The organism is Variovorax sp. YR266 (genome assembly GCF_900107295.1).
GTDB lineage: Bacteria > Pseudomonadota > Gammaproteobacteria > Burkholderiales > Burkholderiaceae_C > Variovorax.
This window is the reverse complement of sequence record NZ_FNPM01000002.1, coordinates 501,928-557,371: the sequence shown is the minus strand read 5'-3', so window position 1 is coordinate 557,371 and position 55,444 is coordinate 501,928. Positions and strand designations below refer to the sequence as shown.

The 55,444-nt window shown below is 66.7% G+C and carries 53 protein-coding genes, 1 tRNA gene and 1 pseudogene (2 of these 55 running past the window's edge); 31 read left to right on the top strand and 24 right to left on the bottom strand.

All coding sequences use genetic code 11. From position 1 onward, the window contains the following. Positions 1 to 985 carry the 5' portion of an N-methyl-L-tryptophan oxidase gene (solA, locus tag BLW48_RS08165; RefSeq protein WP_093173940.1) on the bottom strand. 254 nt of this gene lie to the left of the window's left edge, so only the first 985 of its 1,239 coding nucleotides appear in the window; its start codon is at positions 983 to 985; its stop codon lies beyond the left edge, outside the window. 151 nt (positions 986 to 1,136) lie between these two features. Between solA and BLW48_RS08160 the strand changes: the two genes are divergently transcribed. Further along, on the top strand, positions 1,137 to 1,691 hold the full coding sequence (locus BLW48_RS08160) for an NADPH-dependent FMN reductase (protein ID WP_093054619.1): 555 nt from the start codon (positions 1,137 to 1,139) through the stop codon (positions 1,689 to 1,691). A 72-nt stretch (positions 1,692 to 1,763) separates the two neighbouring features. On the opposite strand, the gene BLW48_RS08155 is transcribed toward BLW48_RS08160, so the two are convergent. Beyond that, complete coding sequence (locus BLW48_RS08155) at positions 1,764 to 2,411, bottom strand: FMN-dependent NADH-azoreductase (RefSeq protein WP_093173938.1); 648 nt, start codon at positions 2,409 to 2,411, stop codon at positions 1,764 to 1,766. A gap of 136 nt (positions 2,412 to 2,547) precedes the next feature. Here BLW48_RS08155 and BLW48_RS08150 point away from each other — a divergent pair, with 136 nt between their 5' ends. The 8 genes from BLW48_RS08150 (at position 2,548) to BLW48_RS08115 (ending at position 9,222) form a co-directional block, all read left to right on the top strand. Continuing rightward, positions 2,548 to 3,462 carry a LysR family transcriptional regulator gene (locus BLW48_RS08150; protein WP_093173936.1) on the top strand — a complete coding sequence of 305 codons (915 nt, stop codon included), beginning with the start codon at positions 2,548 to 2,550 and terminating at the stop codon, positions 3,460 to 3,462. 102 nt (positions 3,463 to 3,564) lie between these two features. Beyond that, a complete protein-coding gene (locus tag BLW48_RS08145) occupies positions 3,565 to 4,206 on the top strand; it encodes a peroxiredoxin (protein WP_093173934.1) in 642 nt (213 codons plus the stop codon). Between the two features lie 21 nt (positions 4,207 to 4,227). After that, positions 4,228 to 4,803, top strand: a complete 576-nt coding sequence (locus tag BLW48_RS08140; RefSeq protein ID WP_093074679.1) for an RBBP9/YdeN family alpha/beta hydrolase — start codon at positions 4,228 to 4,230, stop codon at positions 4,801 to 4,803. Further along, entirely contained in the window at positions 4,800 to 5,816 is a 1,017-nt protein-coding gene (locus tag BLW48_RS08135; protein ID WP_093054629.1) for a sulfate ABC transporter substrate-binding protein, read from the top strand. The genes BLW48_RS08140 and BLW48_RS08135 overlap by 4 nt, the downstream gene beginning before the upstream one ends. Next, entirely contained in the window at positions 5,817 to 6,704 is an 888-nt protein-coding gene (gene cysT / locus BLW48_RS08130) for a sulfate ABC transporter permease subunit CysT (protein ID WP_093054631.1), read from the top strand. Position 6,705: 1 nt separating this feature from the next. Next, positions 6,706 to 7,608: a sulfate ABC transporter permease subunit CysW gene (cysW, locus tag BLW48_RS08125; protein WP_093054633.1), complete on the top strand. Its 903-nt coding sequence runs from the start codon at positions 6,706 to 6,708 to the stop codon at positions 7,606 to 7,608. Between the two features lie 16 nt (positions 7,609 to 7,624). Then, positions 7,625 to 8,722, top strand: a complete 1,098-nt coding sequence (locus BLW48_RS08120) for a sulfate/molybdate ABC transporter ATP-binding protein (RefSeq protein WP_093173932.1) — start codon at positions 7,625 to 7,627, stop codon at positions 8,720 to 8,722. After that, positions 8,719 to 9,222 (top strand): disulfide bond formation protein B, encoded by a 504-nt coding sequence (locus tag BLW48_RS08115; protein ID WP_093054637.1) that lies wholly within the window; start codon positions 8,719 to 8,721, stop codon positions 9,220 to 9,222. The genes BLW48_RS08120 and BLW48_RS08115 overlap by 4 nt, the downstream gene beginning before the upstream one ends. 60 nt (positions 9,223 to 9,282) lie before the next feature. Here the strand turns inward: BLW48_RS08115 and BLW48_RS08110 are convergent, their stop codons facing one another. After that, a complete protein-coding gene (locus BLW48_RS08110) occupies positions 9,283 to 9,609 on the bottom strand; it encodes a hypothetical protein (protein ID WP_093173930.1) in 327 nt (108 codons plus the stop codon). Between the two features lie 255 nt (positions 9,610 to 9,864). On the opposite strand from BLW48_RS08110, the gene macA reads away from it, so the two are divergent. From macA to BLW48_RS08095, 3 genes are read left to right on the top strand one after another with little or no spacing between them, the layout of a single operon-like run. Beyond that, positions 9,865 to 11,028, top strand: a complete 1,164-nt coding sequence (gene macA, locus BLW48_RS08105) for a macrolide transporter subunit MacA (protein WP_093173928.1) — start codon at positions 9,865 to 9,867, stop codon at positions 11,026 to 11,028. After that, positions 11,025 to 13,016, top strand: coding sequence for a macrolide ABC transporter ATP-binding protein/permease MacB (gene macB / locus BLW48_RS08100; RefSeq protein ID WP_093173926.1), 1,992 nt, complete (start codon positions 11,025 to 11,027; stop codon positions 13,014 to 13,016). Before macA ends, macB begins: the two co-directional genes overlap by 4 nt. A gap of 19 nt (positions 13,017 to 13,035) precedes the next feature. Next, complete coding sequence (locus BLW48_RS08095) at positions 13,036 to 14,394, top strand: efflux transporter outer membrane subunit (protein ID WP_177142306.1); 1,359 nt, start codon at positions 13,036 to 13,038, stop codon at positions 14,392 to 14,394. 38 nt (positions 14,395 to 14,432) lie between these two features. On the opposite strand, the gene BLW48_RS08090 is transcribed toward BLW48_RS08095, so the two are convergent. From BLW48_RS08090 to BLW48_RS08075, 4 genes are read right to left on the bottom strand one after another with little or no spacing between them, the layout of a single operon-like run. Beyond that, complete coding sequence (locus BLW48_RS08090; protein ID WP_093074668.1) at positions 14,433 to 15,209, bottom strand: glycosyltransferase family 2 protein; 777 nt, start codon at positions 15,207 to 15,209, stop codon at positions 14,433 to 14,435. After that, a complete protein-coding gene (locus tag BLW48_RS08085; RefSeq protein ID WP_093054649.1) occupies positions 15,176 to 15,973 on the bottom strand; it encodes a lysophospholipid acyltransferase family protein in 798 nt (265 codons plus the stop codon). Before BLW48_RS08085 ends, BLW48_RS08090 begins: the two co-directional genes overlap by 34 nt. A gap of 42 nt (positions 15,974 to 16,015) precedes the next feature. After that, entirely contained in the window at positions 16,016 to 17,053 is a 1,038-nt protein-coding gene (locus BLW48_RS08080) for a chorismate transformation FkbO/Hyg5 family protein (protein WP_093054651.1), read from the bottom strand. A gap of 2 nt (positions 17,054 to 17,055) precedes the next feature. Beyond that, the gene (locus BLW48_RS08075; protein ID WP_093173922.1) at positions 17,056 to 17,844 is read right to left on the bottom strand and encodes a class I SAM-dependent methyltransferase; all 789 of its coding nucleotides are present in this window, start codon (positions 17,842 to 17,844) and stop codon (positions 17,056 to 17,058) included. A 119-nt stretch (positions 17,845 to 17,963) separates the two neighbouring features. Here BLW48_RS08075 and BLW48_RS08070 point away from each other — a divergent pair, with 119 nt between their 5' ends. Genes BLW48_RS08070 through rng form a run of 9 tightly spaced genes read left to right on the top strand, consistent with a single transcriptional unit; the run spans position 17,964 to position 25,548 of the window. Next, on the top strand, positions 17,964 to 18,689 hold the full coding sequence (locus BLW48_RS08070) for a YebC/PmpR family DNA-binding transcriptional regulator (RefSeq protein ID WP_056518292.1): 726 nt from the start codon (positions 17,964 to 17,966) through the stop codon (positions 18,687 to 18,689). Between the two features lie 38 nt (positions 18,690 to 18,727). After that, positions 18,728 to 20,026 (top strand): phosphoribosylamine--glycine ligase, encoded by a 1,299-nt coding sequence (purD, locus tag BLW48_RS08065; protein WP_093173920.1) that lies wholly within the window; start codon positions 18,728 to 18,730, stop codon positions 20,024 to 20,026. Continuing rightward, on the top strand, positions 20,026 to 20,952 hold the full coding sequence (gene hemF / locus BLW48_RS08060; protein WP_093173918.1) for an oxygen-dependent coproporphyrinogen oxidase: 927 nt from the start codon (positions 20,026 to 20,028) through the stop codon (positions 20,950 to 20,952). The genes purD and hemF overlap by 1 nt, the downstream gene beginning before the upstream one ends. Next, positions 20,949 to 21,581 (top strand): nicotinate (nicotinamide) nucleotide adenylyltransferase, encoded by a 633-nt coding sequence (gene nadD, locus BLW48_RS08055; protein WP_093074656.1) that lies wholly within the window; start codon positions 20,949 to 20,951, stop codon positions 21,579 to 21,581. The genes hemF and nadD overlap by 4 nt, the downstream gene beginning before the upstream one ends. Then, entirely contained in the window at positions 21,581 to 22,243 is a 663-nt protein-coding gene (gene rsfS / locus BLW48_RS08050; RefSeq protein WP_093173916.1) for a ribosome silencing factor, read from the top strand. Before nadD ends, rsfS begins: the two co-directional genes overlap by 1 nt. Beyond that, positions 22,240 to 22,707, top strand: coding sequence for a 23S rRNA (pseudouridine(1915)-N(3))-methyltransferase RlmH (rlmH, locus tag BLW48_RS08045; RefSeq protein WP_042579728.1), 468 nt, complete (start codon positions 22,240 to 22,242; stop codon positions 22,705 to 22,707). The genes rsfS and rlmH overlap by 4 nt, the downstream gene beginning before the upstream one ends. After that, entirely contained in the window at positions 22,704 to 23,408 is a 705-nt protein-coding gene (locus tag BLW48_RS08040) for a phytanoyl-CoA dioxygenase family protein (protein WP_093173914.1), read from the top strand. Before rlmH ends, BLW48_RS08040 begins: the two co-directional genes overlap by 4 nt. Positions 23,409 to 23,411: 3 nt before the next feature. Continuing rightward, positions 23,412 to 24,014, top strand: a complete 603-nt coding sequence (locus BLW48_RS08035) for a Maf family protein (protein WP_093173912.1) — start codon at positions 23,412 to 23,414, stop codon at positions 24,012 to 24,014. Positions 24,015 to 24,021: 7 nt separating this feature from the next. Then, on the top strand, positions 24,022 to 25,548 hold the full coding sequence (gene rng / locus BLW48_RS08030; RefSeq protein WP_093054667.1) for a ribonuclease G: 1,527 nt from the start codon (positions 24,022 to 24,024) through the stop codon (positions 25,546 to 25,548). A gap of 3 nt (positions 25,549 to 25,551) precedes the next feature. On the opposite strand, the gene msbA is transcribed toward rng, so the two are convergent. Next, a complete protein-coding gene (gene msbA / locus BLW48_RS08025; RefSeq protein ID WP_093074645.1) occupies positions 25,552 to 27,336 on the bottom strand; it encodes a lipid A export permease/ATP-binding protein MsbA in 1,785 nt (594 codons plus the stop codon). Between the two features lie 254 nt (positions 27,337 to 27,590). On the opposite strand from msbA, the gene tolB reads away from it, so the two are divergent. The 5 genes from tolB (at position 27,591) to BLW48_RS08000 (ending at position 31,103) form a co-directional block, all read left to right on the top strand. Further along, positions 27,591 to 28,817 carry a Tol-Pal system beta propeller repeat protein TolB gene (tolB, locus tag BLW48_RS08020; RefSeq protein WP_218132221.1) on the top strand — a complete coding sequence of 409 codons (1,227 nt, stop codon included), beginning with the start codon at positions 27,591 to 27,593 and terminating at the stop codon, positions 28,815 to 28,817. A 28-nt stretch (positions 28,818 to 28,845) separates the two neighbouring features. Beyond that, the gene (pal, locus tag BLW48_RS08015; protein WP_093054673.1) at positions 28,846 to 29,361 is read left to right on the top strand and encodes a peptidoglycan-associated lipoprotein Pal; all 516 of its coding nucleotides are present in this window, start codon (positions 28,846 to 28,848) and stop codon (positions 29,359 to 29,361) included. Next, entirely contained in the window at positions 29,361 to 30,110 is a 750-nt protein-coding gene (ybgF, locus tag BLW48_RS08010; RefSeq protein ID WP_093054675.1) for a tol-pal system protein YbgF, read from the top strand. The genes pal and ybgF overlap by 1 nt, the downstream gene beginning before the upstream one ends. 19 nt (positions 30,111 to 30,129) lie before the next feature. Further along, complete coding sequence (locus tag BLW48_RS08005; protein WP_093173910.1) at positions 30,130 to 30,975, top strand: tRNA threonylcarbamoyladenosine dehydratase; 846 nt, start codon at positions 30,130 to 30,132, stop codon at positions 30,973 to 30,975. 52 nt (positions 30,976 to 31,027) lie between these two features. Continuing rightward, a tRNA-Lys gene (locus BLW48_RS08000) sits at positions 31,028 to 31,103 on the top strand. Between the two features lie 53 nt (positions 31,104 to 31,156). Here BLW48_RS08000 and BLW48_RS07995 read toward each other — a convergent pair. After that, positions 31,157 to 31,282 (bottom strand): annotated as a pseudogene (locus BLW48_RS07995) (manganese efflux pump); the annotation flags it as partial. 98 nt (positions 31,283 to 31,380) lie between these two features. On the opposite strand from BLW48_RS07995, the gene chrA reads away from it, so the two are divergent. Further along, on the top strand, positions 31,381 to 32,751 hold the full coding sequence (chrA, locus tag BLW48_RS07990; protein WP_093173908.1) for a chromate efflux transporter: 1,371 nt from the start codon (positions 31,381 to 31,383) through the stop codon (positions 32,749 to 32,751). 54 nt (positions 32,752 to 32,805) lie between these two features. Here the strand turns inward: chrA and BLW48_RS07985 are convergent, their stop codons facing one another. The 4 genes from BLW48_RS07985 to BLW48_RS07970 all read right to left on the bottom strand — a co-directional run bounded on the left by BLW48_RS07985 (position 32,806) and on the right by BLW48_RS07970 (position 39,769). Further along, positions 32,806 to 33,831: a DMT family transporter gene (locus BLW48_RS07985; RefSeq protein WP_093173906.1), complete on the bottom strand. Its 1,026-nt coding sequence runs from the start codon at positions 33,829 to 33,831 to the stop codon at positions 32,806 to 32,808. A 122-nt stretch (positions 33,832 to 33,953) separates the two neighbouring features. Next, positions 33,954 to 37,034: an efflux RND transporter permease subunit gene (locus BLW48_RS07980; protein WP_093173904.1), complete on the bottom strand. Its 3,081-nt coding sequence runs from the start codon at positions 37,032 to 37,034 to the stop codon at positions 33,954 to 33,956. A gap of 10 nt (positions 37,035 to 37,044) precedes the next feature. Next, complete coding sequence (locus BLW48_RS07975) at positions 37,045 to 38,214, bottom strand: efflux RND transporter periplasmic adaptor subunit (RefSeq protein WP_177142295.1); 1,170 nt, start codon at positions 38,212 to 38,214, stop codon at positions 37,045 to 37,047. A 52-nt stretch (positions 38,215 to 38,266) separates the two neighbouring features. Beyond that, a complete protein-coding gene (locus BLW48_RS07970) occupies positions 38,267 to 39,769 on the bottom strand; it encodes an efflux transporter outer membrane subunit (RefSeq protein WP_093174165.1) in 1,503 nt (500 codons plus the stop codon). Between the two features lie 369 nt (positions 39,770 to 40,138). On the opposite strand from BLW48_RS07970, the gene BLW48_RS07965 reads away from it, so the two are divergent. Continuing rightward, the gene (locus tag BLW48_RS07965; protein ID WP_093054685.1) at positions 40,139 to 40,699 is read left to right on the top strand and encodes a fasciclin domain-containing protein; all 561 of its coding nucleotides are present in this window, start codon (positions 40,139 to 40,141) and stop codon (positions 40,697 to 40,699) included. Positions 40,700 to 40,990: 291 nt separating this feature from the next. Here BLW48_RS07965 and BLW48_RS07960 read toward each other — a convergent pair whose 3' ends face one another. Continuing rightward, positions 40,991 to 41,707 carry a helix-turn-helix domain-containing protein gene (locus BLW48_RS07960; RefSeq protein WP_093054687.1) on the bottom strand — a complete coding sequence of 239 codons (717 nt, stop codon included), beginning with the start codon at positions 41,705 to 41,707 and terminating at the stop codon, positions 40,991 to 40,993. 70 nt (positions 41,708 to 41,777) lie between these two features. On the opposite strand from BLW48_RS07960, the gene BLW48_RS07955 reads away from it, so the two are divergent. Further along, positions 41,778 to 42,011, top strand: coding sequence for a helix-turn-helix domain-containing protein (locus BLW48_RS07955; RefSeq protein ID WP_093054689.1), 234 nt, complete (start codon positions 41,778 to 41,780; stop codon positions 42,009 to 42,011). Positions 42,012 to 42,018: 7 nt separating this feature from the next. Further along, positions 42,019 to 42,255, top strand: a complete 237-nt coding sequence (locus BLW48_RS07950; RefSeq protein ID WP_143047733.1) for a hypothetical protein — start codon at positions 42,019 to 42,021, stop codon at positions 42,253 to 42,255. Here the strand turns inward: BLW48_RS07950 and BLW48_RS07945 are convergent. The 10 genes from BLW48_RS07945 to BLW48_RS07900 form a co-directional block, all read right to left on the bottom strand. Continuing rightward, positions 42,206 to 42,709 carry a hypothetical protein gene (locus tag BLW48_RS07945; protein ID WP_093054693.1) on the bottom strand — a complete coding sequence of 168 codons (504 nt, stop codon included), beginning with the start codon at positions 42,707 to 42,709 and terminating at the stop codon, positions 42,206 to 42,208. The two genes, BLW48_RS07950 and BLW48_RS07945, sit on opposite strands and share 50 nt — an antisense overlap. A gap of 31 nt (positions 42,710 to 42,740) precedes the next feature. After that, positions 42,741 to 44,726 carry an ABC-F family ATP-binding cassette domain-containing protein gene (locus tag BLW48_RS07940; protein WP_093173898.1) on the bottom strand — a complete coding sequence of 662 codons (1,986 nt, stop codon included), beginning with the start codon at positions 44,724 to 44,726 and terminating at the stop codon, positions 42,741 to 42,743. Positions 44,727 to 44,894: 168 nt separating this feature from the next. After that, complete coding sequence (gene prmB / locus BLW48_RS07935) at positions 44,895 to 45,776, bottom strand: 50S ribosomal protein L3 N(5)-glutamine methyltransferase (RefSeq protein WP_093173896.1); 882 nt, start codon at positions 45,774 to 45,776, stop codon at positions 44,895 to 44,897. After that, positions 45,773 to 46,951, bottom strand: a complete 1,179-nt coding sequence (dapE, locus tag BLW48_RS07930; protein ID WP_093173894.1) for a succinyl-diaminopimelate desuccinylase — start codon at positions 46,949 to 46,951, stop codon at positions 45,773 to 45,775. Before dapE ends, prmB begins: the two co-directional genes overlap by 4 nt. 16 nt (positions 46,952 to 46,967) lie before the next feature. Continuing rightward, the gene (locus BLW48_RS07925; protein WP_093173892.1) at positions 46,968 to 48,116 is read right to left on the bottom strand and encodes a PilT/PilU family type 4a pilus ATPase; all 1,149 of its coding nucleotides are present in this window, start codon (positions 48,114 to 48,116) and stop codon (positions 46,968 to 46,970) included. Positions 48,117 to 48,182: 66 nt separating this feature from the next. Beyond that, positions 48,183 to 49,007, bottom strand: a complete 825-nt coding sequence (dapD, locus tag BLW48_RS07920; RefSeq protein WP_093054703.1) for a 2,3,4,5-tetrahydropyridine-2,6-dicarboxylate N-succinyltransferase — start codon at positions 49,005 to 49,007, stop codon at positions 48,183 to 48,185. 40 nt (positions 49,008 to 49,047) lie between these two features. Beyond that, entirely contained in the window at positions 49,048 to 50,259 is a 1,212-nt protein-coding gene (gene dapC, locus BLW48_RS07915) for a succinyldiaminopimelate transaminase (RefSeq protein WP_093173890.1), read from the bottom strand. A 74-nt stretch (positions 50,260 to 50,333) separates the two neighbouring features. Next, positions 50,334 to 50,972, bottom strand: coding sequence for a LysE family translocator (locus BLW48_RS07910; RefSeq protein WP_093173888.1), 639 nt, complete (start codon positions 50,970 to 50,972; stop codon positions 50,334 to 50,336). Between the two features lie 35 nt (positions 50,973 to 51,007). Then, positions 51,008 to 52,354 carry an amino-acid N-acetyltransferase gene (gene argA, locus BLW48_RS07905; protein ID WP_093054709.1) on the bottom strand — a complete coding sequence of 449 codons (1,347 nt, stop codon included), beginning with the start codon at positions 52,352 to 52,354 and terminating at the stop codon, positions 51,008 to 51,010. Positions 52,355 to 52,394: 40 nt separating this feature from the next. Next, positions 52,395 to 54,377 carry an AAA family ATPase gene (locus BLW48_RS07900; RefSeq protein ID WP_093074613.1) on the bottom strand — a complete coding sequence of 661 codons (1,983 nt, stop codon included), beginning with the start codon at positions 54,375 to 54,377 and terminating at the stop codon, positions 52,395 to 52,397. A gap of 474 nt (positions 54,378 to 54,851) precedes the next feature. Between BLW48_RS07900 and hrpA the strand changes: the two genes are divergently transcribed. Beyond that, positions 54,852 to 55,444, top strand: partial view of an ATP-dependent RNA helicase HrpA gene (gene hrpA / locus BLW48_RS07895; RefSeq protein ID WP_371127541.1) — the 5' end (the start) only. The gene runs 3,193 nt beyond the window's last position; the window shows 593 of its 3,786 coding nt (coding positions 1–593); it begins with the start codon at positions 54,852 to 54,854; the stop codon falls past the right edge of the window.

Genomic DNA, 55,444 nt, shown 5'->3' with positions numbered 1-55,444 from the left:
GGCCGGCCACGCGGTCGCGGTACATGGCGGCGGTTTCTTCCGCGCTCACGGTGCGGTCGATGGTGTCCGGCGTGGTGGCGGCCACGTATTGTTCGGTCGCCACCTTGAGCGCGGGCTGCGACGGGTCGGAAGACGGAAAGCCGTACATGTAGTCTTCCGGCCCGTCGCCGAACATCCAGATGAAGATGGGGAAGCGGCCGGGCGCGAAGTCGGCCGTGGCGCTGCCGGTGTCGAACCAGTGCATCACCTGGCGGTGCACGGAGAAGTCGGCTTGCCAGTCGGCTCGCGCCTGCGCACCCAGGAAGGCGGGTAGCCACGCGCCGGCTGCGACGACCACGCGGTCGGCCGTGAAGCTTGCGGAGCCTGTGCGTACGCGCACGGTGTCGCCGTTGCCCACGGACTCGACGGCCAGCACACGTTCGCCGGTGAGCGTTTGAGCGCCCGAGGCGCGGGCCACGGCCAGCTGGGCGCCGATGGCGTCTTCGGGGCGGACGAAGCCGGCGTCGTGCTCGTAATAGCCGATCTCGTCGCCCTGCAGGTGGAACTGCGGAAAGCGCGCGCGGATGCCGGCTGCGTCCAGCACTTCGTGCGCGATGCCGAAGCGCTCGGCGCAGGCGATGGTGCGGCGCACGAAATCGGATTTGCCGTGGTGCTCCGCCACGCGGTCGCGCGGCGCGAGGATCAGGCCGCCTGTGGTGGTCATCAGCGGCTTGCCGGTGCGGGCCTCGAGTTCGCGCCAGATGGCATGCGAGCGCTGCACGAAGGGCACGTACTCGTCGCCTTCGCCGACGGCCAGCCGCGTGATGCGCGAATCGCCGTGCGAGGAGCCCTGGTCGTGCGGCGGCGAGAACTGGTCGATGCCCAGCACGCGTGCGCCGCGCTGCGAGAGTTGGTAGAGCGTCGCGGCGCCGAGGGCGCCAAGGCCGACGACGATGACGTCGTAATGGGAAGACGAGGATGAAGAGGAAGACTGAGACTGGGTCACGGGAGCGTCCTGCGCTTCGATGGGGTTGGGGGATGCGGTTTATCTTGCCGCCGCTCGTCCGGCTCTGCATGAGCTTTTCCCGAAAAGGTCTTGGGCGCTTCGCATAATCGCGTTCGTCATTCCGACCCCTCTCACTCAAGGAGTTTCACCCATGGCCCAGACCCGGATCGCTGTCATTGTCGGCAGCCTGCGCAAGGATTCGTTCAACCACAAGCTGGCCCTCGCGCTGGCGCACCTCGCGCCCTCGGACTTCACCTTCGAAACCCTGCGCATCGACGACCTGCCGCTGTACAACCAGGACGACGACGGCAATCAGTCCGCGCCGGTGAAGCGCCTGAAGACCGAGATCGCGGCGGCCGACGGCCTGCTGTTCGTTACGCCCGAATACAACCGCTCGATTCCCGGCGTGCTGAAGAACGCCATCGATCAGGCCTCGCGCCCCTATGGCCAGAGCGCCTGGGCGGGCAAGCCGGCCGGCGTGGTCGGCATCTCGGTGGGGGCTATCGGCACCGCGCTGGCGCAGCAGCACCTGCGCAACATCCTGGCCTACCTTGACGTGCCCACGATGGGCGCGCCCGAAGTGTTCCTGCAGGCCAAGGACGACCTGTTCGACGACAAGGGCCACGTCGGCAACGAAGGCTCGAAGAAGTTTCTGCAGGGCTGGATGGACAAGTACGTGGCCTGGGTGAAGAGCCACTCGGCCTGATCGATCCGCTGCGTCCGTGGACGAAAAAAAGCCGCCCGATGGGCGGCTTTTTTGCTGTTGCCGGAGCAGAACTCAGGCAGCGATAGCAGCGTCGCGCTGGTTCGCGGCTTCCGCCGTCGCTACCAGGATGTCGGCGCGGGCCGTTGCCAGGGCATTGTTGCGGGCTTCGTCGCCCATCGCCACACCTTCGGCGCGCACGACGCGCACGTCGGTGATGCCGAAGAAGCCGAAGACTGCCTTGAGGTAGCTTTCCTGGTGCTCCATGGCCTGGCCACCTTCGCTGGTCGAATAGATGCCGCCGCGGGACAAGGCCACGATGATGGTCTTGCCGCCGGCCAGGCCCACGGGGCCCTTCTCGGTGTACTTGAAGGTGCGGCCGACTTGTCCCAGGCGGTCGATCCAGGCCTTGAGTTGCGTCGGGATCGAGAAGTTGTAGAAAGGCGTGCCGATGACGACCACGTCCGAGGCCAGGAACTGGCTCACGAGCTTTTCGGACACGGCGTTCTCACGCTGCTGGGCTTCGGTCGGCTGTTCTTGCAAGCCGGTCTTGATGCCCAGCGCGTCGGCGCTGAAGTGCGAGGGGGTGTCGACGGCCAGATCGAGGTATTCGACGGTGGTGTCGGGGTGGGCGGCGCGCCATGCGGTCACGACTTCGGCCGAGAGCAGGCGCGAGGTCGAGTGGGCGCCGAGGATGCTGGAGTCAATGTGGAGCAGCTTCATTTCAATCAATCACTTTCTGTGTTGGCTGTCGGCGCTCAAAGTGGCCGGCGGATGGAGGAATTCTATTTTTGGATCTAGTGATCGATAAGTACCCAAAAATTGCCTAGATCGTTCTACCTGCGGGACAATCACCACCATGCAGGACCTCAACGACATGGTTTTCTTCGCCGAAGTGGCCGAACGCGGCGGCTTCGCAGCCGCCAGCCGGGCGCTAGGCATCCCCAAGTCGCGCCTCTCGCGCCGCGTCGCCGACCTGGAAGAGCGTCTCGGCGTGCAGCTGATGCAGCGCAGCACCCGGCGCCTGTCGCTCACGCCGGCGGGCGAGATCTACCTGCGGCATTCGTCCGCCATGCGCGACGCGGCGCAGGCGGCAGCCGAGGCGGTGGCGCAGGTACAGAACGAGCCCAGCGGGCTGGTGCGGCTGAGCTGCCCCGTCACCATCGCGCACAGCGGCCTGGCGCAGCTGATGCCGGTGTTCATGGCGCGCTACCCGGCGGTGCGCATCGACATGCGGGTGATCAACCGGCCGGTCGACCTGATCGAGGAGGGCATCGACATCGCGCTGCGTGTGCGGCTCGTCATCGAGGACAGCGCTGTGCTGGTGGCAAAGACCTTCGGCCACAGCCGCGGCGTGCTGGTGGCGAGCCCGGCGCTGCTGGCGCGCTACGGGCCGGTGGAAACGCTGGCCGACCTCGGCAAGCTGCCGACGGCGGCCATGTCGGTCAACGGGGAAGGGCGCAGCGACTGGCGGCTGGAGGGCCCCAAGGGAGAGAGCTACGTGCACTCCCACGCCCCGCATTACGTGGCGGACGACCTCGCGACGCTGCAGTTCGGCACGCTGGGCGGCATAGGCGCGACCATGCTGCCTGACTACATGTGTCGCGCCGACATCGATGCCGGCCGGCTGGTGCGGTTGCTACCCGGTTGGGGGCCGCCACCGGTGATTGCGCACATGGTGTTTCCGGCACGGCGGGCGTTGGTGCCGGCTGTGCGGAAGCTCATCGACTTCCTGATGGAGCATCTCCAGAGCGAAGATATGCGGATGTTCTAGGCTCGTTATGCGAAAAACGTCATATCCAAACAAGCAGATATTCGTTTGGCATTGAAGCAAGGGTTCGCACAATCCGAGGCTCCCATCCATCCAGGAGCGTCCATGGCTACTCTGCGACTCGGCGACACAGCCCCCAATTTCACCCAGGATTCCAGCGAAGGCCCCATCGACTTCCATCAGTGGGCCGGCGATTCGTGGGTCGTGTTCTTCTCGCATCCCGCCGATTTCACGCCCGTGTGCACCACCGAACTGGGCAAGACCGCGGCGCTGTCGGGCGAATTCGCCAAGCGCGGCGTGAAGCCCATCGCGTTGAGCGTCGATCCGGCCACCAAGCACAAGGAATGGATCAGCGACATCAACGACACGCAGAACACCACGGTCAACTTCCCCATCATTGCGGATGCCGACCGCAAGGTGGCCGACCTGTACGACCTGATCCACCCGAACGCCTCGGCCACGGCCACCGTTCGCAGCGTGTTCATCATCGACCCGAAGAAGGTCATCCGCACCACCATCACCTACCCGGCCTCGACCGGCCGCAACTTCGACGAGATCCTGCGCGTGATCGACTCGCTGCAGCTCACCGACAGCCACAAGGTGGCCACGCCCGTGAACTGGAAGGACGGTGACGACGTGGTCATCATCCCGGCCATCCAGGATCCGGCCGAACTGGCGGAGCGTTTCCCCAAGGGCTTCAAGGCCGTGCGCCCCTACCTGCGCATCACGCCGCAGCCCAACAAGTAAGCGGGCAGGGCAAGCGTCGTCATGCAGACCCGAGTGATCATCGTGCCGGGGTGGCGCGACTCCGGGCCCGGCCACTGGCAGAGCCTGTGGGAAGAGCGCATTCCGGGTGCGGCGCGGGTGGTGCAGGACGACTGGGCCTCGCCCAAGCGCGAGGCGTGGGTGTCTACGCTGGCGAAGCTGGTGCTGGAGAGCGACGGGCCGGTGGTGATCGCCGCGCACAGCCTGGGCTGCATTGCCACGGCGCACCTGCCGCCCGATGCCGCGGCCCGCATCCAGGGCGCGCTGCTGGTGGCGCCTGCCGACCCTGAGCGCCGCGCCGTGCTCTCCGACTTCGCGCCTGTGCCCTACGCTGCGCTGCCGTACCGCAGCATCGTGGTGGCCAGCAGCAACGACCCCTTTTGCCCGATCCGCCTGGCTGGTGCATATTCGCGCGCCTGGGGCAGCGAGTTCGTGCGCATGCAGAATGCGGGCCACATCAACGTCGACTCGGGGCACGGGGATTGGCCGCTGGGCCTTGCCCTGCTCCAGTCCTTGACCGACGAGCCCGCCGCCTGGCCGGCGGGCCGTGAATTTTCAGAAACCTTGGCAACCACATGACTTCCAGAATAAAGACCTTCGTCGCCGTGCTCGCGCTGGCGTCCTCCGCACTCGCCGGCAGCAGCGCCTTTGCCCAAGGCACTGGGCTGCTGAACGCCTCGTACGACGTGGCCCGCGAGTTCTACAAGGACTACAACGCGGCCTTCGTGGCGCACTACAAGAAGGCCACAGGCAAGGACGTCAAGATCGACCAGTCGCACGGCGGCTCCAGCGCGCAGGCCCGCGCGGTGGCCGACGGCCTCGATGCCGACGTGGTGACGATGAACACCTCCACCGACATCGACTTCCTCGCCAATGCCGGCGTGGTCGCGAAGGACTGGAACAAGAAATTCCCCGAGAACGCATCGCCGACCACGTCGACCATGCTATTTCTCGTGCGCAACGGCAACCCCAAGGGCATCAAGGACTGGGACGACCTGGTCAAGCCGGGCGTGCAGGTCGTGATCGTCAACCCCAAGACCGGCGGCAACGGGCGCTATGCCTACCTGGCCGCCTGGGGCTACATCAAGAAGAAGGGCGGCACCGACGCCCAGGCTGCCGAGTTCGTCGGCAAGCTGTTCAAGAACGTGCCTGTTCTGGCGCGCGGCGGCCGCGACGCGACCACCGCCTTCCTGCAGCGCAACATCGGCGATGCGCTGATCACCTTCGAATCGGAAGTGGTGTCGATCGACCGCGAATTCGGCACCGGCAAGGTCGACTCGGTGTACCCGTCGATCAGCATCGTGGCCGAGAACCCGGTGGCCGTGGTCGAGCGCACCGTCGCCAAGAAGGGCACGGGCGAGCTCGCCAAGGCGTATCTCGACTGGCTGTACTCCGAAGAAGCGCAGGAAATCGCGGCCAAGCACGCGCTGCGTCCGCGTTCGCCGGCCGTGCTCAAGAAGTACGCCTCGACCTTCAAGCCGCTGCAGCTCTTCACGGTGCAAGAACTGTTCGGCAGCCTCGGCGAAGCGCAGAAGGTGCACTTCAACGACGGCGGCCAGTTCGACAAGCTCTATACGCCCGGCGGCAAGTAAATGAGCGGCGCTGTTTCTTCGGCGCTCCCGTCCGCGGGAGCGCCTTTTTCGCGTGCCAACCGGGCAGGGGGCGCCAAGCGCGTGCTGCCGGGTTTCCACATCACGCTCGGCTTCTCGATTCTTTACCTCAGCCTGATCGTGCTGATCCCGCTGTCGGCGCTGGTCTTCAGGACCTTCACGCTGACCTGGGACCAGTTCTGGGTGGCCGTGACTGCGCCGCGCGTGATGGCTTCGTACCGGCTGACCTTCGGTGCCTCGCTGATCGCGGCCGTGGTGAACGCGGTGTTCGGCTTGCTGGTGGCCTGGGTGCTGGTGCGCTACAAGTTTCCGGGCAAGCGCATCGTCGATGCGCTGGTCGACCTGCCGTTTGCGCTGCCGACGGCGGTGGCGGGCATTTCGCTGACCGCGCTGCTCGCGGGCAACGGCTGGGTCGGACAACTGCTCGAACCGCACGGCATCAAGCTGGCGTTCACGCCGGCGGGCATCGTGATTGCGCTGATCTTCATCGGGTTGCCCTTCGTGGTGCGCACGGTGCAACCAGTGCTCGAAGATGCCGAGAAAGAGCTGGAAGAAGCAGCCACCTCGCTCGGCGCGACGCGGCTTCAGACCTTCACCAAGGTGATTTTTCCGTCGATTGCGCCTGCGTTGCTCACCGGCTTTGCCATGGCCTTCGCGCGCGCCATCGGCGAGTACGGCTCGGTGATCTTCATCGCTGGCAACATGCCGATGATCTCGGAGATCACGCCGCTCATCATCATCGGCAAGCTGGAGCAGTACGACTACGCGGGCGCCACGGCGGTCGCGCTGGTGATGCTCGTCATTTCCTTCGTCCTGCTGCTGGTCATCAATGGCCTGCAAGCCTGGCAGCGTCGCCGCGCAGGAGCCTGACATGAGCGCACCTTCCAAAGTCATCCGCCGCGCGCAAGCCGGCACTACTGAATCCGCCTGGGTGCGCTGGACGCTGATCGGCATCGCGCTCGCGTTCATGTTCCTGTTCCTCGTATTGCCGCTGGCCGCTGTTGCGACGGAGGCGCTGCGCAAGGGCGTGGGCGCGTATCTCGACGCGCTGAAGGAGCCCGACGCCTGGAGCGCGATTCGCCTCACGCTGATCACGGCCGCCATCGCGGTGCCGATGAACCTCGTGTTCGGCGTGGCGGCGGCCTGGGCCATTGCCAAGTTCGAGTTCCGCGGCAAGGCATTTCTCACCACGCTGGTCGATCTGCCGTTCGCGGTGTCGCCGGTGGTGGCGGGCCTGATCTACGTGCTGGTGTTCGGCGCGCAGGGCTGGCTCGGTCCGTGGCTGGCTGAGCACGACATCAAGATCATCTTTGCCGTACCCGGCATCGTGCTGGCGACCGTGTTCGTGACCTTCCCGTTCATCGCGCGCGAACTTGTGCCGCTGATGCAGGCGCAGGGCACCGACGAGGAGCAGGCCGCCATCGTGCTCGGCGCGACCGGCTGGCAGACCTTCTGGCGCGTGACGCTGCCCAACATCAAGTGGGGCCTGCTGTACGGCGTGATCCTGTGCAACGCGCGCGCCATGGGCGAATTCGGCGCGGTGTCCGTGGTGTCGGGCCATATCCGCGGCCAGACCAACACCATGCCGCTGCACGTGGAAGTGCTCTACAACGAATACCAGTCGGTGGCCGCGTTCGCCGTGGCTTCGCTGCTGGCCATCCTGGCGCTGGTCACGCTGGTGATCAAGTCGGTGATCGAATGGCGCCACGAGCGCGAGATGAAGGCCATTGCCGAACTGCCCCCCGAGCGTCCCCCTGAAGCCGCGGCGGCCTGAGAGAAAGAACAAGATCATGAGCATCGAAATCCGCAACATCAGCAAGCAGTTCGGCGACTTCCGCGCGCTGCGCGACGTGAACCTCGACGTGGAGTCGGGCGAACTGGTCGCGCTGCTCGGCCCCTCGGGCTGCGGCAAGACCACGCTGCTGCGCATCATCGCGGGGCTGGAAACGGCCGACGCCGGCAGCATTTTGTTCTCGGGCGAGGACACCACCGACGTGCACGTGCGCGAGCGGCAGGTGGGCTTCGTGTTTCAGCACTACGCACTGTTCCGCCACATGACCGTGTTCGAGAACGTGGCCTTCGGCCTGCGCGTGAAGCCGCGCAAGGAGCGCCCGAGCGACGCGCAGATCAGGCAGAAGGTGACCGACCTGCTCAAGCTGGTGCAGCTCGACTGGCTGGCCGACCGCTACCCGTCGCAGCTTTCCGGCGGCCAGCGGCAGCGCATTGCGCTGGCTCGCGCACTGGCGGTGGAGCCCAAGGTGCTGCTGCTCGACGAGCCCTTCGGCGCGCTCGACGCCAAGGTGCGCAAGGAACTGCGCCGCTGGCTGCGCCGGCTGCACGACGAGCTGCACGTCACGTCGATCTTCGTCACGCACGACCAGGAAGAAGCGCTCGAAGTGGCCGACCGCGTGGTGGTCATCAACAAGGGGCAGATCGAACAGGTCGGCTCGCCGCAGGAAGTGTGGGACCAGCCGGCCAGCCCGTTCGTCTACGGCTTCCTGGGTGACGTGAACCTGTTCCATGGCCGGGCCGACAACGGCGCGGTGCAGCTCGATGGCATGCGCCTCGATTCACCCGAGCACAGCGGCGCGCGCGACGCCAAGGCACGCGCCTATGTGCGCCCGCATGACATCGATGTGACACGCTACGTGGCCGGCGCTTCGGGCATCGTCGCCACGCTGTCGCGGGCAATCGTCGTCGGACCCATCGCGCGGCTGGAACTTGAGCCCACCGAATCGAATCCAGATAATCCGGGCTCCGGAACCATCATCGAGGCGCAACTCCCTGCGCAACAGTTCCGTGACCTGGGCTTGAAGGAAGGCGACACCGTCGTCGCCAACCCGCGCAAGGCCAGGGTGTTCGTAGAAGAAGATTGGGTGTCTCCTTGATCGATTGGTACTTCGGCGCGCCGCGCCGCGCGTTCGGGCTGATCTGCCTGGCCTGTGTTCTCATGCTGGCCTTCGGGCTCTACCTGCAGCACGTGGTCGGGCTCGAACCCTGTCCCATGTGCATCGTGCAGCGGTATGCGCTGGTGCTGGTGGCACTCTTCACCGGCCTGGCCGGCGTGTTCCGCAACGTGGGCCTTCGGGTCGTGGGTGGATTGCTGGCGCTGGTGGCTGCGGTGGGCGGCGCCTACACGGCGGCCTCGCAGAGCTGGCTGCAGTGGTATCCGCCCGAAGTCGTTTCCTGCGGGCGCGACCTCTACGGGATGATCGAAACCTTTCCGCTGAAGCGTGCGCTGCCGATGATCTTTCGCGGCGGCGGCGACTGCTCGAAGATCGACTGGTCGCTGTTCGGCCTGACGCTGGCGAACTGGTCGTTTATCGCGTTCGTGGTTCTCTCGCTGCTGCTCATCACGCTGCTCGTGCGCTCGCGTCGGGCACGCTGAGAGGCGAAAGAGGCGACGCCGCCCCACGGCGGGCGGCGTGCCGAAGAGGGCGGGTCCGCGTCAGTTGAACCAGCCTTGGCCCGAAAAGCCGCATCCCATTTCTTCGAGCAGGCTGCGCCAGTACCAGCGTTCGGCGCAGCTGCTGACCATCGCCATGTTCACCGGCTGAGCCGCCGTCGGCTTGACGTCGCTGCTGATGCTCGCAAGGCCCAGCGGGGCGCTGGCTTCGGGGCTGCGCACCGGCGTGGTGAACGTCAGCGGCGACTGCGCCTCGGGTGTGCCTGCCTTCGTGTTGGCGGCACCGGCCGCGCAGCTGAAGGCCATCGCGGCGGTGATCGCACCGGCCAGTGCCACGTGGCGCAGAGTGTTCGACTGTTGGAATTTCATGGTCGCTTTCCCTTCCTAGAACTATCGGTTTATGCGTGGCAACGCGCCACGCATCCGAAAAAATGTAGGACGCCCAAAGCTGTCGTGCCAGTGCCGAAAGTCACGCGCTCGTAACGCTGCGAATCGGTTTGTCGATCGCCCGTGGGCCTTTAAAGAATCTTCAGTAAACGCGGCTAGGATGACGCCGGACCTCGTGGTTCCGCTACCCTTCCGCGCAGTCGACTCGCCGCGCAGCGTCTTCCTGATTTCCCCCGCATGCCCACTACACAACCCAGGCGATCACGCAAACTAGTCATCGGCATTGCCGTTCTCGTCGTGCTGGCGGTCGTCGCCTCTTTCTGGCTCAGCCCGGGCAAGAAGGCCGAATACCTCACCGCCGCGGTACAGCGCACCGACCTCGAAAACGCAGTGCTCGCTACCGGCGTGCTGCAGGCACTCAAGCAGGTCGAGGTGGGTGCACAGGTCAGCGGCCAGCTCAAGTCGCTGAAGGTGGTGCTGGGGCAGACCGTGAAGAAGGGCGACTGGCTCGCCGAGATCGACCCCGTCATCTCGCAGAACACCTTCGCGCAGGAGCAGGCCAAGCTCGACAACCTGCAGGCGCAGAAGCTCGCGAAGGAAGTGCGCATCAGGCAGGCCCAGCTCACCTGGACGCGGCAGCAGGAAATGCTCGCGCAGGACGCCGCCGCCAAGCAGGACATGGAAAGCGCCGACGCCGAGCTGCGCGCGCTGCGTGCCGACCTGGTGTCGCTCGAAGCGCAGATCCGCCAGCAGAAGCTGGCCGTGGCCTCGGCGCAGACGAATCTCTCGTACACGCGAATCATCGCGCCCATCGACGGCGACGTGGTTTCCATCAGCACGCTCGAAGGCCAGACCGTGGTCGCCGCCTTCCAGGTGCCCACGCTGATGAAGCTGGCCGACCTGTCGACCATGACCGTGAAGGCGCAGGTGTCCGAAGCCGACGTGGTGCGCGTGAAGCCAGGGCAGCCGGTGTACTTCACCATCCTCGGCGACCCCGACAAGCGCTACCACGGCACGCTGCGCGCGGTGCAGCCTTCGCCCGAGAAGATCAACAACGCCGTGTTCTTCAACGCGCTGTTCGACGTGCCCAATCCCGAGCGCACGCTGCGCGTGGACATGACGGCGCAGGTCGCCATCCTGCTGGGCGAGGCCAAGCAGGCGCTGACCGTGCCGCTGACAGCGCTGGGTCCGCGCGACAAGGACGGCCGCCAGGAAGTGCGCGTGCTCAAGGCCGACCAGACCGTGGAAAAACGGCAGGTGCGCGTGGGCATCTCCAACAACTTCCAGGCCCAGGTGCTCGAAGGTTTGAAAGAGGGCGACAACGTCATCACGGGCGATGCCTCGGCTGTTCTGGAGCGGGGCGAAAGCGGAGACGGCGGCGGACGGGGCAAGCGCCCATGACGCAGGAAAAGCAGCCGCTGCTGACCCTGCGCGGCATCGGCCGCAGCTTTCCTTCGGGCGAACAGGAAGTGCAGGTACTGAAAGACGTCAACCTCGACATCGGCAACGGCGAAATGCTGGCCATCGTCGGCGCCTCGGGCTCGGGCAAGTCGACGCTGATGAACATCCTCGGTTGCCTCGACCGGCCGAGCACCGGTACCTACATCGTCTCGGGCCAGGACGTGGGCACGCTCGACAGCGACGCGCTCGCCCAGTTGCGGCGCGAGCACTTCGGCTTCATCTTCCAGCGCTATCACCTGATGCCGCACCTGACGGCGACCGGCAACGTCGAGGTGCCCGCCGTGTATGCCGGCACTGACGGCGAGGCGCGCGACAAGCGTGCGCGCCAGTTGCTGGTGCGCCTGGGTCTTGGCGACCGCACCGAGCACCGGCCAAGCCAGCTCTCCGGCGGCCAGCAGCAGCGGGTGAGCATTGCGCGCGCGTTGATGAACGGCGGGCAGGTGATCCTGGCCGACGAGCCGACCGGCGCGCTCGACAGCAGGAGCGGCCAGGAGGTGATCGGCATCCTGCGCGAGCTGCATGCGCAAGGGCACACCATCATCATCGTGACGCACGACATGCAGGTGGCGAGCTGCACCGAACGCATCATCGAGATTGCCGATGGCGTGATCGTGGGTGACCGGCCCAACGTGCCCACGGTGACGGCGCCAGCACAGGCCGTGCAGCCCGACGCACCAATTCCCGAGGCGATGACGAAGCCCAAGCTGGGCATTGCGCGCTTCAGCACCAGCTGGGCCCGCTTTGCAGAAGCCTTCCGCATGGCCTGGCGTTCGATGATGGCGCACCGCATGCGCACGGCGCTCACCATGCTGGGCATCGTCATCGGCATAACCTCGGTGGTGTCGATCGTGGCCATCGGGGAGGGCGCCAAGCGCTTCGTGCTGTCGGACATCCGTGCCATCGGCACCAACACGCTCGACGTGTACCCGGGCCGCGACTTCGGCGACGACAAGGCCTCGAGTATCCGCACGCTGATACCGTCCGACCTCGACGCACTCGCCGCGCAGCCCTATGTGCACAGCGTGACGCCCTCGACCTCGCGCAGCCTGCGGCTGCGCTACCGCAGCGTCGACATCAACGGCACGGTGAACGGCGTGAGCGACAGTTTCTTTCGTGTGCGCGACATCCAGATGGCCAGCGGCGCAGCCTTTACGGCGAGCGACGTGCGCCACCAGTCGCAGGTGGTGGTGATCGACCAGAACACGCGGCGCAAGCTGTTCCCTGACGGCGCCGAGGCGGTGGGCAAGATCATCCTGGTGGGCAACCTGCCGTGCACGGTGATCGGCGTATCGCAGGAAAAGAAGAGCATGTTCGGCGAGAACAAGTCGCTCAACATCTGGCTGCCCTACAGCACGGGCGCGAGCCGGCTCTTCGGGCAGCAGCACTTCGACAACATCACGGTGCGCATCCGCGACGACCAGCCGACCAAGGCCGCTGAAGACAGCGTGGTCAAGCTGCTCACGCTGCGCCACGGCAGCAAGGATTTCTTCACCTTCAACATGGACAGCATCGTGAAGACGGCCGAGCGCACCAGCCAGTCGCTCACGCTGCTGCTGTCGCTCATTGCGGTGATCTCGCTGGTGGTGGGCGGCATCGGTGTGATGAACATCATGCTGGTGTCCGTGACCGAGCGCACCCGCGAGATCGGTATTCGCATGGCGGTGGGCGCGCGCCAGAGCGACGTGCTGCAGCAGTTCCTGACCGAGGCGGTGCTGGTGTGCCTGGTGGGCGGGTTGATCGGCGTGACGCTGTCGTATGGCATCAGCTTTCTGTTTTCGCTTTTCGTCAAGCAATGGCAAATGATCTTTTCGATGGGCGCCGTGGTGTCGGCGTTCTTGTGCGCGTCGCTGATCGGCGTGCTGTTCGGCTATCTGCCGGCGCGCAACGCGGCGCGGCTGGACCCGATCGAGGCGCTGGCTCGTGAGTAGGGCACGCGTTCTTTCCGCGATGGCTGTTGCCGTGCTGGTGCTCGGCGGGTGCACCCTGTTCCAGCCTGAGCAGCGGGCGCAGCGGCCGCTGGAGGTGCCGCAGGGCTGGCAGCAGTCGCCGGGAGCGGGGAGTGCGGCGGCGATGCTGTCTGCCAACTGGTGGACGGCGTTCAACGATCCGCAGCTCGACCGGCTGATCGACAGCGCGCTGCGTACCAACAATGACCTGGCGGCGGCGGGCATCCGCGTGCAGCGCGCGCAATTGCAGGCTGGGTTGGCGAACACGAACCTCACGCCCAGCGTAGTGGGGCAGGCCAGCACCAGCCGCAGCTATGACCTGAAGCGCGGCGGCGTGGCCGGTTCCGCGTCGAGCTCGCTGGTGACGCTGAGCTACGAGCTCGACCTGTGGGGCCGACTCTCGGCGCAGCGCAGCGCCGCCGAGTGGGAGCTGAAGGCTACCGAATCCGACCGCCAGGCCACCGCGCTGGCGCTCGTCGGCACTACGGCGGGGCTCTATTGGCAGACCGGCTACCTGAACCAGCGCATCGCGCTGAGCGAAGCGGGCATGGAAGACGGCCGACGCATCCTCGCACTGGTGCGGGTGAAGTACGCGGCGGGCGCCGTGTCGGGGCTGGACGTGGCGCAGGCGGGTCAGAACCTCGCGACGCAGGAGGCGGCGCACACGCAGTTGCTTCAGCAGCGCGTCGAGGCGCGCAACGCGCTGGCGATTCTGTTCGACCAGCCGCCGGAGTCGATGGCCGTCGAGCCCGCGCGGTTGCCAGACATAGCCTTGCCGGTCATCGATGCCGGCGTACCCGCGAGCCTGCTGGGTCGCCGCCCGGACCTGCGCGCGGCCGAGCAACGGCTGCGCGGTGCACTGGCGAATGTCGACGCCACGCGCACCGGGTTCTATCCGGCGCTGAGCCTGACGGGGTCGCTGGGCACGTCGAGCACCGCACTGGGCGAATTGCTGAAGAACCCTGTGGCCACGCTTGGCGCAGGGTTGGCGTTACCGTTCTTGCAATGGAACACCGCGCGGCTGACTGTGGCCGTGTCGCAGACGCAGTACGAAGAGACGGTGGTGGGTTTCCGGCAGTCGCTCTACACGGCGTTGTCGGAGGTCGAGAATGCCTTGTCGTCACGCACGCAACTGCGCGACGAGAGCGAAAAACTGGTGCTGGCCCTGCAGGAGGCGCAGCGTGCGGAGCGGTTGTCGGAGGTGCGCTATCGCGCTGGTGCGACCGCGTTGCAGCCCGTGCTCGACGCGAAGGACCGGCGCCGTACGACCGAGGTGTCGCTGGCCCAGAACCGGTTGAACCAGCTCAATGCGACGATGACCTTGTACAAGGCGCTGGGCGGGGCAGCTATCGCGCTGTAGGGTGAGTGGGGTCTACCCAAATCAGCGAGCAAGCGTCGTCAGTCCTGAAACGGCGCCTTCTTCGCCAGCTTGCGAAACACCAGCCCAGGCAGCCGCAACACGAACTCGACCATCAGCCGCGCGTGCATCCAGGTGAGCAGCACGTTGTCGCGCCCATAGCGGAAGTGCGAAACCCCGCCTTCCTCCGCCGTCAGGTACTTCACCGGCGCATCGATGTTCACGGGCTTGACGCCGCGCCAAGCCAGCCGCACGACAGCCTCAGTGTCGAAGTCGAAGCGCCGCATCCATGGCTGCCGCTCCATGACGGCGATCAGGTCCGTCACCGGATACACGCGAAAGCCGTAGAGCGAATCGCCCACGCCGGCGAACAGCGTTTCGAGCTGCGTCCACCCGTTCGACACACGCCGCCCGCGCACGCGCAGCAGCGGTGCGCTGGCGTCGAACACCGGTCGTCCGAGCACCATCGTCTCGGGGCGGGCCAGCGAGGCCTTCATGAACTCGGGGATCAGGTCCGCCGGATGCTGCCCGTCGGAATCCATCGTCAGCGCATGGGTGAAACCGGCTTCCTTCGCGGCGCGCAGGCCGTGCAGCACGGCCGAACCCTTGCCCTGGTTCTGCGGCAGCACCCACACGCGCAGGCCCGGGTCGCCGGCCGCCATCTGTTGCAGCCGCTCGCCCGTGCCGTCGTCGCTGCCGTCGACCACCACCCACACCGGGTTCCACTGCGCGCGCGCCGCGGCGACGGTCGAGAACAGGCGCTCGCCGGTGTTGTAGCTGGGGATCAGGACAAGGTGGGTGCGCGAGGCGTCTGGCATTCGGGGGACGCGTCGGTAGCGCGCTGCTCCAGGTTTTGTCGGAAGTATTGTTCGAGCTCGGCCTGCAGCACGTCGCTGTCCTGCGTGGGCGAGAAGCGCTTGCCGATCCGCAGGGTGAAGACGATGGGAAGCGGTGGCACGCGCCATAGCGGCCAGCCCTTGGCGAGGTAGGGCGAGTCGGTGTCGATGAACACCGTTTGTATGGGCGCCTGCGCCAGCTTGGCGATCAGCGTGGTGCCGGGGCGGAACGCATTGAGCGGCGGCGTCACCGTACGCGTGCCCTCGGGAAAGATCACCAGCTGCCCGCCGTTGCGCAGGTCGTTCACGGCAAGGCGCACCATGGTGCGGGCCGACTTGTTGCTGATGTAGCGCGCCAGCCGGGCGCCCGCGCCCAGGAAGATGTTGCCCATCAGGTCGGCCTTCATGATGCAGGCACTGCGGGGCAGCCGCGCCACCAGCAGCAGCGCGTCGAGCATCGTCGGGTGGTTGGCCACGAAGATCACGCCGGGCTCCTTGCGCATCGGGTCGAGACAGGCGGCGTCGATGCGCATCATGCCGGTCACCGACGCCAGCCACCAGAACATGCGGTAGGCGAAGGCGATGGTCGTGCGTCCCAGCACGCGCGCGGGCGCCGCCGGCATGATCGGGTGGATCAGCATGGCGACGACGTTCCAGACCAGCGAGATCAGGCCCAGGAACAGCAGCAGCGCGTAGAGCATCAACGCGAGCGGAATCGACGTGAGAATTCGCAGCACGCGAGTCATTGAATCAGTCAATCGGGCAATGCGCGGTCGGACAACGACCGGTCATGCCCGTAGCAGGCCGGCTGCGACCGTGTGGGCCTCGATCTCGACCAGCAGGTCGCTGCGGCAGATGTCGGCTTCGAGGTACACCGCGTGGCGCGCCATCGGCGCGTCGGCGCCGAGCGTGCCTTCGATGATGCTGCGTACAGCTTCGGTGTCCGACGGGTGACGCACGTAGACCACGCAATCGAGCTCGGCCAGCGAGAACTTCGCGGTGCCGCGTTCGTTGGCGGCGGCAATCACCGCCTGCAAGTTGCGCAGGGTTTCGCGCGTCTGCTCGAGCACGTCGCCGTGGTGCACGGTTTCGTGGCCGACGATGCTCGCAGTGCCGGAGATGAAGAGGGCGATGTTGCCGTCGCCGATGTCCGCCAGCGCGGCGCGCGAGAAGGTCGGCGAGCGCGGGCCGTAGGTTTCGGGATAGCGGTAGGCCGAAACCTGACGCGGGTTTTCGACCGGCAGCGGCGCCTGCTGGCCGGCCAGGAAGCGGATCGACAGGGCGCCCTGGTGGATGCCCAGTGCACAGGCCGCAGGCGCGCCCTCGAAGGCGGCGCGGCCGGCTTCGAGAAACGCTTCCTGCCGGCCGAGATTGAACTGCCGGTAGCGCTCCAGCCCGCCGCCGTCGGCGTTGATCTGCGGCAGGTAGTTCCAGATGCGCTGCAGGTGCGGCGTGCCGGCCTGGTCGAGCGTCTTGAAGAGGTCGCGGTAGGCGCGGTGCGCGAGTTCGGCGAGGCCCTGTTTTTCGGTGGCTTCGTCCAGGTCGATGGCGCCGAGCAGCCAGTGCCCGTCGGTGCGCCAGCGCGCGATGCCGGTGGTGCCCGACTTGACGTGTTGCGGACGGCTCACGTGCCACACATCGGCCATGGCGCCGTTTGCCGACAGCACGCGCGCGTTGACGGTCGGCATCCAGGCCACGCCGTGCGGCGTGCCGTAGCCGAGCGCCGCGAAGGGCGCCTTGCCGTCAACAGCCAGCGCAAGGCTGGCCGGCAGCGACAGGCGCTCGACGCGCAGATGGGAAGAAGGGGTTTCGTCCTGAGCTCGCACTATCAGCTGGCCTCGACGGTGTGTTCGGGTTTGATGGCGGTGTAGGCAGAGAAGACGCCGAGGCTCGCATGCCGGCGCACGTCGCGAAAACCCGCGTCGGCCAGCGCCTGCATCACCCGTTCGGGCGGAATGCAGGCCTCGATCGTGTCCCAGTAGTAGCGCCACAGTTCCGAGGTGTTGCGTTGGCGACCGACCACGCGGGCGATCAGCGGCACCACGGCACGCATGTAGCCCTTGAGCAGCGCAGTTGCGAAGCGGCCCTCGGGCTTGGTGATTTCGAGTACCGCCACCCGCCCGCCGGGGCGCAGCACGCGATGGAACTCGCTGAAGGCTGCCGCCACGTCGCTGATGTGGCGCATGGCGTAACCCATGCTCACGAAGTCGCTGCTGGCATCGGGCCGGGGCAGGGCTTCGGCCACGCCGCGCACCAGTTCGATGCCGGGCAGCTTGACCTGGCCCAACATGCCGGGGCTGGGGTCGATGCCTACGAGCTGGCCGGTGGAGCCGATGAGTTTCAGCGCCTCGCGGGCCACGAGCCCGGTGCCGATGCCCACGTCGAGCACCTGCATGCCCGCCGAGAGGCCGGCTTCCCGCAGCGCAGCACGGCGATACGAGGGGCCGGTGCCGAAGGCCAGCACGCTCTCGATGCGGTCGTAGTCCGCGGCCGTGCTGTCGAAGATGCGCAGCAGGAACGCCTGATGCTCGGCCTCGGTCTTGTAGTACAGCGGCAAAGGGGCGTGCGGCGGCAGGATGTCGGGATTCCCGGGCCCGACGGAAGGCGATGGCGTCATCGAACGATTATCACCAAAAGCCCCGGCCCGAATTCCGGGGCCCCAGGGCGGGCGTTGTGTGCGCCGGACAGTAAACTCGGAGCCTGCTTAGAAAACACAGGACAGCGAGATAGAAAGCCATGGCCGGACATAGCAAGTGGGCGAATATTCAGCACCGGAAGGGCCGCCAGGACGAGAAGCGGGGCAAGCTCTGGACCCGCGCCATCCGCGAAATCACAGTGGCCGCCCGCGCCGGTGGCGCCGACCTGGGCTCCAACCCCCGTTTGCGGCTGGCGGTGGAAAAGGCCAAGGCGGTGAACCTGCCCATCGACACCATCAAGCGCAACATCGACAAGGCCACGGGCAACCTCGAAGGCGTCAATTACGAAGAAATTCGTTACGAAGGGTACGGCATCGGTGGCGCGGCGATCATCGTCGACACCATGACCGACAACCGCGTGCGCACCGTGGCCGAAGTGCGCCACGCCTTCTCCAAGCACGGCGGCAACATGGGCACCGAGGGCTCGGTGGCCTTCCAGTTCAAGCACTGCGGCCAGTTCATCTTTGCGCCGGGCACCAATGAAGACAAGGTGATGGAAGTGGCGCTCGAAGCGGGCGCCGAAGACGTCGTTACCGACGACGACGGTGCCATCGAGGTGATCACCGCTGTCGCCGACTTCGAAGCGGTGAAGAACGCGCTCGAGGCCGCGGGCCTGAAGCCCGACGCCGCCGAAGTCACCATGCGCGCCGAAAACACGGTAGACGTGACCGGCGAAGACGCCGCAAGAATGCAGAAGTTGCTCGATGTGCTCGAGGACCTGGACGACGTGCAGGACGTTTATCACAACGCCTCGCTGTCCGAGTGAATGTTTGTTGAATCACAGCGAGAAATGAAGGCCCGCGAATGAAGGTACTGGTAATTGGGGGAGGGGGCCGTGAACACGCTCTGGCATGGCGGCTGGCACAGGCTGCCCGGGTGAGCCGTGTATACGTGGCGCCGGGCAACGGCGGCACCGCAGCCGACGAGCGCTACGACTGCGTCGACATCACCGAGCCCGCCGCGCTGCGCGAATGGGCGATGAAAGAAAAGATCGCGCTGACCGTGGTCGGCCCCGAGGCGCCGCTGGCTGCGGGCGTGGTGGACGAGTTCCGCGCGCACGGCCTGCGCATCTTCGGCCCCACGCAGGCGGCCGCCCAGCTCGAAAGCTCGAAGGCCTTCTCCAAGGCCTTCATGAAGCGCCACAAGATCCCGACCGCCGAGTACGAGGCTTTCACCGACGCCGCCGCGGCGCATGCGTACATCGACGCCAAGGGCGCGCCCATCGTCGTCAAGGCCGACGGCCTGGCGGCTGGCAAGGGCGTGGTGGTTGCCATGACCGCAGAGGAAGCGCACGAGGCCGTCGACTTCATGCTGGTCGACAACAAGTTCGGCGTGTCGCACAACGAAGGCGGCGCGCGCGTCGTCATCGAAGAATTCCTGCAGGGCGAGGAAGCCAGCTTCATCGTGCTGTGCGACGGCAAGAACGTCACTGCACTGGCCACCAGCCAGGACCACAAGCGCCTGCTCGACAACGACGAGGGTCCCAACACCGGTGGCATGGGCGCGTATTCGCCCGCGCCGGTGGTCACGGCCGAGGTGCATGCGCGCGCCATGCGCGAGATCATCCTGCCGACCATCCGCGGCATGGAGAAAGACGGTATTCCGTTCACCGGCTTCCTCTATGCCGGCCTGATGATCGACGCCACGGGCCACCCCAAGACGCTCGAGTTCAACTGCCGCATGGGCGACCCCGAGACGCAGCCGATCATGATGCGTCTGAAGTCTGACCTGTTCGAGGTGTTCTGGCACGCCACCGACGGCACGCTCGACCAGGTCGAGCTGCAATGGGACCGGCGCGTGGCGCTGGGCGTGGTGATGGCTGCGCACGGCTACCCGCTGTCGCCGCGCAAGGGCGACCGCATCACCGGCATTCCGGCCGAGGCGCCCGATGCCGTGGTGTTCCACGCCGGCACGACGCTGGAAAACGGCGAGCTCAAGACCAGCGGCGGCCGCGTGCTCTGCGTGACCGTGCTGGCCGACAGCGTGAAGCAGGCGCAGCAGCGGGCCTACGAGGTTGCGGCGCGCGTCAGCTTCGACGGCGCTCAATACCGCAAAGACATCGGATTCCGCGCGGTGCACGCGCGCAACACCCACGGCGCTTGATGCAGCAAACCAACCCGGCAGCGGTCGGCGAGTACCTGCGCGGACTGCAGCAGTCGATCATCGCGGCGGTCGAGAAGGCCGACGGCGGCACCTGCGTGCGCGATGCCTGGGAGAAAGCGCCGGGCGAACCGCTGCAGGGCCATGGGCTGACCTGCATCCTCGAAGGCGGTGAACTGTTCGAGCGCGCGGGCTGCGGCTTCTCGCAGGTGCGCGGACCGAAGCTCCCGCCCTCGGCCACGCAGAACCGGCCCGAGTTGGCAGGTGCGCCTTTCGAGGCGATGGGCGTGTCGCTGGTGTTCCATCCGCGCAACCCCTACGTGCCGATCGTTCACATGAACGTGCGCATGCTGGCTGCGCTGCCCAAAGAAGGTGCAGGAGGCGAGCCGGTCTGCTGGTTCGGCGGCGGCATGGACCTCACGCCGTGCTACGGCTTCGAGGAAGACGCGGTGCACTTTCACACTGTGTGCCGAGACGCGCTCGCACCTTTCGGCGACGACAAGTACCCGCGCTTCAAAACCTGGTGCGACGAGTATTTCTTCCTGAAGCATCGCGGCGAACAGCGCGGCATCGGCGGCATCTTCTTCGATGATTTCTCCGAGGGCGGTTTCGAGAACGGCTTCGCGCTGATCCGCTCGGTGAGCGATGGCTTTTTGCCGGCGTATCTGCCGATCGTCGAGCGCCGCCGCGCCACGCCTTACGCGGAGCGCGAACGCAGCTTCCAGCTTTACCGGCGCGGCCGTTACGTCGAGTTCAACCTCGTGTGGGACCGCGGCACGCACTTCGGCCTTCAGTCGGGTGGGCGTACCGAATCGATCCTGCTGTCGATGCCGCCGCTGGCCAGCTGGGCCTACCAGCAGCAGCCCGAGCCGGGCAGCCCCGAAGCCGCGCTGTACAGCGACTTCATCGTGCGGCGCGACTGGTTGTGAACCGCTCCGGCACTGCGGTGCGTCGCATCGGCGTTTTCGGCGGCGCGTTCGATCCGCCGCACAACGCCCACGTCGCGCTAGCCGAAGCCGCGCTGGCGCAACTCGATCTTGCCGAACTGCACGTCATTCCCACGGGGCAGGCCTGGCACAAGAGCAGGGCGCTCACGCCGAAGGAAGACCGCCTTGCGATGACGCGGCTGGCCTTCGCTGACCTGAAAGGCACCGTCGTCATCGACAGCCGCGAAGTGCTGCGCGACGGGCCCACCTACACACTCGACACCCTGCACGAATTGCAGCGCGAGCAGCCCGGCGCACAGCTGGTCCTGATCATGGGCGCCGACCAGGCGAGCGCGTTGCCGACCTGGCACGGCTGGCAGGATATACTCGGCATTGCTATCGTTTCTGTAGCGTATCGCGCACTATCGACGAGCAACACTGCTCGTTTTGATCCGAAAATGCTTCCCGGCCTCCCGGCTGGCGCGCGTTTCGAGGCGCTCGAACTGCCACCTATGAACAACAGCGCCACCGAGATTCGACGGCGCGCGGAGCTTGGCGTGGACATTTCCTCGCTGGTTCCGCCCACGGTTGCACGCTATATTGACCAACACCACCTCTACCGCTCTGCCTGATGACCACTGAAGCCGCCGCCAAGAAAGACACCCAGAAACTCCAGCGAGCCATCATCGATGGTCTCGAAGACGTCAAGGCGCAGGACATCCAGGTATTCGACACAGAACATCTTTCACCGCTGTTCGAGCGCGTGATCGTGGCGTCGGGCACCTCCAACCGCCAGACGAAGGCGCTGGCCGCCAGCGTGCGCGACGCGGTGCGCGAAGCCGGTTTCGGCAAGCCGCGCATCGAGGGCGAGGACAACGGCGAGTGGATCATCGTGGACTGCGGCGCGGCCGTGGCGCACATCATGCAGCCCGCCATCCGCCAGTACTACCACCTCGAAGAGATCTGGGGCGACAAGCCGGTGCGTGCAAAGCTCGGCGGCGCGAAGCCCGCGGTCGCCACCGCATCGAAGGTCGGCACCGAAGAGAAGAAGCCGGCCACCAAGACGCCGACGCTGCGCCGCTCGAGCGCCGCCAAGACCGCGATCCGCGCGGCAGAACAAGAAGCCAAGGCTGCGAAGGCCCCGGCCAAGAAAACCGCTGCCAAGAAGGCTCCCGCCCGGAAGACCACCACCGCGCGCGTGCCGGTCAAGGTCGTCGGCAAGCCCGCTGCCAAGAAGCCCGCTGCAAAGAAGACGACGACGGCTGCCAGGAAGGCGCCAGCCCGCCGCGCATGAAGCTGCTGGTGGTCGCCGTCGGGCAGCGCATGCCCGATTGGGCACAGACTGCCTGGGACGACTACGCCAAGCGCTTCCCGCCCGAGCTCAAGCTCGAGCTGCGAGCAGTCAAGACCGAGCCGCGCGGCTCCAAGTCGCTTGAAACGCTGTACGCCGCGGAGCGCGAGCGCATCGAAGGCGCAATTGCGCGTGGCATGCGCATCGTCGCGCTCGACGAGCGCGGCACGGCGCTGACCACCAAGGCGCTTGCCGCGCGCCTGCAGGCCTGGCAAGGCGAGGGCGACGACGTCGCCTTGGTCATCGGCGGGCCCGACGGGCTCGACCCGGCCTTCAAGGCCGCGGCCCACGAACGCATCCGCCTGTCCGACCTGACGCTGCCGCACGCGATGGCGCGGGTGCTGCTGGTCGAGCAGCTGTACCGGGCGTGGTCGGTCAATGCGGGTCATCCTTACCACCGCGAATGACAAGCGCCGACGGGCGGGTCGCGTTGCTCGAGGAGAAGGGCCATGCGCTGCTGCCGGCGCAGTTGCCGTTTGATCTGCTGGACGCAACCGCGCAGTCGCTCGACCATTGGCTGGGGCAGGCGGCAGGCAGCCGCAACCTTTTGGCCCAGCCGCACTGCAGTGAGATTGCTGTTCAGCTGAAAACACGGCTGGTCGGCATGGGCCTGCTCGATGCTTCATCGGTGGCCGTGCAATGCACGCTCTTCGACAAGACGGCCGACAGGAACTGGCTGGTCGCGCTGCATCAGGACACCTCGATTCCCGCTTCAGGCGCCGGCATGCCTGCCGTCCTCAAGGAAGGCGAGCCGTATGTGCAGCCGCCGGTCGACGTGTTGCGATCGCTGCTCGCCGTGCGGGTGCATCTGGATGATTGCGGCGTGGATGCGGGGCCGTTGCGCGTCGTATCGGGCAGCCACCGCGCCGGACGGCTGAGCGATGCCGAAGCGCAGGACTTGCGCGTCGAACACGGCGAGACGGCCTGCACGGCGGCACGGGGCGACGCCCTGCTGATGCGCCCCTTGCTGCTGCATGCGTCCTCCCGCGCCCGGTCACCGGCTCGTCGCCGAGTCCTTCACTTTCTTTTCGGACCCGCGCGCCTGCCGCACGGACTGGTCTGGAACCGTACTGTGGCCGGCGGGCAGCCGGCCCTTCAGGAGAACTGAACCTTGCCGGACTTCATCTACCTCGCTTCGCAGAGCCCGCGCCGCGCTCAACTGCTCGGTCAACTCGGCGTGCGCCACGAACTGTTGCTGGCCGATGCCGACGAAGACGCCGAATCGCTCGAAGCCGTGCTGCACAACGAGGCCCCTGCAACGTATGTGCAGCGCGTCACGGCCCTGAAGCTCGATGCCGCGGTGGCCAGGCTCCGGCGCCGCGGCCTTGCTGATTCACCGGTGCTGTGTGCAGACACCACGGTCGCACTCGGCCGCACCATCCTCGGCAAGCCCGAAGACGCGGCCGATGCGGCGCGCATGCTGCGATTGCTCTCAGGTGCCACGCACCGCGTGCTGACCGCCGTTGCGCTGCAGCATGGCGCACAACGCCACGCCGCGCTCAGCGTGTCGCGCGTGCGCTTCGCCAACATCACAGACGCCCAGATCGCCCGCTATGCGGAAAGCGGCGAGCCGCTGGGCAAGGCCGGTGCCTACGCCATTCAAGGCGCGGCGGCCGCGTTCATCGAGCACATCAGCGGGTCCTATTCGGGCATCATGGGCCTCCCCATGTTCGAGACAGCAGGGCTGCTTCGAAACGCCGGTTTCAATACTTGAGAATTCCATGCAAGACATCCTGATCAACTGGTCTCCGCAGGAGACCCGTGTGGCGCTGGTCGAGCACGGCGCGGTGCAAGAGCTGCACGTCGAGCGAACGCTGGAGCGAGGCTTGGTCGGCAACATCTACCTCGGCAAGGTGTCGCGCGTGCTGCCGGGCATGCAGTCGGCCTTCATCGACATCGGCCTGGAGCGCACGGCTTTCCTGCACGTGGCCGACATCGTGGCGCCGTTCACGCCGGGCTCGCGGCCCAGCGCGCCCGCGCCCGAGCGCGACCACCGCAACGGCGGGCCGATGGTGCCCATCGAGAAGCAGGTGTTCGAAGGCCAGTCGCTGTTGGTGCAGGTCATCAAGGACCCCATCGGCACCAAGGGCGCGCGGCTGTCCACGCAAATCAGCATTGCCGGGCGGCTGCTGGTGTTCTTGCCGCAGGACAACCACATAGGCGTGTCGCAGAAGATCCCGTCGGACCAGCGCGAGTCGCTGCGCAACCGCATGCTGGCGCTGATCGAAGCGGCCGCTGCGGCCGACAGTGGCGGCGTGGTGCCGGCCAACACCGGCGGCTTCATCCTGCGCACCAACGGCGAGGACTCCACCGACCCCGAGCTGGCCGAAGACATCGCCTATCTGCGCAAGACCTGGTCGCGCATCCGTGACGCCTCGATGCGCATGCCGCCGATGTCGTTGCTGCACCAGGACCTGAGCCTGCTGCAGCGCGTGCTGCGCGACATGACCAGCGAAGACACGCAGACCATCCGCATCGACTCGCGAGAGCAGTTCGAGGTGCTGCTGAAGTTCGGGCTCGAATTCATGCCCAAGGCGGCGGGCAAGCTGCAGCACTACAAGGGCGAGCGGCCGATCTTCGATCTGTATTCGGTGGACGAGGAAATCGCGAAGGCGCTGGGCCGGCGCGTCGAACTCAAGTCGGGCGGCTACCTTGTGGTCGACCAGACCGAGGCGTTGACCACGGTGGACGTGAACACCGGCGGCTTCGTCGGTGCACGCAACTTCGACGACACCATCTTCAAGACCAACCTCGAGGCGGCGCAGGCCATTGCGCGGCAGCTGCGGCTGCGCAACCTGGGCGGGATCATCATCGTCGACTTCATCGACATGGGTCGCGACGACCACCGCGAACAGGTGCTGGCGGAGTTCCGCAAGCAACTGGCGCGCGACCGCGTGAAGACCACGGCCGGCGGCTTCTCTCAGCTCGGGCTGGTCGAGATGACGCGCAAGCGCACCCGCGAATCGCTGGCGCACATGCTGTGCGAGCCTTGCGCGGCCTGCGGCGGGCAGGGAATCGTTAAGACCGCGCGCAGCGTGGCCTACGACGTGATGCGAGAGATATTGCGCGAGGCGCGGCAATTCACGCCGCGCGAGTTCCGCATCGTGTCGTCGCCGCAGGTGATCGAGCTGTTCCTCGACGAGGAGAGCCAGCACCTGGCGGGGCTGAGCGACTTCATCGGCAAGCCGATTTCGCTGCAGTCCGAGCCCGCGATCGGGCAGGGACAGTACGACATCGTGCTGCTTTAAGGCCTAAAGCGTCGGGTCTTGCCCCGGCGGCGCGCTGCGCACCGCCAGTGTCTGCAGCCGCGCGTAGAGGCCGTCCAGCGCCATGAGTTGCTCGTGGCTGCCTTGCTCGGCGATACGGCCTTGCTCCATCACGATGATCCGGTCGGCATGCTGGATGGTCGACAGGCGGTGGGCGACGATCAGCGTGGTGCGGTTCTGCATCAGACGCTGCAGGGCGTCCTGCACCAGCCGTTCGGATTCGGTGTCGAGCGCCGAGGTGGCCTCGTCGAGCAGCAGCACGGGCGCGTTCTTGTAGAGCGCACGGGCAATGGCGAGGCGCTGGCGCTGGCCGCCTGAAAGCTGCGTTGCGTTGTGGCCCAGCACCGTGTCGAGGCCCTGGGGCAGGCTTTCGACGTGCGCGCTCAGGTTGGCTGCCTCGATGCACTGCAGCACGCGCTCGCGGTCGATCTCGCCGCCCAGCGCCACGTTGGCCGCCAGCGTCTCGTTGAGCATCACCACGTCCTGGCTCACCATGGCGAACTGGGCGCGCAGGCTTTTCAATTGCCATTCGCTGGTGTCGTGCCCGTCGAGCAGCACCTGCCCGCCGCTGGGCTGCACGAAGCGCGGCAGCAGGTTGACCAGCGTGGTCTTGCCCGAGCCCGAAGGGCCGACGAAGGCAACCACCTGGCCGGGTTCGATGGTCAGGCTCACGCCGTCGAGCGCGCGCTGTTCGTCTTCGCCGCGGTAGCTGACCTGTACGTTGCGCAGTTCGATGCGCCCTTCGGCGTGTTCGACCTGGAACGTGCCTTGCGACTCAGGGGCCACGTCGTCGATCAGTATCAGTCCGCGCTCCAGTGCGGCGAGGCCGCGTGTGATCGGGCCGGCCACTTCGGCGAGGCGCCGGATCGGCGCGATCAACATCAACATGGCCGTGATGTAGGCGACGAAGCCGCCTACCGTGAAGCCCTGCTTGCCGCTTTGCCAGAGCGCGATCATCACCACGATCGACAGCGCGAGCGACGCCATCATCTGCGTGAGCGGCGTGGTGGCAGCCTGGGCGATGGTCGACTTCACGGCCAGGCGGTTCAGGCGCTGGCTCAGCTGTTCGAAGCGGCGGCCCTGCGCGCCTTCCGCGCCGTGCAGGCGCACCACGCGGTGGGCGAGCACGTTTTCCTCGACCACGTAGGCCAGCTCGTCGGTGGCCTGCTGGCCCTGCTGGGTCAGGCGGTAGAGCCGCTTGGAGAACACCTTCATGATCCAGGAGATGCTAGGCACCAGGAAGGCGACGATGAGGGTGAGCTTCCAGTTCAGGTAGACCAGATAGCCCAGCAGCGCGATCAGCGTGAAGCCGTCGCGCGAGAGTCCGAGAATCGCTTGCACCAGCAGCATCGCGCCGGTCTGCACTTCGTAGACCACCGTGTTCGAGAGGGTGCTGGCCGACTGCCGGGCGAACAGCGCGAGTTCGGCGCCGAGCAGCCGCTCGAACAGCACCCGCCGCAGCTTCTGCATGCCTTCGTTGGCGATGCGCGACAGCGCGTACTGGGAAATGAACTGGGCGATGCCGCGCACTGCAAACAGCAGCAGCACGGCGGCGGGCACGAACCACAAGGGCATCTCGCCGCGCGTGAAGCCCCGGTCGAGCAGGGGCTTCAGCAGGGCGGCCATCAGCGGCTCGGTGATTGCTGCCAGCATCGCTCCGCTCAGTCCAAGGGCCCACCATTGGCGGGAGCCGCCAAACCAGGTCATGAGTCGCGCCATACGGCGCATCAGGGGAGGGCGTACGTTCTCGCCGCCGGGGGGTGCTTGCATGGCGGCGGATTCTACGGGGGCCCTCATTCAGGGCCTTCCGCAGGTGCTTCTGTAGGACCGCGCCGCCGGATAAACGTTTTGTGACGGCGGCTTCAAGCCAGTGTGTAACATGTGGCCCGTTACAGCCGGGGAGAACTTTTTACCCGGAAACCTCTCCGAACCGCATGAACAAGCCGTTGCCAACTCTAATTCCAACTCCTTCTTCATCGTTATTTGCACGCCGCACGCTCATCGCGGCTCTCGCTGCCACTCCCATGCTTCCTGCGCTGGCCCAGTTCCGGGTCGAGGTGTCGGGCGTCGGGCTCACGCAGCTGCCGATTGCGCTCGTTCCTTTCAAGGGCCAGGAAGGCTCGCCCCAGAAGATCTCGGACATCGTCCAGGCCGACCTGGAACGCAGTGGCCAGTTCCGCGGCGTCGACGCTTCGGGCCAGGCGCTGGACGAGGCCTCGCGCCCCGACCTGTCGCTGTGGCGCCAGCGCACGGCCGATTCGCTCGTGGTGGGCAGCGTCAACCGGCTGGCCGACGGCCGCTTCGACGTGCGCTTCCGCCTGTGGGACGTGGTGAAGGGGCAGGACCTGGGTGGCCTGAGCTACACCGTTCCTCAAGGTGACCTGCGCCTTGCCTCGCACCGCATTGCCGACTACGTGTACGAGAAGCTGACCGGCGAAAAAGGCATTTTCTCGACCCGCATCGCCTACGTCACCAAGGGCGGCAGCCGCTACTCGCTGTGGGTGGCCGATGCCGACGGCGAGAACGCCCAGGCCGCGCTCGCCAGCCCCGAACCCATCATCTCGCCCTGCTGGTCGTCCAACGGGCAACAGCTGGCGTATGTGTCCTTCGAGTCGCGCAAGCCTGTCGTGTACGTGCACAACGTGGCCACCGGCCAGCGCCGGCTGCTTGCGAACTTCAAGGGTTCCAACAGCGCGCCGGCCTGGGCGCCAGACGGCAATTCCCTTGCCGTCACGCTCAGCCGCGATGGCGGCTCGCAGCTGTTCTCCATTCCGGCCAGCGGCGGCGAACCGCGCCGCCTGACGCAAAGCTCCAGCATCGATACCGAGCCGGTGTACTCGGCCGATGGCGGCACCATCTATTTCGTGAGCGACCGCGGCGGTGCGCCCCAGATCTACAAGATGAGCGCAGGCGGCGGCAACCCGACGCGGGTGACCTTCAGCGGCACCTACAACATTTCTCCGTCTGTCAGCGGCGATGGCCGGTGGTTGGCCTACATCTCCCGAGTGGGCGGTGCCTTCAAACTCCATGTGATGGAGTTGGCAACCGGCAACGTCAGCGCAATCACCGACACCTCCGCGGACGAAAGTCCAAGTTTTGCCCCGAACAGCAAGCTGATCGTCTATGCAACGCAATTGCAGGGCCGCGAAGCCCTGATGACGACCACGCTCGATGGAAAAATAAAGGCACGACTGGCGGGACAGGCGGGAGACATCAGGGAACCGGACTGGGGTCCGTTTCAAAAGCAATGACCAAGGTTTATTTGAGGAGTTTGAAAATATGTTGAAACGTACGATTTATTCGCTGGCCATCGTGGCTCTCATCGCCGGTTGCTCGTCGGGCACGAAGCTCAACGAAACGCCGGTGACCGACCGTTCCGGCACGGCCGGCGGCCAGCAAGGCGCCAGCACCGTGGCACCTGTCACCATCGATCCGACCGCGGGCACCGCGCAAGGTCCGATTGGCGTCGAGCGCATCGTGTATTTCGACTACGACAGCTACACGGTCAAGCCCGAGTTCCAGTCGCTGATCGACGGCCACGCCAGGTTCCTCAAGGCCAACCCGCAACGCCGCGTCTCGATCGAAGGCCACACCGACGAACGTGGCGGCCGCGAGTACAACCTTGCACTCGGCCAGAAGCGTTCCGAAGCCGTGCGCCGCGCGCTGACCCTGCTGGGTGTGAGCGACAGCCAGATCGAAGCCGTGAGCTTCGGCAAGGAAAAGCCTGCCGTCACGGGCTCGGGTGAAGAAGTGTGGGCGCAGAACCGCCGCGCCGAAATCCGCTACACCCGGTGATGCCACGCGCCATGCTGCGAGGCGCGGCGCTGGCTGCCGCCTTGCTCTGCGTCTCGATGGGGTCGCAGGCTGCACTGTTCGAGGATGACGAGGCTCGCCGCGCCATCCTCGACTTGCGCCAGCGCGTCGAGGCCATGCGCCAGCAGACCGACCAGCGGCTGACCGACGAGAACGGCCAGCTACGCCGCAGCCTGCTCGACCTGCAGAACCAGATCGAGCAGATGCGTGGCGACCTGGCGCGCATGACCGGCCAGAACGAGCAGCTCACCCGCACGGTGAGCGAGATGCAGTCGCGCCAGACCACCATCGACGACAAGCTCAAGCAGAGCGAGCCTTCGAAGGTGTCGGTGGACGGCCGCGAGTTCACCGCCGATCCCAAGGAAAAGGCCGACTTCGACGCCGCCCTCGGCGTGTTCCGCTCGGGCCAGTTCGCGCAAGCGCAGACCGCGTTTGCCGAGTTCGTCAAGCGCTACCCGCAAAGCGGCTACAACGCCTCGGCACTGTTCTGGCTCGGCAATGCGCAGTACGCCACACGCAACTACAACGAGGCCATCGCGAACTTCCGCTCCATGCTCTCGCTCGCGCCCGACCATGCCAAGGCCCCTGAGGCCGTGCTGTCGATCGCGAACTGCCAGATCGAGCTGAAGGACACGCGCGCCGCGCGCCGCACGCTGGAAGACCTGACCAAGGCCTATCCGCAGTCCGAAGCCGCACAGGCCGGCCGCGAGCGCCTCTCGCGCCTGCGTTGATGCCGGCGGAGCTTTCCGCTTGAGCGCCATCATCGCTGCCGCGTTCACCACTCCTCCTGCCGCCGCGGATGTCGTCACCGACACCGCGGCGCCTGACTTTGCGCGCCGCTTCGGCGGACTCGAGCGGCTGTATGGCGTGGCCGGTGCCGCGCGCATCCGCAATGCGCACGTGCTGGTCGTTGGCATCGGCGGCGTGGGCTCGTGGGCGGTCGAGGCGCTGGCGCGCAGCGGGGTGGGGCGGCTGACCATGATTGACCTCGACCACGTGTCGGAGTCGAACATCAACCGCCAGATCCACGCGCTCGACGCGACCGTGGGACAGGCCAAGGTCGAAGCCATGCGCGACCGCATCGCGCAGATCAACCCCGAGTGCAAGGTGCAGGCGATCGACGAGTTCGTCGAGCCAGGCAACTGGCTCTCGCTGCTCGACGCGGCACAGGCTGCGAACGGGCCGGCAACGGCCGTCATCGATGCCTGCGACCAGGTGAAGGCCAAAGTGGCCATGGCTGCATGGGCGCGTGCGTCGCGCACGGCGTTCATCACGGTGGGCGCGGCGGGCGGGAAGCGGCAGGCGCACAAGGTCGACATCGACGACCTGTCGCTCGTCACGCACGACCCGCTGCTTGCGCAGTTGCGTCAGCGCCTGCGCAAGGAGCATGGCGCCCCGCGTGAAGGCCGCAAGATCGGCGTTGCCTGCGTCTTCAGCCGCGAAAGCGTGGCGCCGCCGGATGCGTCGTGCGCAATCGAAGGCGACGGTTCGCTCAACTGTCACGGCTACGGCTCGGTGGTGAGCGTGACGGCAACCTTCGGTCAATGTGCTGCAGGTTGGGTGCTCGACAAAATCGCGTCAAACGTCGCGCTATAATCTTTGGCTTTGCCGGATTCAACGCCGGCAAGAGCAAGAATAAAAAAGGTTTGGGACGTTAGCTCAGTTGGTAGAGCAGCGGACTTTTAATCCGTTGGTCACTGGTTCGAATCCAGTACGTCCTACCAAACTTTCAAGAATCCCCGCCTGCCTTGTGCACGCGGGGATTTTTTCTGCGCGATCAAGCCAGACCGTTCAGGTGCTCATAGAGGATCAACACGCCGATCCCGATCAGCACGAGGCTGCCGATGATCTCCGCTCGCTTGCCGAGCACCGCGCCCAATACGCGCCCCACCATCACGCCGATGGGTCTGCTAGGATTTCCGTCCCGGGAAAACAGCCTCCCGGTCTGCAAAGTAAGACGGTGTCCCGTCCAAGCGCTGGCGACTCATAACGGAGCTATCCGTGGACACCGTACTGCCTGACTCCTCTCCCGCGCATTCCGCGCCAATCCAGCCCGTCTCCTTCGCCGAAGCATTCCGCTTCTGGCTCAAGCTCGGCTTCATCAGCTTCGGCGGTCCTGCCGGGCAGATCGCGATCATGCACACCGAGCTGGTCGAGCGCCGGCGCTGGATCAGCGAGAAGCGCTTTCTGCATGCGCTCAACTACTGCATGCTGCTGCCCGGCCCCGAGGCCCAGCAACTAGCCACCTACATCGGCTGGCTGATGCACCGCACCTGGGGCGGCATCGTCGCCGGCGCGCTGTTCGTGCTGCCGTCGCTGTTCATCCTGATCGCGCTGTCCTGGATCTACATGGCCTACGGCAATGTGCCCGCGGTGGCAGGCATCTTCTACGGCATCAAGCCGGCCGTCACCGCGCTGGTGCTGCACGCGGCACATCGCATCGGCACGCGTGCGCTGAAGAATCGGTGGATGTGGGGCATCGCGGGCGCGGCCTTCGTGGCCATCTTCGCCTTCGACACACCGTTCCCGGCGATCGTGATCGGGGCCGCGCTGATCGGCCATTTCGGGGCGCGCTGGGCGCCGGGCGTGTTCGCGCTGGGCGGTGGCCATGGCGGCGCCAATCAGGGCTACGGACCGGCGCTGATCGACGACGACACGCCGACCCCCGCGCATGCCCGCTTCACGCGCGGCCGCCTTGCCAAGGTGTTGGCAGTGGGACTCGGCCTGTGGGCCCTGGCGATGGGCGTGCTCGTGGCCACGCAGGGCTGGCAGAGCGCGCTGGTGCAGATGGGCTGGTTCTTCACCAAGGCCGCGCTGCTGACCTTCGGCGGTGCCTACGCCGTTCTACCTTATGTGTACCAGGGGGCGGTCGAGCATTACCACTGGCTCAACGGCACGCAGATGATCGACGGCCTGGCGCTCGGCGAGACCACACCTGGGCCGCTGATCATGGTGGTGGCCTTCGTCGGCTTCGTGGGCGGCTGGCTGCAGCAGGTCGCGGGGCCGGGCGCCTTGTTCGTCGGCGGGGCGTTGGCGGCCACGGTGGTGACCTTCTTCACCTTCCTGCCGTCGTTCGTTTTCATCCTCGCGGGCGGGCCGCTGATCGAGGCCACGCACGGCAAGCTCGGGTTCACCGCGCCGCTGTCGGCCGTTACGGCAGCGGTGGTCGGCGTGATCCTGAATCTCGCGCTGTTCTTCGCGTACCACGTGCTGTGGCCGCAGGGTTTCGGTGGGCGCTTCGACGCGCTGTCCGCGGTCATCGCGGTGGCTGCGGCCGTGGCGCTCTTTCGCTTCAAGGTCGGCGTGATGCCGCTGCTCGGCGCCTGCGCGGCCGTCGGGCTGCTGGCGACCCTGGTGCCCGGGCTGCGCTGAGGAGCTGCGCGCGGCCGGCTGGTCTTGCGCTTCATCGAGCCCGAGGGTTCTTCTTCAGTGCGGATGCGCGTGGTGCGCGTCCGGCACGTGCGCATGCGTGTGGTGCAGCGGCGTGTGGTGGTGCGGGTGGCTGTGCTCGCCCACCGGCATCGGGTCGTGCGTATGGTCGTGATGCCCGTCGTCGTGCCGGTGCGCGTGCTCATGGTCGAGCGGCTCGTGGTCGTGCGCATGGCCGTGGGATTCGGCCAGGTGCAAGGCAACGCCGGCAAGCATCAGCAAGCCGCCGGTCGCCATGCCCCAGCTCAAGGCACGGTCCCCCAGCGCGATGGCGACCACTGCGCCGATGAACGGTGCAAAGGCGAACACCGAGCCCGTGCGCGCCGCGCCGAAGGCACGTTGCGCCAGCAGGTAGAGCCGCAAGCTGAGCCCGTAGCCGCTGGCACCGATGGCGAGCAGTGCCAGGGCCGCGGTCCAGCCAGGCAGCGGTTCGCCGGTCGCAATTGCGAGCAGGGCGGTCGCGCCCGCGCCCAGCAGCGACTTGCCGAGCACCACCTGGCCGGGATCGCGCTCGGCCAGCGCGCGCGACAGGGTGTTGTCGATGCCCCAGGCAGCCGTGGCAGCCAGCACTGCGAGCAGGCCCAGCAGCTGCACGCCGCCGCTCAGGCCCCGGTCGATCACCAGCACCATGCCGCCCGCGAGCAGCAACAGCATCGCGCTCCACACCCGGCGGTCCATCACTTCGCGGTAGAGCGTACGCGCCAGCACCGCGGTGAACAGCGCTTCGAGCGCGAGCATGAGCGAGGCGCTGGTGCCGCTGGTGTGCTGCAGGCCCCAGGCGAGCGCCACGGGGCCGATGACGGCGCCGAACAGCGCCATCCACGACAGCCGCTTCAGGTCGGCGCGGCGCAGTGCCGCTTCGCGCTCCACCGGCTGGCGCAGCCAGGCGCCCATGAACGCGGCGCCGGCGTAGAGCAGGGCAGCAGTGGTGAAGGCGCCGAGTTCCGCACCCGCACGCTGGACCAACGGCGTGCTGATGCCGAAGAGTGCCGCGGCCGCGAGGGCCAGCAGGCCGCCGCGCATTGCCGGGAGATGGAAGAGGGGCACGTCTTCAGTCCTTTAAGAGTCGTTGCTGCAATTCTGAAACGAAAAAGCCCGCTGCTTCCACGGCAGCGGGCTCGACCGGTGCGACCTGGCCCGAAGGCTCAGGCCTCCGGCGCCACCGCCCCCGGCAACGCCGGCTGTTCCGGCGGGCTCTCCGCGCTTTCTTCCTTCTGATGCCGCGCCGCAATGAACAGGTACATCGCAGGCACGACAAACAAGGTGAACAGCGTGCCGATCGACAGCCCGCTGAAGATCACGATGCCCATCGCCTTGCGCCCGGCCGCGCCGGCGCCCGAGGCAATGACCAGCGGCAGCACGCCGAAGACCATTGCCGCCGTCGTCATCAGAATTGGGCGCAGCCGCGTGCCGGCCGCCTCGACGATGGCGTCGAGCTTGCTCAGCCCCTGTTTCTGCAGCCGGTTCGCCACTTCGACGATCAGGATGCCGTGCTTGCTGATCAGCCCCATCAGCGTGACCAGCCCCACCTGCGTGTAGATGTTCATCGAGGCAAAGCCCCAGAAGATGAAGATCATTGCGCCGAAGAGGGCCAGCGGCACCGACACCAGGATCACCACCGGGTCGCGGAAGCTCTCAAACTGCGCCGCCAGCGCCAGGAACACGATGATCAGCGCGAACAGGAAGGTGATGGCGAAGTTGCCCGACTCCTGCACGAACTGGCGCGACTGGCCCGAGTAGTCGACGGTGTAGCCGCTGGGCGCCAGCTGCTGCACCACGCCGCGCAGGTACTCCAGCGTTTCGCCCTGCGTGCCGCTGGGCACGCCCTGGATGGTCACGGAGTTGAGCTGCTGGAAGTGGTTCACCGTCTCGGGCTGCACGGTGTACTTCAGGCTCGCGACCGTGCTTGCCGGCACCACGCCGTTCGGGGTCTTGATGTAGAAGTTGAGCACGTCAGACGGGTTGAGCCGGTCGACCTGCTGCACCTGCGGGATCACCTTGTACGAGCGGCCCGAGATCGAGAAGTAGTTGACATACCCGCCGCCCAGCGCCGCGCCCATCGCGTTGCCCACGTCCTGCTGCGTGATGCCAAGCGTGGCGATCTTGTCGCGGTCGACCACCACGGTGGCCTGCGGCAGGTCGATCTTCAGGTCGGCATCGATGTAGTAGAACTTTCCGTCCGCGCGCGCCTTGTCCATGATCTGCTGCGCGAGCGTGTTCAGGTTCTCGAAGGGCTCGGTCGTCTTGATGACGAACTGCACCGGCAGGCCCGAGGCACCCGGCAGCGCCGGGAACTGGAAGGCCACGACCTTCGCGCCCGCAATGCCGTTCCAGCGGTTCTGCAGATCGGCCTGGATCTCGTGCGCGCTGCGCGTGCGCTGGTCCCAGGGCTTGAGCAGCACGCCGGCAATGCCCGCGTTGGTGCTCGGCACGCCGGTCAGCTGGAACAGCTGCGCGTATTCGGGCGTGTCGTGCGCAACCTTGAAGATCTGGTCCGCATAGGTCTGCATCTGGTTGATGGTGGCCGTGGGGGCGCCCACCACCTGCGACAGCACGATGCCCTGGTCTTCCTCGGGCGCAAGCTCCGACTTCGACATCTTGAACATCACGAACAGCAGCGCCACGAGGATGGCGCCCATCACGATCATCACCGGCCAGGTCTTCAGCACACCGCGCAATATCAGCTGGTAACGGCGGTGCACGCGTTCGAAGGTGTGCTCGATGAAAGTCGCGAACTTGCCGGTGTCCTGCTCGGGCTTGAAGAAGCGCGAGCACATCATCGGCGACAGCGTGAGCGCGACCACGCCCGACACCACCACCGAGCCCGCGAGCGTGAACGCGAATTCGGTGAACAGCGATCCGGTCAGCCCGCCCTGGAAACCGATGGGCACGTACACCGCAACCAGCACCACCGTCATGGCAAGAATGGGCCCGCCCAGTTCACGCGCCGCGAGCAGCGAAGCCTGCATCGGCGACTTGCCCTCCCGCATGTGCCGGTCGACGTTCTCCACCACGATGATCGCGTCGTCCACCACCAGCCCGATCGCCAGCACCAGCGCCAGCAGCGTGAGCAGGTTGATGGAGTAGCCAAGCACCAGCATCACGAAGAAAGTGCCGATCAGCGACAGCGGCATGGCAATCACCGGCACCACCACTGCGCGGAAGCTGCCCAGGAAGAGGTAGATCACCACCGTCACGATGATCAGCGCCTCGACCAGCGTCTTGATCACTTCGCTGATGGACGTGTTGATGAAGTCGGTCGAGTCGTAGACGATCTTTCCGGTCAGGCCCGTGGGCAACTGGGCCTGCAGGTCGGGGAACACGGTGCGAACCTGCTTGGCCACTTCGAGGATGTTGGCCTCGGGCGCGACCTTGATGCCGATGAACACCGAGCGCACGCCGTTGAAGGCCACGTTGAAGTCGTAGTTCTCCGAGCCGAGCGTGACATTGGCCACGTCCTGCAGCCGCACGATGGCGCCGTTGCTGCTCTTCACAGAGAGCTGCTTGAACTCGTCCACGCTGTGCAGCGAAGTGCCGGCCGTGAGCGGCACGCTCACCATCTGGCCCTTGCTGGTGCCCACGGCCGCCAGGTAGTTGTTGGCGGCGAGCGCGGTGCTCACGTCGGTGGCGGTCACGCCGTAGGCGGCCATCTTCTGCGCGTCGAGCCAGGCCCGCAGCGCGAAGGTGCGCGCGCCGAGGATTTCGGCAGTCTGCACGCCCGCAATGGCGTTGAGCTTGGGCTGCACCACGCGCACCAGGAAGTCGGTCACGTTGTTGTTGGGCAGCGTGTCGCTATAGAAGCCGATGTACATGGCATCGGTGGTCTGGCCCGTGGCCACCGTGAGCACCGGCTGCTGCGCCTGCGGTGGCAGCTGGTTGCGCACGGAATTGACCTGCGTGTTGATCTCGGTCAGCGCGCGGTTCGAGTCGTAGTTCAGCCGCAGCGTGGCGGTGATGGTCGACACGCCCAGGCTGCTCGACGACGACAGGTAGTCGATACCCTGCGCCTGCGACACGGCGGCTTCGAGCGGCTGCGTGATGAAGCCCGCGACCGTGGCCGCGTCGGCGCCGTAGTAGGCGGTGCTGATGGTGACCACGCCGTTCTCGGTCTTCGGATACTGGTTGACCGGCAGGCCGGCCAGTGCGCGCAGCCCCAGCACCACGATCAGCAGGCTCACCACCATCGCCAGCACGGGCCGGCGGATGAAGATGTCGGTGAAGTTCATGCGGGCTGCCTCACTTTTCCTGCGGCGTCGGCGCCGCGTCGTTGGTGGGCTGCACGCTGTTGTCCACCGTCACGGGCGAGCCGTTCTTCAGCTTGTTCTGTCCGCTGCTCACCACCACCTGGCCGGCTTTCAGCCCCTTGACGATGGAGATCTGGTCGCCGCGCGTCGGGCCGGTCTCGATAAAGACCTGCTCGGCGACGAGCTGCGGCTTGCCCGACGGGTTGGCCGCGGGGGCCGACGTACCTGCAGCACCGGCAGCACCAGCAGAACCAGCCTTTGGCGGCTCGGCTTCCTTCACCACGTACACCGTGGAGCCGTACGGGTTGTAGGTGACGGCGGTGGAGGGCAGCGTCAGCTGTTCCTGCACGCCGCCAATGTCGATCTTCACGTTCGCGAACATGCCGGGCAGCAGCAGCAGCTTGGGGTTCGACACCGTGGCCTCGACCTGCACGTTGCGCGTGGCGGAGTCCACCTTCGGGCTGATCGCGTTGATCTTGCCGGTGAAGCTCTGGCCCGGGAAGGTGTCGACAGTCAGGTTCACCACCTGGCCTACCGCGAGGCCCGCGAGCTGCTGCTGCGGCAGCGAGAAGTCGGCGTATATCGGGTCCAGCGTCTGCAGCGTCACGAGCTTGTCGCCCGCGTTCACGTACTGGCCCGGGTTCAGCGCGGTGATGCCGAGGCGACCCGAGAAGGGCGCGCGGATCGACTTCTTCGCCACCACGGCCGCCTGCTGCTCGACCTGTGCGCGCTTGGCTTTCAGGTCGTTGGTGTCGGCGTCGATCTGCGCCTGGCTCACGGCCTGCACAGCCAGCTGCGCCTGGTCGCGCTTCAGCACGGTGGCGGCCTGCGCGGCGGCGGCTTCGGCCGAATGCAGCAGGGCGATGTCGGAGTCGGCGTTGAGCTCGACCAGCAGCGCGCCGGCCTTCACGTCCTGGCCCGACTTGAAGTGCACCGTGCGCACCAGGCCCGCCACTTCGGTGCTGAGGTCGGCGCCGCGCACCGGGTTCAGCGTGCCGACCGCGGTGAACTGCGTCTGCCACTGCAGCTTCTGCACCTGGGCCGTCGACACCGTCTGCGGCGCCGGCTTGGGCACGGCCGCGATCAGCGCGCGGATCTGCAGGAACTTGCCGAGCGCGAGCGCGGCGACCAGCAGCAGCACGCAGCCGATCATGATGATCATTCTCCGGGTCATAGGTAGGCTTTTCTTTGTGTTATTTGATGGAGGTGTTCGGTCAGTTCTGTGCGGCGGGCTGTGCCGCAGGTTGCTGCCCCGGTGCGATCACCGCATCGGCCAGCGCGCCTCGGTTCCACCAGCCGCCGCCGAGCGCCTGGAAGAGGGCGGCGGTGTCGGCATAGCGCGCGGCCTGCGCCTGCACCAGCGCCGTGTGCGTCTGCAGCCAGGCCTGCTGCGCGGTCAGCAGCGTGACGTAGCTCACCGCGCCGGCACGGAACTGCGCGGTCGACAGGTCCAGCGACTGCCTTGCAAGAGATTCGGCCGTGGCCTGGGTCTGCAGGGCATTGGCGTCGAGTTCCAGTGCGCGCAAGGCATCGGCCACGTTCTGGAAGGCGCCGAGCACTGTGTTGCGGTACTGCGCCGCCGCCGAGTCGTAGGCCGCGACCGCCGCGCGCTGCTGCGCGCGCAGGGCGCCGCCGTTGAAGATCGGCTGCGTGAGCCCGGCGCCGATGTTCCACAGGGTGGTCGGGCCAGTGAACAGGTCGCGCGCCCGCAAGGCGCTGTTGCCGTAGCTGGCGCTCAGCTGGATCTGCGGATAGAGGTTGGCTGTGGCCACGCCGACTGCCGCGCTGGCCTGGTGCAGCTGCGCTTCGCTGGCACGCACGTCGGGGCGCTGGCGCGCGAGTTCGGAGGGCAGTGAAAGCGGCAACGCCTGCGGCAGCGAGAGACTTGCCAGGTCGAATTCGGGCAGGCCCGCTTCTGACGGCAGGCGGCCCGCGAACACTGCGAGCTGGTGGCGCGTCTGCGCGAGCGATTTCTCGATGGGCGGCACTGTGGCTTCGGTCTGCGCGACCTGCGTGCGCTGCTGCAGCACGATCGACTTCGCGATCGCGCCGGTGTCGAACTGCTTTTCGATCACGTTCAGCTGCTCGCGCTGCGCCTGCAGCACCTCGCGCACAGCCTGCAGCTGCGCGCGCAGCGAGGCTTCGCGGATGGCGGTGGTGACAAGGTTCGAGGTCAGCGTGAGGTAGACCGCCTCGACCTGGTAGCGCTGCGCTTCCACCGCGGCCCGTTCGCCTTCGATCTGCCGGCGCGAGCCGCCGAACACGTCGAGGTTGTAGCTGACGTTGACCGAGGCGTTGTACAGCGTGAGCAACTGGCCGCCCGGCACCTGCGTGCTGACTTCGGATGCGCGCTCGCGCTGCACGCCGAGCTGTCCCGTGACCTGCGGCCATAGCAGGTTGCCCGACTTGGCGTCGTACGTGGCTTCGGCCTGGCGCAATGCGGCCTGCGCAGAAGCCAGCGTGGGGCTTTGCGCGAGCGAGGCGCGGATCAGCCGGTCGAGCGGCTCCGAGTGAAACACGTCCCACCACTGCGCGGGAATGTCACGGCCCGGCAGCAGTTCCTGGGCCTGGCCGGCCGGCACGTTGGCCTGTGCGGTGCGCGCGGGCATAGGCGCGGGCGTGTAGTCGGTGCCGCTGGCGGCGGCCGGTAGGTCGGGCGTCTTGAAGTCGGGGCCGACCGCACAGGCGCTCAACAGCAGCAGGACGGCACCGAGCACGGCACCCTGGGCAGGCCGCCCCATCCGCCGGCGCGCGGAAGCCGCACGCGGAGAACTGGGGGGACCCTCCAACGCATTGTTTTCTTGATTTGGCATGGGGCAGCGGTTGTACACCCGGACCGTCCGGGATACCTGACTTTCCTGAAATGTCGTCGTCTGCGCTCCACGCCGCAAGAGCGATGCGACGAAATTTGCACTGCGTGGTGCGAAATGCATGGGCACGGCGCGAACCGCGGCTACCGGAATGCAGTCCTTTGCTTTCCTTTTTCTTTTCGCCGTTGCCGAATCTGTTCCGCGCGAGCTCCCGTATTGAAGACAGCCGCTGCCATTTCGCGGTGGTCGGTCATTCATTCAACCAGGAGCATCTTCATGCAGCGCAAACTTCATCGCCTCGCCGCCGTCTCTCTCGCCATCGCACTGTCTGCCGGCGCGGTCTCGGCCCTCGCGGCTTCGGTCATGGTGGGCGGCGCGCCGATGTTGCCGACCAAGGACATCATCGACAACGCAGTCAACTCCAAGGACCACACGACGCTGGTTGCCGCAGTCAAGGCTGCTGGCCTGGTCGACACGCTCAAGGGCCCCGGTCCGTTCACTGTGTTCGCGCCCACCAACGCCGCCTTCGCCGCACTGCCGGCCGGCACCGTCGATACCCTGCTCAAGCCCGAAAGCAAAGACGCCCTGACCGGCGTGCTGACCTACCACGTGGTGGCCGGCAAGCTGGACGCAGCCGCGCTGAAGAAAGAGATCAAGGCCGGCAAGGGCTCGGCCGAACTCAAGACCGTGGCCGGCGGCACGCTCGTAGCCAAGGAAAAGAGCGGCAAGATCACCCTCACCGACGAGAAAGGCGGCACCGCCACGGTGACGATTCCCAACGTCTACCAGTCGAACGGCGTGATCCACGTGGTCAACAAAGTGCTGCTCCCCAAATAAGCAAGGCGCCCCCGCCCCCTTCCAGAAACACCGAGGAACCGGCTCCGCCGGGCCTCAGGTGTTGCCGCCGGTAGGGGGAAGGAGAAGCGACACGAAGTGCGCGCAGCCTGGGGGCGAGCAAAAAAAAGCCCGCACTAGGCGGGCTTGAAGGTGACCTGCTGGAGGAGGGAGGATCAGAGGATGCAGGCCACAGGGAGAGACATGAATATCGCCTGTGAACCTGCACGCAACCTGACCTCGCTGGAATCTTGTTCCAGGCTCATTCCCCGCTAATTTTTGGACCGTCTGCGCTCAGTCTTCGTCTTCCCATTTGCCGACGACGGTGCCCAGCACGGTGAAGGCCTCGCGCACTGGCTCGTGCTTCGGATTCAGCGGCAGCAGCCAGCGTCGGCCGTCGTCTTCCTTGTAGACCTTGAACGTGACTTCGCCGCTGTCCTCGAGCTTCGCGATGATGCGTTCGCCGTCCTCGGGCTTCCTCAGCGACGTATCGACGAACACGATCGACTCTGCCGGATAGCTCTTCAGGTGGCCGCTGGACGCCGTCATGCTGTCGCCGCGTACGCGCAGGGCGTAGCTCTGGAGGCTGTGGTGGGCGATGCAGGGAATCCAGCGCTCGGCACGCGGCTGTTGCGAGACTTCGTGGCTGTCCCAGTTGGCGGCATCCGCCCAGGAAATGAGTGGCACGGTGCCGGGCGTGCGGGGCGAGAACGACGGAATCAACGGCGCTATGTGCGTCACCCGGTAGGGGCCCGGCGGCTCGTTGGCCTTGTCGCGGGCCTGGCGGATCTGGTCTTCGTCCCAAGGCGCGGGGCCGTCGCCGGTGTCGAGCCAGTGCGGGTCGGCGCGGTAGGCGCGTGCCAGCGCGAGCACGCTCATCGACCGGCTGACGTCCCCCCGCTCGATCTTGGAAATGCTGGACTGTTTGACGCCGGAAGCCGCTTCGGCCTGCTTCTGCGTCATCTTGGCGAATTTGCGCGCAGCCAATGCGCGTGTGGCAATGCTCTCCATCGGTTGGGGATTTAAGCCCAAACGAATATTCTTCCCAAACTCTAGAATATTAAAAAAAGGGAGTAATGCCATGAAGCCACGCGAGTTGGTGCTGGCGCTGAGGGCCATGGGGCTCACGCAGAAGCAGATCGAACAGAGAACCGGAATTCCGCAGCCAACGGTCAGCAAGATCGGCCTGGGGAGGGTGGGCGACGTCATGTCGCGCCACTACCTCGCGCTGCTGGCCGCCTACGAGCAGCGGATGAAAGAAGAAGCGCTCAAGCCCGCGCCGCAGGGCTTTCGCCAGCCATCGATCAATGAATGAATAGGCCGTGCGCCGCAGACGATTGCCGTCGGGCCTGTGGCTCGACCGCGCGCTGTGCGTGCTGCTGGCGCTGCTGTCCCTGGCGGGGCTGGTTGTCGGGCTGATCGCGGCGCGCCCGGCCATCGCTGGTGGCGGCTGCTTCGGGCTGGTCTGCGCGGCGTGGGCGGCGCAGGTGCTGTTCGACCGCGAGGCGCTCAGGCGCTCGCGTGCGGTTCGGGCGGCGCGAGAGCGAGGGTGGAGCTGACGCGCACGCAGTCCTTGATGTGCTGCTCGCCGAGCGCCCGCAGCGCCGCATAGCCGAGCGCGGCCGACACGATCTGCCCGGCAATGGGCACGTACTTGGTCGCCTGCTTGGCGGTGAGGCGCACGCCCGCGTGCTTTGCAAGCCGGATCAGCAGGTCGCGCGTGACGAGCCGCCCGACCAGCAGGGCGCCGACCGTGGTCGCGGCCTTCTGGATGCGCTCGCGCTGGTGCGGCGCGAGCTTTTCGACCTGAGTAACCGAAAGGCCGAATTCCGCGCTGATCTGCGGCACCAGCCGCGAGAGCAGCGCGGCGTCGGCCATCCAGTCGATGCCGGGCAGGGGAACGGCGCTGGCCGCGGCCGCCATCAGCGCCTTGCGGGTGATGAGGCGGCGGCTGCGGTGCACGGCGGCGATGAGTTTTTCGTCACCCCGGGCCAGTTCGATTGCAGACGGCATCCAGCGGCTCCCTTGTTGTCGGCTTCCAGGCTCAGGCCGCGAGCGCTTCCAGCTGGTCCGACAGGGCCAGCCAGCGTTCTTCGAGGCGGCCGATTTCATCGTTGAGCGCCTTCAGCCGCTTGCCGGCTTCGGCGATCTCGGCGGAAGGCAGTGGTTGCGCCAGGCGCGCCTCGAGCGCGGTGCCGGCCGCGGCCAGGCGCTCGTCGATCTGGGCGATTTCGCGCTTGATCGGCTTGGCCTGGTCGCTGCGCTGCTGGCGCTCCTGGGCGTCCTGCTTGCGCTGCTGCGGGGCGGCGGGCGCGGCCACAGGCGGTGCAGCAGCGGCCGCAGCCGCCGCGCTGACGGCCTCGCGCACAGCCACCTTGGCCTCTTCGCGCAGGCGCTTGGCTTCGTCGAGCAGGTAGCGCTGGTAGTCGTCCAGGTCGCCGTCGAAGTCACCGACCACGCCGCGGCCGACCAGCCAGAACTCGTCGCACACCGAGCGCAGCAGCGCACGGTCGTGGCTCACCAGCATCAGCGTGCCCTCGAACTCGTTGAGCGCCACGGCCAGGGCTTCGCGGGTCGCCAGGTCCAGGTGGTTGGTGGGCTCGTCGAGCAGCAGCAGGTTGGGGCGCTGCCACACCATCATTGCCAGCACGAGGCGGGCTTTTTCGCCGCCGCTCATGGTGCCCACGGCTTGCTTGACCATGTCGCCGCTGAAGTTGAAGCTGCCGAGGAAGCCGCGCAGCGCCTGCTCGCCAGTGGCTTCCTTCACGCTGCTGCCGAGTTCGCGCGCCATGCGCACCATGTGTTCGAGCGGGGTGTCTTGCGGGCGCAGCACGTCGAGTTCCTGTTGCGCGAAGTAGCCGATGTTCAGGCCCTTGCCCTCGGTCACCTGGCCGGCCAGCGCGCCCATTTCGCGCGCGATGGTCTTCACCAGCGTCGACTTGCCCTGGCCGTTGGCGCCCAGGATGCCGATGCGCTGCCCCGCCAGCACCGAACGGCTGACGCCGCGCAGGATGGTTTTCGGCTCTTCGTTCTCGATCTCGTAGCCGAAGCTCGCGTTGCTGATCGACAGCATCGGGTTGGGAATGTTGCCCGGCTCCTTGAACTCGAAGGTGAAGTCTGCCTCGGCCAGCAGCGGCGCCACGCGCTCCATGCGTTCCAGCGCCTTGACCCGGCTTTGCGCCTGCTTGGCCTTGCTGGCCTTGGCCTTGAAGCGGTCGATGAACTTCTGCAGGTGGGCGATCTTGTCCTGCTGCTTGCTGAAGGCAACCTGCTGCTGCTCCATCTGCAGCGCGCGCATGTCCTCGAACTTGCTGTAGTTGCCGCCGTAGCGCGTGAGCTGGGCGTTGGCGATGTGCAGAGTGACGTCGGTCACGGCGTCGAGAAACTCGCGGTCGTGGCTGATGACGATCATCGTGCCCGGGTACTTCTGCAGCCAGGCTTCGAGCCAGACGAGCGCGTCCAGGTCCAGGTGGTTGGTGGGTTCGTCGAGCAGCAGCAGGTCGCTCGGGCACATCAGCGCGCGGGCCAGCTGCAGGCGCATGCGCCAGCCGCCGGAGAAGCTGTTGACGGGCTCGTCGAGCTCGTGCGACTTGAAGCCCAACCCCAGGATGAGCGCCTGTGCGCGCGGCACGGCGTCGTGCTCGCCGGCGTCGGCCAGGTCGGTGTAGGCGTGAGCCAGCTCCATGCCGATGTCGGCGTCGTCGGGGTTCTCGGTGTAGGCGGCCTCGATGGCGGCCAGCGACTCGCGCAGCTCGGTCAGGCGGGTGTCGCCGCCCACCACGAAGTCGGTTGCCGACTCTTCGGTTTCGGGCATGTTCTGCGCCACCTGGGCCATGCGCCAGTGCTTGGGCACCGAGAAATCGCCGCCGTCTTCGTGCAGCGTGCCGTTGAGCAGGGCGAACAGGGTCGACTTGCCGGCGCCGTTGCGCCCCACCAGGCCGACCTTTTCGCCGGGGTTGAGGGTGACGGTGGCGCCGTCGAGCAGAACCTTGGCGCTGCGGCGAAGAATGACGTTTTTGAGAGTGATCATGAAAGAGGAACCGTAGGGGCGATTATCCCGCCCGTCCTTTGCGGCCCGGCGAAAGGGGGCAAAAGCGCAGGGGAAAGGCGCGGCAGGCGCGGGGAATGGCCCGGTGAATGGGGTTTCGCGGCCAATGGCTGCGAGAAAACGGCTGAAGGGGGCTTGGGGCGGGCGCCGCTAACGCACGCCGGCGCCGGCCACCAGGGCGTCACGCGTGACAAGCAAGACCTGGTCCTCGCCCGCCGAGGTTTCGAGCCAGACGACTTCGAGCTGCGGGAAGGCGGCTTCGAAATAGTCGCGCTCGTTGCCGATTTCCAGCACCAGCACGGCCTGTTCGCTCATGCGCGAGGGCGCGTCGGCGAACAGCTGGCGCACGAAATCCATTCCGTCGGCGCCGCCGGCCAGCGCAAGCTCAGGCTCGGCGCGGTATTCGGCGGGCAGGGCGGCCATGCTGGCGCTGTTCACGTAGGGCGGGTTGCACAGCACGAGGTCGTACGGGCCGGGCAGGTTCTTCAGCCCGTCCGATTCGATCAGCGTGACGCGGGCGTCCAGCTGGTGGCGGGTGACGTTGATTGCGGCCACTTCAAGTGCCTCGACCGACAGGTCGGCTGCGTCCACCGTCACGTCCGGGTAAGTCAGCGCCGCGAGCACCGCGAGGCTGCCGTTGCCGGTGCACAGGTCGAGCACGCGCTGCGTGTGTTCGCCCAGCCAGTAGTCGATGCTGCCATCGGCGATCAGCTCGGCGATGAAGCTGCGCGGCACGATGGCGCGCTCGTCCACATAGAAGGGCACGCCCTGCAGCCACGCTTCCTTGGTGAGGTAGGCGGCAGGCTTGCGGGTGGAGATGCGTTCGTCGATGAGTGTGGTGACCTTGCCGGCGTCCGCGGGCGACACGGGCCTGTCGGCCACGCTGTCGATGTCGTCCAGCGGCAGCTTCAGGCGCCACAGCACGAGCCAGGCAGCTTCGTCAAAGGCGTTGGCAGTACCGTGGCCAAAGGCCACGCCGGCCTCTTCGAGCTTCTTGGCGCCCGACTCGATCAGTTCGATGACTGTGCTCATGCCGCAAGCGCAGCGTCGAGCTGCTTCAGCGTGCGCACGTAGATGTTCTTCAGCGTCTCGATCTCGGCCACGTCGATGTGCTCGTCGATCTTGTGGATGCTGGCGTTCACCGGGCCCAGCTCGACCACCTGCTTGCAGATCTTGGCGATGAAGCGAGCGTCGCTGGTGCCGCCGCTGGTCGACAGCTCGGTCTCGATGCCGGTCTCGTCGCGGATGGCGCCTTGCACGGCCGTGACCAGTTCGCCCGGCGTGGTCAGGAAGGGCAGGCCGCCGATGGTCCAGGCCAGCGTGTAGTCGACCTTGTGCGCGTCCAGCACGGCGTGCACGCGCTGCTGCAGCGACTCGGGCGTGGATTCGGTCGAGAAGCGGAAGTTGAAGTCGATCACCGCGCTGCCCGGAATCACATTGCTCGCGCCCGTGCCCGAGTGGAAATTGCTGATCTGCCAGCTGGTCGGCTGGAAATAGGGGTTGCTTGCGGCGTCCCAGCCGCCGGCGGCGTTGATGGCCACCAGTTCGGCCAGCGCGGGCGCCACCGAATGGACCGGGTTCTTCGCCAGGTGCGGGTAGGCGATGTGGCCCTGCACGCCCTTCACTGTGAGCTTGCCGCTCATGGTGCCGCGGCGGCCGTTCTTGATCATGTCGCCGCAGCGCTCCACGGCAGTGGGTTCGCCGACGATGCAGTAGTCGATGACCTCGCCTCGGGCGGCCAGCGCATTGCAGACGATGACGGTGCCGTCGACGCCGGGGCCTTCTTCATCGCTGGTGAGCAGCAGCGCCAGCGTGAGCTTCGGTTCGGGCGCGGCTTGCAGGAATTCCTCGATGGAGGTCACGAAGGCCGCGACCGAGGTCTTCATGTCGCAGGCGCCGCGGCCGTAGAGCTTGCCGTCGCGGTGCGTGGGCGTGAAGGGGTGGCTGGTCCATTGCTCGACGGGGCCGGTGGGCACCACGTCGGTGTGGCCGGCGAACACGAGCGTCTTGGTCGCGACCGCGTTCGCGGGGCGGCGCACCGCCCACAGGTTGGTCACGCGGAAGTCGGCCGGGCCGCTTTCGATGGTTTCCAGCGTGAAGCCCAGTTGCGCCAGCCGCTCGCCGAGGATCTGTTGGCAGCCCGCATCGTCGGGGGTGACGGAGGGGCGCGAGATGAGTTGTTCGGCGAGCTGGAGCGTACGGGACATCGGGAAAAGGCTTGGTTCAGAACTTCACGTCGAGCGTGATGTCGGTGAAGGTGGGTTCGTCGACCTGGTCGGTCAGATTGCGGTCGTCGACCTGTGGTTTGGGCGCGGCGCGGTTCTGCAGGCGCCACATCAGGTTGGTGGGCGAGTCGGCTTGCGACAGGCCTTCTTCGCGTGTGACGCGCTCTTCGGTGATGAGGCGGGCGATGTCTTCCTCGAAGGTCTGCGAGCCTTCGGCCATCGACTTTTCCATCGCTTCTTTCACCGCGGAGAAGTCGCCTTTTTCGATCAGCTCGGCCACCAGCGCGGTGTTGAGCATGACTTCGAGCGCCGGCACGCGGCCGCCGGCCGGCGTGCGCAGCAGGCGCTGCGACACGATGGCGCGCAGCGCGCCGCCCAGGTCGCCCAGCAGCGTGGGCCGCACCTCGACCGGGAAGAAGCTCAGGATGCGGTTCAGCGCGCGGTAGCTGTTGTTGGCGTGCAGCGTGGCTACGCACAGGTGGCCGGACTGCGCGTAGGCGATGGCGGCGGTCATGGTGTCGCGGTCGCGGATTTCGCCGATCTGGATCACGTCGGGCGCCTGGCGCAGCGCGTTCTTCAGCGCCGTCTGCAGCGAGGTGGTGTCGCTGCCCACGTCGCGCTGGTTCACCACCGACTTCTTGTTGGTGTAGGTGAACTCGATCGGCTCCTCGACCGTAAGGATGTGGCCGCTGGCGTGCTCGTTGCGGTAGTCGAGCATCGAGGCCAGCGTGGTGGTCTTGCCCGCGCCCGTGGCGCCGACCATCAGGATCAGCCCGCGCTTTTCCATGATCAGCGTCTTCAGGATGTCGGGCAGGTTCAGATCGGCAAAGCTCGGGATGTCGGCGGCAATGTGCCGCACCACCACCGCGTAGGTGCCGCGCTGGCGCATGGCGCTCACGCGGTAGTTGCCGGCGCCTTCGAGGGCGACAGCCATGTTGAGTTCGCCCGTGCTTTCCAGCTCCTGGATGCGGGCGGCGGGCACCACTTCGGACAGCAGCGCGAGCGGTGCGGTCGGAGGCAGCACCTGCGCGTTGATGGGCACGCAGATGCCGTTGATTCGGATCAGCACCGGGGAGTGGGCCGAGAGGTAGATGTCGGAGGCCTTGCGCTCGGCCATCAAACGAAGAATTCGCTCCATCATGTTCATCGGTCTCTCTCCTCGGGTGCTGTTGTTTTCTCTAAGGGGAAAAGGGTTCGGCCTTGAAGGAGCCGATCAGTCGCGCAGCAGGTCGTTCAGCGAAGTGGTGGAACGCGTCTTGGCGTCGACCTTCTTCACGATGATGGCTGCGTACATGCTGTAGCGGCCGTTGTCCTTGGGCAGGCTGCCTGCCACGACGACCGAGCCGGCGGGCACGCGGCCGAAATGGGTTTCGCCGGTGGCGCGGTCGTAAATGGGGGTGCTCTGGCCGATGAACACGCCCATCGACAGCACCGAGTTTTCTTCGACCACCACGCCTTCGACCACTTCAGAGCGGGCGCCGATGAAGCAGTTGTCTTCGATGATGGTAGGGCCGGCCTGCAGCGGCTCGAGCACGCCGCCGATGCCGACGCCGCCCGACAGGTGCACGTTGGCGCCAATTTGTGCGCACGAACCCACGGTGGCCCAGGTGTCGACCATGGTGCCTTCGCCCACGTAGGCGCCGATGTTCACGTACGAGGGCATCAGGATCGCGCCCTTGGCGATGAAGCTGCCGCGGCGGGCCACGGCTGGCGGCACGATGCGCACGCCCGATTCCTTCAGCTCACCGGCCGACAGGTGCGAGAACTTGGTGGGCACCTTGTCGTAGAAGCCGAGCGAGCCGGCCTGCATCTGCTCGTTGTCCTTCAGGCGGAACGACAGCAGCACGGCCTTCTTGATCCACTGGTGCACGGTCCACTGGCCGACGGCTTCGCGGGTTGCCACGCGCAGCTTGCCGTTGTTGAGCTCGGTGATGACGTGCTCGACGGCGTCGCGCACTTCGGCCGACGAGGCGGTGGGCGAGATGTTGGCGCGGTCGTCCCACGCGGCGTCGATGATTTGTTGCAGTTGCTGGGTCATTGAGAAGGTCTCGGGTGAAAAATCGGGGCAGGAAAGCGGGTCAGCGGCGGGTGTCCTTGCAGAAGCGGACGATGCGCTCGGCGGCCTCCACGCATTCGGCTGTTTCGGCCACCAGTGCCATGCGGATGCGGCCGCGGCCCGGGTTGGCGCTGTGCGCGGTCTCGCGCGCGAGATAGCTCCCCGGCAGAACCGTCACATTGTATTGAGCGTAGAGCGCGCGGGCGAAGGCTTCGTCGTCGCCAGCCCACACTTCGGGCACGCCGGCCCAGAGGTAAAAACTGGCGTCGGGCAGCCGCACGTCGAGCACGGGTTCGAGCAGCGGCGTGACGGCCGCGAACTTGGCGCGGTACTGGGCGCGGTTGTCGACCACATGCGACTCGTCGCCCCAGGCCGCGATGCTGGCCGCGGCCACGGTGCCGCTCATGGCGCTGCCGTGGTAGGTGCGATAGAGCAGAAACTTCTTGATGATGGCCGCGTCGCCCGCCACGAAACCGCTGCGCAGGCCGGGCACGTTGCTGCGCTTGGACAGCGAGGTCAGCGCAATCAGGTTGCGGAAGTCGGGCCGGCCGAGCTTCACCGAGGCTTCGAGGCCGCTGAGCGGGGGCTCGTCGCGAAAGTAGATCTCGCTGTAGCACTCGTCGGCGGCGATCACGAAGCCGTGGCGGTCAGACAGGGCGAAGAGCTTCTTCCACTCGTCCAGCGACATCACCGCGCCCGTCGGGTTGCCCGGCGAGCAGACGAACACCAGCTGCGTGCGGGCCCAGACGGCCTCGGGCACGCTGTCCCAGTCGACTGCGAAATTGCGCGCGGGCACGCTGGCTGCGTAGTACGGCTCGGCGCCCGAGAGCAGGGCCGCGCCCTCGTAGATTTGATAGAACGGGTTGGGCGACATCACCACCGGCTGCGGCGAAACGGTGGGGTCGACCACGGTCTGCGCCAGCGAGAACAGGGCTTCGCGCGAACCATTGACGGGCAGTACCTGGGTGGCTGGGTCGAGGGCGAGGCTGTAGCGGGTTTTCAGCCAGTCGGTGAAGGCGGTGCGCAGCGCCAGGTCGCCGGCGGTGGCGGGGTAGGCGGCCAGCGCGCCGAGGCTGGCGCTCAGGGCGTCCTTGATGAAGCCCGGCGTGGCGTGCTTGGGTTCGCCGATGCCCAAGCTGATGGCCGGGAACTCGGGGTTGGGCGTGACGCCCGCGAACAGTTGCTTCAGCCGTTCGAAGGGATAGGGTTGCAACCGGGAAAGCAGGGGATTCATGCCCGGGATTATCGGTGACAGGTGTTACCGCTCCTGCCGAAGCGGCTACTGGCAGCCATGACGGCTGGCAGGCGTCAGGCCGCGCTGCGCCGGTAGAAGGCCAGCGAGCCGGCCAGCGCCAGCAGCATGCCGCCGCAGGCGCGATCGATCCAGCGCGTGGCCGACACCGTCAGCAGCCGGATAGCGCGGGCGCCGACGAAGGCATAGGCCAGCATCACAGCCATGTCCAGGCCCGCGAAGATCAGGGCAATGACGATGTATTGCGGCGCCTGCGCGGCCGAGGGATCGATGAACTGCGGCAGCAGGGCCGAGCAGAAGATGTAGCCCTTGGGGTTGGTCACCGCCACCAGGAAAGACTTGAAGAAGATGCGCCGGCTTTCGCCCGCCGTGACCGAAGGCGCGGCATCGGCCGCCGGCAGGTGAAAACCGCCCTTAGAGCGCAGCATGCGCAGCCCGAGCCAGGCCAGGTACACCGCACCGACCCACTTCAGCATCGAGAACCAGAACTCCGACGCCGCCAGCAGTGCGCCCAGGCCGAGCGCCACGGCGCCGACCAGCACGAAATCAGACAGCACCGCGCCGAGCATGCCCGGCAGCGCCCGGCGCACGCCGTGGCGCGAACCGTTGCTGAGCGCCAGCAGCACCGTGGGGCCGGGCGTGGCGATGGCCGCGAAGGCCACGATGGCGAAGAGAAGGGCGGTGGCGAGCGTCATCGGGGCAGTCTCCTTCGTGGGTTTTCAGCGGGCGGTCAGATCTTCTTGACCAGCACCTGGCTCTTGCGATCCCAGTTGTACTTGCGCTTGCGCGCTTCGGGCAGCCAGTCGGGGTTGACCTGCTGGAAGCCGCGCTTGAGGAACCAGTGCATGGTGCGCGTGGTGAGCACGAAGATGCTGTCCAGGCCCATGGCCTTGGCGCGGTGCTCGATGCGCTTGAGGATGCGCTCGCCGTCGCCCTGCGACTGCGATTGGGGCGAAACCGTAAGCGCGGCCATCTCGGCGGTGCGCGCCTCGGGGTAGGGATAGAGCGCCGCGCAGCCGAAGATCACGCCGTCGTGCTCGATCACCGTGTAGTGGCCCACGTCGCGCTCGATCTCGTTGCGGTCGCGCTTGACCAGCGTGCCATCGCGCTCGAAGGGCTCGATCAGCTGCAGGATGCCTCCGATGTCGTCCACCGTGGCTTCGCGCAGGCTTTCGAGCTTCTCGTCGATCACCATGGTGCCGACGCCGTCGTGCACGTATACCTCCAGCAGCAGCGAGCCGTCGAGCGCAAAGGGCAGGATGTGGTTGCGCTCCACGCCGCCCTTGCAGGCCTTCACGCAGTGCTGCAGGTAGAAGCCCGTGTCGGTCGGCTTCTGGGCCGGCGGCAGCGAGGCCAGCAGCTTTTCGGCGGCGTCCAGCGGCAGCTCGGTGTCGATCGGGTTGTCTTCGCTCTCGGGCAGCTCGCTGTCGATGCGGATGCCCGGGATCTCGGTCAGGAAGATCAGCTTGTCGGCCTGGATGGAGATGGCGACGCTGGTGGCCACCTCTTCCATCGTCAGGTTGAAGGCCTCGCCGGTGGGCGAGAAGCCGAAGGGCGACATCAGCACCATCGCGCCGAAGTCCAGCGTACGGCGGATGCCGGCCGCGTCCACCTTGCGCACCAGGCCCGAATGCTTGAAGTCCACCCCGTCGACCACGCCGACAGGGCGCGCAGTGATGAAGTTGCCCGAGATCACCCGAACCGTCGAGCCCGCCATCGGCGTGTTGGGCAGGCCCTGGCTGAAGGCGGCCTCGATTTCATAGCGCAACTGGCCGGCGGCTTCCTGCGCGGAGTCGAGCGCCACCTCGTCGGTGATGCGGATGCCGTGCGAATAGCGCGCCTCGTGGCCCTTGGCCGCGAGCTGTTCGTTGACCTGCGGCCGGAAGCCGTGCACCAGCACGATCTTCACGCCCATGCTCTGGATCAGTGCCAGGTCTTGCGCAATGTTCTGCAGCTTGCCCGCCGCAATCGCCTCACCCGCCAGGCCGACCACGAAAGTCTTACCGCGGTGCGTGTGGATGTAGGGCGCGACCGAGCGGAACCAGGGCACGAAGGTGAAATTGAAGACGGTGGACATGGGGCGTGATTGTGCATTCATGAGGCGTCATTTGCCTGACTCAGGCGATCGCGCGCAGCACGCGGGCTGCGCTGGCGGGAATGGCCGCTCCTGCGCCCGTGGGTGGCGTCGGCGGTGGCAGGCCGGCGTTGCGGGCGCGGAAGGTCGCCAGCAGCGCCGCGTAGGCATCCGTGGCCGCGCCGGCCGCCGGGTCCGGCAGCTCGAGCATCGCGGCCAGTTCGGCCGGCGCGATGGAGCCCTCGCGCAGCAGTGCGTCGACCACCGCCATCAGCGCAGGCGTATGCGCGTCGAGCAGCGCCAGTGCGCGTGCGTGCTCCTGCGCCAGCAGGGCCTCGATCTCGGGGTTGGTCACCTCGATGTCGGTGTTGACGTTGTCGCCCGGGTCGTTCGCGACGTCGGTGCGGCTCAGGCGCGTGCCGAAGGCGAAGTGGCGCACGTACTGCGCGGCATAGGCAGTCGCCTGCATGAAGTCTTGCGTGGCGCCGGAGGTGCAGGCCTGCTCGCCGAACACCAGCTGTTCGGCGGCTCGGCCCGCGAGGCTCACGCAGATGCGGTCGCGCAGGTTCTCCTTCGACCAGGCCTTGCGCTGCTCGTAGCTGTTGTAGCCGCCCTCGAACGAGGCCACGTTGATCTTGATCTCCTGCGGTGCGCGGGCGAACAGCAGGCCGTAGGCCACGCCGTGGCCTGCCTCGTGCACGGCGAGCAGGGCGCGGAAGTCCTCGCTCGAGCGCTGCTTGAGGCGGTTCAGCTCCAGCGCGACCGGAAACTGCCGGCGCGCCTTGCGGTACTTGGCCGTGATGCACGATGCGCCCGCGTCCAGCGTGAGCCACACCGGCTCGCTGCCGTCGGCGCGTTGCTCCAGCGCCCACAGCGCGGCATTGACCAGCGTCGCGCTCAGGATCGCGTGGATCGACGAAAACAGCGGGCGCGTGCCCTGCGCCGGGAACACGGCGTTGGCGTAGATCTGCTCGTACACGCTAGCGTCGAGCACGAAGCGCACGCCGGAGCTTTCCTGGATCTCGGCCACGTAGCGGTCGCAGATCGACAGGATCAGGCGCACGTAGGTCGCGCGGTTGAACGAGGGGTAGATCACGTGGTTGTTGCCCAGTCGGGCGATCTGCTCGGGGCGGAAGCGCTCGGCCAGCGCCTTCTTCACGTCGATGACGGAGAGCTTCTTCGTCAGCGCGTGGAAGATGTCGGCGTCGGTGTCGCAGTCTTCGACGCGCTGGGCCGTCTCGGCGTACATCTCGTCGAGGTTGCCCGAGACGAACACCAGCAGCTTGCTGTAGTCGGTCTCCCAGCTTTGCTGCGTGTCACGGAAGGCGCGCAGGCGCGCGTGCACCTCGGCGGGCTTCCACGCCATGATCTGCAGCAGGGTCTCGGAGAGCTTCAGGCAGCGCTTGACTTCGCGCGCTTCCCAGGGCGACAGGTGCAGCTTGCGCTTCTTGTCGAACTTCTTCTTGTCGGCGCCGTCGCGGTCCTGCACGAACTCGGCATGCGCGAGCGACGACTCGATCTCGCCGAGCATCGAGAGCGCGGGCGGCAGGCGGCCGTCGGACAGCAGTGCCCACACGTCCTGGTAGCGCTCGACCTTGGCGTCGTTGCCGTTGCCGTCGACCGTGCGAAAGCGCTGGAACTCGTCGAGCACCAGGATGCCGGGCGTGCCTTCGGCGATGCCCGATTCGGCCAGCATGGCCGAGATGGAGCCGCGGCTGTGGTAGCCCGAGCCGTGGCTGAAGCCGTCCATCTGCACTTCGATGAAGCGGTCGTAGAAGCCCAGGTGCTGCGCGAGCTTGCGCACCAGCTGCGTCTTGCCGGTGCCGGTGAGGCCCCAGAGGCAGACGATGACGGGGCGGCTGATGATCTGCGGCAGCACATACCAGGCACGCAGCGAATCGATCACGCGGTCGATGATGTCGTCGATGCCGAAGAGCTCGGTCTTCAGGGCTTCGGCGACGGTCTGCAGGTGGCGCGTGCGCTCTGCGAGCTCGGCGTGCAGGCGGGAATGGATGTCTTTGGACATGGTGTTTTTCTTTTTTTGATTCTTTGAATCGAGCAGGTACGACAAAGGCGGCCGCTCCTTCGAAATGAAGGAGTCGGCAGGCAAGACGCTGTGGGTGTCGGTTGCGGCGCTTCAGTGTCCGAAGCGCGCCGACATGAGCGAGGGCGCGGGCTTCAGGCCGGGCGAGGCAACTTGACCCTCCCATGCGCGGCGGGCGCATGGCTTGCGCAGCGACGGCGCAAGGTGGTGGGGGCAAGGCGATAGGACATGGGACGCGATCGTAGTAGCGGTTTGCAATTGAGTAAAGACTATTTACGGATCGTGTTGCGACGAAGCAGCGCGCTGTGGATGCCGTGCAACAGCCGCGGTGCGCACCGATAATCGATGGTTTGCCCGCCGCGCCAGCCCGACGACTGCCTTCCCTTGACGACCACGACACCTCTCCGCATCGAATTTCCCGAATCGCTCCCTGTCTCGGGCAGGCGCGACGAAATCATGGCCGCCATATCGGCGCACCAGGTCGTGATCGTTTGCGGCGAGACGGGCTCGGGCAAGACCACGCAACTGCCGAAGATCGCGCTCGCACTGGGCCGCGGCAAGCTCAATGCCGAGCCGGGCAAGGGGCGGCTCATCGGCCACACACAGCCGCGCCGCATCGCCGCGAGCTCGGTGGCCAAGCGCATCGCCGAAGAGCTGAAGACGCCGCTGGGCGACGTGGTCGGCTTCAAGGTGCGCTTTCAAGACCGCTTGAGCCGGGACGCCTCGGTCAAGCTGATGACCGACGGCATTTTGCTGGCCGAGACGCAGACCGATCCGCTGCTGAAGGCCTACGACACGCTCATCATCGACGAGGCACACGAGCGCTCGCTGAACATCGACTTCCTGCTGGGCTACCTGCGCGAGATTCTTCCGCGCCGGCCCGACCTGAAGGTGATCGTCACCTCGGCCACCATCGATGCCGATCGCTTCGCGCAGCATTTCGCCTCGGCCAAGGGGCCTGCACCGACCATCATGGTGTCGGGCCGCACCTTCCCGGTGGAGCAGCGCTACCGGCCTTTCGAAGAATCGCGCGAGCATGATCTGAACGA

Bases quoted from the DNA above. Each gene is read 5' to 3' on its own strand.
- BLW48_RS08160 (WP_093054619.1), top strand. From the start codon at position 1,137: ATGGCCCAGACCCGGATCGCTGTCATTGTCGGCAGCCTGCGCAAGGAT.
- BLW48_RS08155 (WP_093173938.1), bottom strand. From the start codon at position 2,411: ATGAAGCTGCTCCACATTGACTCCAGCATCCTCGGCGCCCACTCGACC.
- BLW48_RS08150 (WP_093173936.1), top strand. From the start codon at position 2,548: ATGCAGGACCTCAACGACATGGTTTTCTTCGCCGAAGTGGCCGAACGC.
- BLW48_RS08145 (WP_093173934.1), top strand. From the start codon at position 3,565: ATGGCTACTCTGCGACTCGGCGACACAGCCCCCAATTTCACCCAGGAT.
- BLW48_RS08140 (WP_093074679.1), top strand. From the start codon at position 4,228: ATGCAGACCCGAGTGATCATCGTGCCGGGGTGGCGCGACTCCGGGCCC.
- BLW48_RS08135 (WP_093054629.1), top strand. From the start codon at position 4,800: ATGACTTCCAGAATAAAGACCTTCGTCGCCGTGCTCGCGCTGGCGTCC.
- cysT (WP_093054631.1), top strand. From the start codon at position 5,817: ATGAGCGGCGCTGTTTCTTCGGCGCTCCCGTCCGCGGGAGCGCCTTTT.
- cysW (WP_093054633.1), top strand. From the start codon at position 6,706: ATGAGCGCACCTTCCAAAGTCATCCGCCGCGCGCAAGCCGGCACTACT.
- BLW48_RS08120 (WP_093173932.1), top strand. From the start codon at position 7,625: ATGAGCATCGAAATCCGCAACATCAGCAAGCAGTTCGGCGACTTCCGC.
- BLW48_RS08110 (WP_093173930.1), bottom strand. From the start codon at position 9,609: ATGAAATTCCAACAGTCGAACACTCTGCGCCACGTGGCACTGGCCGGT.
- macA (WP_093173928.1), top strand. From the start codon at position 9,865: ATGCCCACTACACAACCCAGGCGATCACGCAAACTAGTCATCGGCATT.
- macB (WP_093173926.1), top strand. From the start codon at position 11,025: ATGACGCAGGAAAAGCAGCCGCTGCTGACCCTGCGCGGCATCGGCCGC.
- BLW48_RS08095 (WP_177142306.1), top strand. From the start codon at position 13,036: ATGGCTGTTGCCGTGCTGGTGCTCGGCGGGTGCACCCTGTTCCAGCCT.
- BLW48_RS08090 (WP_093074668.1), bottom strand. From the start codon at position 15,209: ATGCCAGACGCCTCGCGCACCCACCTTGTCCTGATCCCCAGCTACAAC.
- BLW48_RS08085 (WP_093054649.1), bottom strand. From the start codon at position 15,973: ATGACTCGCGTGCTGCGAATTCTCACGTCGATTCCGCTCGCGTTGATG.
- BLW48_RS08075 (WP_093173922.1), bottom strand. From the start codon at position 17,844: ATGACGCCATCGCCTTCCGTCGGGCCCGGGAATCCCGACATCCTGCCG.
- BLW48_RS08070 (WP_056518292.1), top strand. From the start codon at position 17,964: ATGGCCGGACATAGCAAGTGGGCGAATATTCAGCACCGGAAGGGCCGC.
- purD (WP_093173920.1), top strand. From the start codon at position 18,728: ATGAAGGTACTGGTAATTGGGGGAGGGGGCCGTGAACACGCTCTGGCA.
- hemF (WP_093173918.1), top strand. From the start codon at position 20,026: ATGCAGCAAACCAACCCGGCAGCGGTCGGCGAGTACCTGCGCGGACTG.
- rsfS (WP_093173916.1), top strand. From the start codon at position 21,581: ATGACCACTGAAGCCGCCGCCAAGAAAGACACCCAGAAACTCCAGCGA.
- rlmH (WP_042579728.1), top strand. From the start codon at position 22,240: ATGAAGCTGCTGGTGGTCGCCGTCGGGCAGCGCATGCCCGATTGGGCA.
- BLW48_RS08040 (WP_093173914.1), top strand. From the start codon at position 22,704: ATGACAAGCGCCGACGGGCGGGTCGCGTTGCTCGAGGAGAAGGGCCAT.
- rng (WP_093054667.1), top strand. From the start codon at position 24,022: ATGCAAGACATCCTGATCAACTGGTCTCCGCAGGAGACCCGTGTGGCG.
- msbA (WP_093074645.1), bottom strand. From the start codon at position 27,336: ATGCAAGCACCCCCCGGCGGCGAGAACGTACGCCCTCCCCTGATGCGC.
- tolB (WP_218132221.1), top strand. From the start codon at position 27,591: ATGCTTCCTGCGCTGGCCCAGTTCCGGGTCGAGGTGTCGGGCGTCGGG.
- pal (WP_093054673.1), top strand. From the start codon at position 28,846: ATGTTGAAACGTACGATTTATTCGCTGGCCATCGTGGCTCTCATCGCC.
- ybgF (WP_093054675.1), top strand. From the start codon at position 29,361: ATGCCACGCGCCATGCTGCGAGGCGCGGCGCTGGCTGCCGCCTTGCTC.
- BLW48_RS07985 (WP_093173906.1), bottom strand. From the start codon at position 33,831: ATGCGCGGCGGCCTGCTGGCCCTCGCGGCCGCGGCACTCTTCGGCATC.
- BLW48_RS07980 (WP_093173904.1), bottom strand. From the start codon at position 37,034: ATGAACTTCACCGACATCTTCATCCGCCGGCCCGTGCTGGCGATGGTG.
- BLW48_RS07975 (WP_177142295.1), bottom strand. From the start codon at position 38,214: ATGATCATCATGATCGGCTGCGTGCTGCTGCTGGTCGCCGCGCTCGCG.
- BLW48_RS07965 (WP_093054685.1), top strand. From the start codon at position 40,139: ATGCAGCGCAAACTTCATCGCCTCGCCGCCGTCTCTCTCGCCATCGCA.
- BLW48_RS07960 (WP_093054687.1), bottom strand. From the start codon at position 41,707: ATGGAGAGCATTGCCACACGCGCATTGGCTGCGCGCAAATTCGCCAAG.
- BLW48_RS07955 (WP_093054689.1), top strand. From the start codon at position 41,778: ATGAAGCCACGCGAGTTGGTGCTGGCGCTGAGGGCCATGGGGCTCACG.
- BLW48_RS07945 (WP_093054693.1), bottom strand. From the start codon at position 42,709: ATGCCGTCTGCAATCGAACTGGCCCGGGGTGACGAAAAACTCATCGCC.
- BLW48_RS07940 (WP_093173898.1), bottom strand. From the start codon at position 44,726: ATGATCACTCTCAAAAACGTCATTCTTCGCCGCAGCGCCAAGGTTCTG.
- prmB (WP_093173896.1), bottom strand. From the start codon at position 45,776: ATGAGCACAGTCATCGAACTGATCGAGTCGGGCGCCAAGAAGCTCGAA.
- dapE (WP_093173894.1), bottom strand. From the start codon at position 46,951: ATGTCCCGTACGCTCCAGCTCGCCGAACAACTCATCTCGCGCCCCTCC.
- BLW48_RS07925 (WP_093173892.1), bottom strand. From the start codon at position 48,116: ATGAACATGATGGAGCGAATTCTTCGTTTGATGGCCGAGCGCAAGGCC.
- dapD (WP_093054703.1), bottom strand. From the start codon at position 49,007: ATGACCCAGCAACTGCAACAAATCATCGACGCCGCGTGGGACGACCGC.
- dapC (WP_093173890.1), bottom strand. From the start codon at position 50,259: ATGAATCCCCTGCTTTCCCGGTTGCAACCCTATCCCTTCGAACGGCTG.
- BLW48_RS07910 (WP_093173888.1), bottom strand. From the start codon at position 50,972: ATGACGCTCGCCACCGCCCTTCTCTTCGCCATCGTGGCCTTCGCGGCC.
- argA (WP_093054709.1), bottom strand. From the start codon at position 52,354: ATGTCCACCGTCTTCAATTTCACCTTCGTGCCCTGGTTCCGCTCGGTC.
- BLW48_RS07900 (WP_093074613.1), bottom strand. From the start codon at position 54,377: ATGTCCAAAGACATCCATTCCCGCCTGCACGCCGAGCTCGCAGAGCGC.